This window comes from Acidovorax sp. CF316, from assembly GCF_000276605.1.
In the GTDB taxonomy this organism is placed as follows: Bacteria; Pseudomonadota; Gammaproteobacteria; order Burkholderiales; family Burkholderiaceae_C; genus Acidovorax.
In genome coordinates, this window is record NZ_AKJX01000003.1 from 1 (window position 1) to 43,256 (window position 43,256).

Genomic DNA, 43,256 nt, shown 5'->3' on the forward strand with positions numbered 1-43,256 from the left:
CTGGCGGCCCCAGCCGATACCTCCTCTTTCGGCGACGAGGCCATGGCCGGCTGGCAGGAAGAGTCTGCACGGCTGTCTTCGGCCTATGAGGTCAACAGTGCGGTATTGCCCGACCTGGGCGACTACACCGCACGCAACCCCGCCCTCGCGGGCGGCGCGGCCGGCAACCCCCCCAGCACCCAGTACATGGACATCACGCGCTGGCTCACGCCGGATTCGCCGACCCGCTTCGGCCTGTCCCTGGGCCTGAGCGCGCCCGCGGCGGGCGCCATGCCGCTGGCTGCGGAAGCCGCCGCCCCCGCCAGTCTGGACCTGGGCGTGCGCTGGAGGTCCCGGCTGGAAAGCGGGCGGCAGCTCGATATCTCCGCCTGGGCGCGCACGCCGCAGGGAGCGCAGGCCCCCGATGCCCTGGGCCTGATCCGGCAGGCGCAGCAGCCCTCGTACGGCACGCGCCTGGAAGTGCAATGGGCCACCGCGAAAACCGGGGGCCTGACACCCGAGTTCGGTGCCGTAGGGGTGCAATTGCAGAGCGGCTCGCGCCTGGTGCTGCGGGCCCGCAAGGGCGGCCCGATGCTGTATTACCGCTCCAGGTTCTGACCAGGACCTGTTGCCACTGCTTGAGGGGCCACCAAGACCCTAGCGGGACTGCCCCAGCCAGCGCAGCACGCCCTCGCCCGCCGCCTTGCCGCTGGCCATGCTCGCGGTGAGCAGGTAGCCGCCGGTCGGGGCTTCCCAATCGAGCATCTCGCCCGCGCAGAACACACCTGGCGCGGCCGTGGCCATGAGGTGGGCGTCCAGCGCCTCGAAGGTGACGCCGCCGGCCGTGCTGATGGCTTCGTCCAGCGGCCGCGCCGCCACCACCGTCACGGGCAGGGCCTTGATGGCATGGGCCAGGGCCACGGGGTCGGCTATGCCGTCCTTGCCCAGGTGCTCGTAGAGGATGCCGGCCTTGATGCCGTCCAGGCCCAGGCGACTCTTCAAGTGGCTGGACAACGAGCGCGAGCCGCGCGGGTGGCGCACTTCCACCAGCACGCGCTCGGGCGTGTGGTCAGGCAGCAGGTCGAGGTGGAAGGTGGCGTGGCCATGGGCCTCGATCTCGTCGCGCAGCAGCTGCGAGACGGCGTAGACCAGGCTGCCCTCTACGCCGGTGGCGGTGGCCACGAACTCGCCGCGGCGGTGAAAGCTGCGCCCCTGGCTGTCGGTGAAGCCGATGGCCACCGTCTTGAACGGCTGGCCGCCAAAGCGCTCGGTGAAGTGCGGGGTCCAGCCCACGGCGGGCGCAGGCGTGCGGCCGATCAGCTCGCGCAGGAAATCGCGCCGCGTCTCGCCCGCGGGCGCATCGGCGCGCACCACGTCGAAACCGCTGTTGGCCGGGCGCAGCGGCGCCACGGCCACGCCGCGCGCCTCCAGCAGCGGCACCCAGGCGCCGTCGGAGCCCAGGCGCGCCCAGCTGCCGCCGCCGAGGGCCAGCAGCGTGGCGCGCGCGCCCACGGCCACCTCGCCGGCTGGCGTGGCAAAGCGCAACGCACCGCCCTGGCCGGCATCGGCCCAGCCCAGCCAGCGGTGGCGCATGTGGAACTGCACGCCCTGGCTGCGCAGGCGCTGCAGCCAGGCGCGCAGCAGCGGCGCCGCCTTCATGTCGGCCGGGAAGACGCGGCCCGAGGTGCCGACGAAAGTCTCCACACCCAGGCCCTGGGCCCATGCGCGGACGGCGGGCCCGCCAAAGGCGGTGATCAGCGGCTCGACCTGCTTTTCGCGGCCGGCAAAGCGGGTGGCAAAGGCCTCGTGCGGCTCGGAGTGCGTGAGGTTGAGCCCGCCCTTGCCGGCCAGCAGGAACTTGCGGCCCACCGAGGGCATGGCATCGAACACATGCACGGCCACGCCTGCCTGCGCGAGCACCTCGGCGGCCATCAGGCCGGCCGGGCCGCCGCCCACGATGGCGACATCACAGGCCAGGCCCGGGGCGGCCGCGTCCTGGGCGGTGGAGGTGCTTGCATTCATGGTGGTGGGGCTTTCGGAAATCGGAACAACGGCAGGGGTCAGAACAATGAACCCTGGGGGGAATCATCCACCGCGGGCGGCGCCCGGCGGGGTTTGGCGGCCACCGGCGGTGCAGGTGCTGCGGGGGCGAGAGTATGCCCCAAGGTGCCGCCCCCACCCGCCGCACCGGCATCCGCAGGCACCACGACCATGCGCCCGTCGCCGGTCAGGAAGGCTGCATGCACCGGCTCGCCGGGCATCAGCGCGCGCACCGCCTCGCGGTAGCGCTGCAGCTGGGCCATCAGCCCAGGCTGGCGCTCGGGCTGGGCGGCGCTCTTGTAGTCGAGCACCCACCAGCCCGGCGCAGGGCCGGTACCGTGGCCCGCCATCGGCCGATGCACCAGGCGGTCGAGCCGCAGGCTCTGCCCCTGGTGGTTCAGGGGCGCCTCGTTCATGGCACTGTCCATCTCGGCCGGATCCCAGGCCCAGGCGCCCTCGCCCGCCAGGATGCGCTGGGCGAGTTGCGCGGCGCGCGCGGCGGCCGCGGCGGTGATCTCGTGGTCCTGCGCCAGGCGGGCCAGGCGCGCGGGCTGCCAGCCGTGGCTGCGCAGCTGGGCCAGCGCCATGCCCGCGACGCCGGCCTGCTCCAGCAGCTGGTGCATGGCCTCGCCCAGGCGGGATTCGGGCGTGGACTCGCGCGCCTGCCGCTCGGCCGGGCCGTCGGGGCGGTTCGAGCCCCCGAACCCTTCGACCAGGCCCGCACCGGACTCGCCCTTGCGACCCTGGCCCAGTTCCGGGGGTAGCACAGGCAACCCGGCCACGGCGAAGACCTCTGGCGCGTCGGCCTCCACCACCAGGCCCCCGGCGCCGTCGTCGCCGGGCACCACGGCCTCCTGCACCAGCGTCGCCAGGCGGTTCCACCAGCTGCCGGGCGCCGAGCTCGTGGGCTGCACGGACGACAGGGCCAGGCAGTGCTTGGCCCGCGTCATCGCCACGTAGAGCATGTTGAGCTCCTCGCGCTGGCGCGCCTGCTGCTCCACGGCCAGGGCATCGACCGCGCTGGGTGGCGGGCTCGATTCGCTGGCCAGGAAGACGAAGCCCGTGGGCACCGCCTGCTCACCGGGCCAGTCCACCAGCACGCCCATGGTCTCGGCCTTCTGCGGGCGGGTGTCGGTGTCGAGCAGCAGCACGCACTCGGCCTCCAGCCCCTTGGCGCCATGCACGGTGAGCAGGCGGATGGCCTGCGCATCCACGCGACCGGGCGCCCGCACCCCGCCCTTCTTCATGGCACGCACGAAGGCATAGGGCGTGAGGTAGCGCCCGCCATCGTGCTGCAGCGCCGCCGCCAGCAAGGCGCGCAGATTGGCCTGCACCGCCGCACGCTGGGTAGCCGGCGCCGCCGCCGCAAAGCGGGCCAGCACGTCGCCCTCTGCATAGATGGCGTGCAGCGCATCGTGCGGCGGCAATGCATCTACCCAGGCCTTGTACAGCGCAAGCACGGGGCCGGCAGCGGCAGCTGGCGTGCCCTCCATGAGTTCTGGCCGCTGCAGCAGTTCGAACCAGTTCAGGCTGGCGTGCTCGGGCTGGCGGCGCAGCAGCGCCAGGGCCACCAGGGCATCGTCACCCAGGCCGAACAGCGGCGACCGCAGCGCGCGCGCGAGCGACAGGTCGTGCCCGGTGGAGACCAGCGCATCGAGCAGGGCCACGATGTCCTGCACTTCGGGTGCATCGAACAGGTCGGCCTTCTCGGGCTGCACACAGGGCAGGTGCAGGGCACGCAGTGCGTCCTGCATGGAGGCCAGGCGGTCGCGCTTGCGTGCCAGCACCAGCACCTCCTTGGGTGGCACGCCCTGCGCGATCTGCCGGGCCACCCAGCGCGCGGCCTGCTCGCATTCGCGCATGCGCTGGGTTTCCTCGGCCTCGTGGCGCGGCTCGGTCAGGCTGTCGCGCCAGGCCAGCAGGCCACTGCGGCCCGACGGTCCCTCTTCGTCCAGCGGGCCGATCGCGGGCAGGCGCAGCAATTCGCCGGGGTCGGTCGATTCGGTCGTGTGCTCGCGAAAGCCGCTGGTCTCGCCCTGCGCCTGGGCCGTTCCCAGGGCATCGTTCACGGCCGCGATCACGCCGGTGGCGTTGCGGCGCGTGTGGTCGCAACTGAGCAGGTCGCCCGAGAGGCCGTTGCGCACGAAGGCCTGCGCCGCGATGAACACCTGCGGCTCGGCCCGGCGAAAGCGGTAGATGCTCTGCTTGGGGTCGCCCACGATGAACACGCTGGGCGCGCCGGCACCGCCGCCCGAGCCCGCATAGCCCGACAGCCAGGCGTGCAGGGCCTGCCACTGCAGCGGGTTGGTGTCCTGGAACTCGTCGACCAGCAGGTGGCGGATGCGGGCATCGAGCCGCTCCTGCACCCAGCCGCTGAGCACCGGGTCGGCCAGCATGACCAGGGCCGTGCGCTCCACGTCGTTCATGTCCACCCAGCCGTGCGCGTTCTTGACGGCGGCGAACTCCCTGACCAGGCACCGCGCCAGCCGCGCCATGCGCTGCTGGTGCTGCCAGGCATCGTGCTGGAGGCGCGCCAGCAGCAGGCGCTGCAGCTCGGGCTCGGCCTCCTGCGCGGCGGCGAACTTTTCGAGGTTCTTGGAGAGCCGGTCTTCCTTGGCCACGAACAGGGCCTTGCGCAGCAGGTCCAGGCGCAGGTCCAGGTCGTCGCAGGCGAAGGCGTCGACGATGGCATCGGCCGCCTTCTGCGGCGTCTTGGCAGACTCGGCGCCCAGGGCCTGGGCGCGGTCGAGCCAGCGGCGGCGCACTGGGTCGCCCCGCAGCGCCTCGGCGGGGCTGGCGAGGCCGGCCAGTTCGGGGCAGTGTTCGAAAAACGGCGGCACCGAGGCATCGACCACGCCGGCCTCGTCGGCCAGGTCGAACTCCACGCGCTTGGACAGGGCCGCCGCGAGCGCCTTGTGCGTCTGCGAGCGGCCGTGGCGGAACACGACGGCGGCGTAGTCGGCGCGCAGGCCGGCGTGGCTGTCCACCGCGTGCAGAAAGGGCTGCCAGACCTCGCGCACGGCCTCGGCATCGTCCTCCAACAGGTCGAAGTTGGCCGGCAGGCCCCGGGCCTGCAGCAGCGCCAGCGGCGCCGTGCCCAGCAGCGCGGCAAACCAGCTGTGGAAGGTGCGGATCTGCACCGGCCGGCCGCTCTCCAGCATCGTGCGGTACAGGCCGCGCAGGGCCTCGCGCTGCTCCAGCGCACGTTCGGGGTGGATGCCACGGGCCACGAGCTCCCCCGTGAGCCGGTCCAGCGGCGCATCGGCAAACTGCTCCAGCCATTCCTGCAGGCGCTGGCGCATTTCGCCCGCGGCCTTCTTGGTGAAGGTGATGGCCAGGATCTCGTGCGGCGCGGCCCCGTCGAGCAGCGCGCGCAGCATGCGCGAGACCAGCATCCAGGTCTTGCCCGCGCCCGCGCAGGCCTCGACTGCCACGCTGCGCTGCGGGTCGCAGGCAATGGCATAGAAGCCCTCGCGCGAGATGGGCTGGCCGTTGTGTTCGTAGGCGGCGCCCTTCATTCCAGGATTCGTCATGCCCAAAAGTCCTTGCGGCACAGGCCGCGCACCGCACAGTATTCGCAGACCATGCCTTCGCCCAGCGCGGGCATGGGGTCGCCTGCGGCGATGCGCTCGAAGTCGTGCTGTATGCCCTCGACCAGCAGGTCGCGCAGGGCCACCACCTCCTCCTGCTCGTGCATCTGCGTCTCGCCGCGTTCGCCCACGTTCACGTAGGCGGCGCGCAGGGTGTCGTGGCTCAGGAGCGCAGCATAGAAGGCCAGCTGCGTGTCCTCCGATCCGGCGCCGATGCGCTGGCGCGTGACGGAGTCGGTCTCGGTCTTGTAGTCGATCACCAGGGTGGTCACTTCGCCGGTACCCGACACCGCATCGATGCGGTCGATGGTGCCCACCAGTTCCATCGCGCCCAGCGGCTGCGTTGTGCGCAATTCGGCCTGGCGAAAGACCGCCCCCTGCTGCTCGTGCCGTGCCAGCCAGCGCAGGTAGCCATCGCGCACCTGGGGCCAGCCTGCGGCAAAGGGCAGGAAGTCGCCGCCCGAGAGGCCCTGGCGCGCGGTGACCGCCTGGGCCGACTCGTCGAGCCGGCCCAGGCGTGCAGGCCCGGCGTCGAGCGGGGCATCGAGCAGGCCCTCGTGGAAATGCTGCAGCACCTCGTGCAGCCAGTTGCCGAAGTCGCGCTTGTCCACCTCGCTGCCCAGCTCCTCCGCCTCTTGCAGGCCGAGTTGGCGCAGCGCGAAGAAGCGATACGGGCAATGGCGCAGGTCCGAATACGCGGTAGAGGACAGCTTGTGCACCGGCAAGGCCTGGCCGCTGGGCAGCGGCCGGGCCGTGGGCGTGCTGGCCACGCTGCGCGCAAGGCGCAGGTCCTGGCCCGCATGCGCCGTGCCATCGAGGTGCAGCGCCAGCACCAGGGCGCTGGCCAGCAGCGGCTCGCCCCCCTCGTCGCCGGTGCGCCACAGCACGTCCACCACGAGGGTCTGCAGCGCGCTGCGCCAGGCCAGGCGCTGTGCGGCCTCCAGCGATTCGCGGGTGGGCAGGCCCCAGGCCTCGCGCTGGGCCTGCGTCCACTCACCGGGCGGCTCGGGCGCAGGCTGCAGGCGCTTTTCGTCGCAGCCCGGCAGCACCAGTGCCGCAAAGGTCCGCCCCAGCAGCTGCGGCAGCGGCAGGATCACGACCGGCGCGCCGGGCGGCGGCGGGGGCACGAAACGCGCAGCCTCCAGCACCTCGTCGGCCCAGCGCGTGAACTCGGCCAGTGCCATGCGCCGGCCCACGCCCTCCCAGGCTTCGAGCTCGGCCTGCAGTCCTTCGGGCAGGCGCAGCAAGGCCAGCACCCGCTCGCCGGCCTCGTCGGCCTCGAGCACGGCCCACTGGCCCGTGGCCTCGAGCAGCCCCCGCAGGGCCGCGAGCCACTGCACCAGCGGGCGCGCCGCGCGCAGGCCGGCACGCCAGGCCTCGGTCTGCGCCACGCCGGCGGCCAGCGCCGGGTGCGCGCTCCAGTCGCGCGCGGCCACCGCATCCCAGCGCGCGAGCGATGCCCGGCGCAGCGCTTTTTCCAGCGGGTTGAGCGCGGCGGCCGGCCATGCGGGCACCTGCTTGAGCCAGGCGAGCACGGCGTCGGCATCGGCATCCCAGGCGCAGGCCTTCAGTGCGGCCATGACCTGTGCGGCCGCGCGCGTGGTCGACAGCGTCCAGCCGCTTTCATCGCGCACGTCCACGCCGCTGCTGCCCAGGTGGGCGTGCACGCGGCGGGTCAGCGCCCGGTCGGTGGCGGCCAGCACCACGGGTGTGCGGCCTGCGGCCAGGTGGTCCAGCACGCAGGCGGCGGCGCGCTGCGCCTCGTCCTCGGCGTCACTGGCCGCATGCAGGGCGACCTGCCCCTGCGCCCCCCCATCCTCGCCGGGGGCATACAGCTGCAGCACCAGGGCCCGCTCGCCCCAGTGGGCCTGCAGCGCGGCGGCCAGGGGCTCGGCCTGGAAGCCTTCGAGCACCACCAGCGCGTCGGTGGCGGCGCGCACGCCCGCCTCGAACAGCACGTCGGTGGCGTAGCGCGAGGCCAGTGCCCATTCGAGCGCAATGCGCGCCACCACGGCCTCGAAGCGCAGGGCGCTGCCCTCGTCCGCCACCGGCAGCAGGCCGCGCGCCTGCACGCCCCATATATCGCGCTGCGCGGGCGGCACGGCCGCCACGGCCAGGGCCAGTTGGGCCGCAGCCTGCTGCAGCGGCGTGGCCAGCACCTCGCGCTGCGCCGACAGGCCCGCCTGGTCGAGCAGGGTGCGCGCAGTGAGCGTATCGCGCGCCACATCGCCGGCCAGGTCGCGGCCCTCGGGCACGAAGACCGCCAACTGGTGGGCCCAGTTGCGCGTGGTCTCGAAGCGCGGAACGAAGCTGTCCGGCTGCCGGCGCGCCCACAGGCGCTGGCCCCAGGGCATGAGCTGCGCATAGGGCACCAGCACCACGGTGCGGGCCGCATGCGCACCGCACCCAGCGAGGTGCCGCGACACGGCGTCCAGCACCCGGGCCCAACAAGGGGCCGCCTGATCGGTTTTAGCTATGACAGTCATAGCATCGGAGGGCCCGGCCACACCGGTGAACGTGGGATTGGTTTCTGTCACAATGACCCAACTTTATACGTACCCCGGTCCCAACCCGCCCAGATACAAGGAATACGCCATGGCCAGCGAACTCATCAAGCACCTCACCGACGCCAGCTTTGAAGCCGACGTACTGCAGTCCACCACCCCCGTGCTGGTGGACTACTGGGCCGAATGGTGCGGCCCCTGCAAGGACATCGCCCCCCACCTCGACGACCTGGCCAAGACCTATGAAGGCAAGCTGCAGGTCGCCAAGCTGAACATCGACGAGAACCGCGAAACGCCTGCCAAGTTCGGCATCCGCGGCATTCCCACGCTGATGTTCTTCAAGGACGGCCAGCTGTCGGCCACCAAGATCGGCTCCATGCGCAAGGAGCAGTTGACGGCCTTCGTCGACCAGCAACTGGCCTGAGGCCTTGCTGGCTGCGGCTCCCCGGGCCGGGGTGCCGCAGCCCTCTTTCTTCACCGCCGCTTGCATCTCTTCACATGCCCGCAAGCAGCGGCCCGGCCTTCCCGGATTTTTTCCTGTCATAATTCCAGCAGATCACCGGCTTGCACGCATTGGCAGCCGGTTCGAGAGATCCTCAGGCACGCCGTGACTGCCATCAGCAGACCACCGGCGAACAGCCCACCTCCCCCGAGACACCTACCTACTCCGCCAAGGAGTCATTCCATGCACTTAAACGAACTCAAGGCACTGCACGTGTCTGAAGTCCTGAAGCAGGCCGAAGAACTCGAAATCGAAAACACGGGCCGGATGCGCAAACAGGAGCTGATGTTTGCCATCATCAAGAAGCGCGCCAAGGCGGGCGAGCAGGTGTTTGCGGATGGGGTGCTGGAAATTCTGCCCGACGGTTTCGGCTTCCTGCGCAGCCCGGACACGAGCTTCACCGCGAGCACGGACGACATCTACATCTCCCCCAGCCAGGTGCGCCGCTTCAACCTGCACACCGGCGACATGATCGAAGGCGAAGTGCGCACTCCGAAAGACGGCGAGCGCTACTTTGCCCTGACCAAGCTCGACAAGGTCAACGACGGCCCACCAGAGCAGAACAAGCACAAGGTGATGTTCGAAAACCTGACGCCCCTGTTCCCCAAGGAGCAGATGCGCCTGGAGCGCGACGTCAAGAGCGAAGAGAACATCACCGGCCGCATCATCGACATCATCGCGCCCATCGGCCGCGGCCAGCGCGCGCTGATCGTCGCCCCGCCCAAGAGCGGCAAGACGGTGATGATGCAGCACATCGCCCACGCCATCACGGCCAACAACCCCGACGTGCACCTGATGGTGCTGCTGGTGGACGAGCGCCCTGAAGAAGTGACCGAAATGCAGCGCACGGTCAAGGGCGAGATCATCGCTTCCACCTTCGACGAGCCCGCCGCACGCCACGTGCACGTGGCCGAGATGGTGATCGAGCGCGCCAAGCGCCTGGTCGAGCTCAAGAAGGACGTGGTGATCCTGCTCGATTCCATCACCCGCCTGGCCCGCGCCTACAACAACGTCGTGCCCTCCAGCGGCAAGGTGCTGTCGGGTGGTGTGGACGCCGCTGCGCTGCAGCGCCCCAAGCGCTTCTTCGGCGCCGCCCGCAAGGTCGAGGAAGGTGGCTCGCTGACCATCATCGCCACCGCGCTGGTCGACACCGGCAGCCGCATGGACGAAGTGATCTTTGAAGAATTCAAGGGCACGGGCAACTGCGAAATCCACCTGAACCGCCGCCTGTACGAAAAGCGCGTGTTCCCCGCCATCGAGCTCAACAAGAGCGGCACGCGCCGCGAAGAGCTGCTGCTGGTGCCCGAGATCCTGCAGAAGACCCGCATCCTGCGCCAGTTCATGTACAACATGGACGAGATCGAGTCCATGGAACTCATGATCAAGAACATGAAGGCGACGAAAACCAACGTCGACTTCTTCGACATGATGCGCCGCGGCGGCTAGGCACTCCCTGGCACCTTCGCACAACGCCTCGCAGGTTTCACGGCCTGCGGGGCGTTGTGCCTTCTGCACCACCTACCAGCGCGCCTGCGCGGAACCCAGGGCCAGTGCCGGCCGGTCCCAGTGCATGGCGGCGCCCTGCACTTGCAGTGGTGCGCGCACCCGCCGGGCCGGCCCCCAGGAGGTGGGCTCCAGCGCGTCATCCACATCCTCGTGCTGCTCAGGCGCCAGCGGCTCCACGGCGCCGCGCTCGGCGGACACCAGCCAGCGTGCCGTGCGCGCCAGCGACAGCCGCGCCGTGCTGCCCGCTCCGGTGGCCACGCGGCGTACCAGGCCGCGCACGGCAGCGGCCGCCATCAGATAGCCCGTGGCATGGTCGATGGCCTGCACCGGCAGCGGCGTGGGCCGGTCGTGCCCACCCCAGCGCATGCCAGCGTCGGCGATACCGGTGCTCATCTGCACCAGGCTGTCGAAACCACGCCGGCCCTGCCAGGGACCGCTTGCGCCGTAGGCGCTGAGCGACACATCCACCAGGCCCGGGTTGAGCGCGCGCCTGCGCTGCGCACCCAGCCCCAGTTGCTCCAGCGCGCCGGGCCGCAGGCCATGCACCAGCACATCGGCCTGGCGCAGCAAGCCTTCCAACACCGCGCTATCGGCAGGCACCCGCAGGTCCAGCCGCGCGCAGCGCTTGCCCAGCACCACCTCGGGCACGGTGACGGGCTCGTCCCAACCGGGCGGATCGATGCGCAGCACGTCCGCGCCATGGCCCGCGAGAAAACGCGTGGCCGTGGGGCCGGCCAGGATGCGCGTGAGATCGAGCACGCGCACACCGCGCAGGGGCCGCGCGGGTTTGGTGGGCCAGGTGGGCTGGGCCACCGGGTCTGCGGTCTCCCAGTGCACCAGGGGCTCCGCCTGCACCGCCCGGCCCTGCGGGTGGAGCCCCCAGTCTTCGATGCTTCGCATGGCGGCTGCACAACCCCCCTGCGCCACCACGGCAGCCTCCAGCGCGTCGGACTTCCAGCGTCCCACGGCGTGTGCCACGGCCTCCCGGTCGGCCGCCACCCCCAGCACGGCCAGGGCTGCATCGCGGTGGTGCGGCGCATTCGTGTGCAGCCGCACCCAGCCATCGGCCGTGCGGTAGTCCCCGGCCACGGCATCCCAGACCGGCGGCAGGGTCCAGCCCTGGGGACGCAGCGACATGCCGAACCAGAAGGACGCGAGGCGCCGGTCCACCTGCACGGCAGGCCACGCGCCACCCGCCTGCGCCAGGAGCTCAGCCACGGCCAGCCCCGCCACGCCGACCGAGGCGGTGGCCAGGTCCGTGACCGGAAACACCGAGGGCAGATCGCCCCGGCCTGCAACCGACAAGTGGTCCAGCGCCGATGCGGGGCCACCCAGCGCCGTCCATGCCTGGCCAGCCAGCGCCAGGGCGCCTGGGGGAACAGAAATCAGTGGGGCGGGCATGAGAACCTCCTTGAAAGAAGCTTCTCAGAATAGATTGGCAGCATTTATTGTCAATATTGATTTATATTTTCAACATGCCTTTTCTCTGATCCACCCATGTCTAGCTACCTCACCGCCGCCGAAACCGCCGAGCGCCTGGGTGTCTCGCGCGCCACGCTGTACGCCTATGTGAGCCGCGGCCTGCTGCATGCCCACCCCGGCCCCACACCACGCGAAAGCCGCTATGCGCAGGCCGACGTGGAGATGCTGGCTGGCCAGCGCAAGCGCGGCCGCAAGCCGCGCGAGGTGGCCAAGGCCACTTTGAGCTGGGGGCTGCCGGTGCTCGAATCGGCGATCACGCTGATCGAGGACGGCCAGCTGTACCTGCGCGGCGTCCCGGTCGAGAATCTGGCGCAGTCCTGCAGCGTGGAGGCCGTGGCCGCCCGGCTCTGGCAGTGCACGCAAGCCGCCGCCTTTGGCGCCGGTGCCCCCGAGGCCTCCCCCATGCTGGCTGCCGTGCAGTCGCATCTGGCCGGCCACCGGCCAGAGGAGGCCCTGCTGCCGCTGTTCACCATCGCCAGCGACGACGCGCCCACCGCCCAGTGGCAGACCACGCCCGAGCGCCTGGCCGAGGGCTGTGGCGCCCTGGTGCGCCAGCTGGCCGCCTGCCTGCTGGGCACGGCGCCCGGTGCCGACCCCATCCACCTGCAGTGCGCCCGGGCCTGGCAGCTCGACGACCAGGGGGCCGACCTGGTGCGCATGGCGCTGGTGCTGTGCGCCGACCATGAACTCAATGCCTCGGGCTTCACGGCGCGCTGCGTGGCCTCCACCGGCGCCAGCCTGCGCGCGGCCGTGGTGGGCGGGCTGGCGGCGCTGACCGGCGCGCGCCACGGCGGGGCCACGGCCCGGGTGGAGGCCTTGTGGGACGAACTGGACGGCAGGCAAGAGCAGTCCTCGCCCGCCGCAGGCCTGCGCCAGCGGCTGGCCCGCGGCGAGGCCCTGCCCGGCTTTGGCCACCACCTGTACCCGCAAGGCGATGGGCGCGCCCGGCTGCTGCTGGCGCGCATCCTGCCCGCGCGCCCGGTCTGGGCGCCCTGGGTCGCCGACGCCCAGGCCCTGGTGGGCCAGCCCCCGTCCCTGGACTTCGCGCTGGTGGCCGTGCGCCGCCACCTGGGTCTGCCGCAGGGTGCCGCCTACGGGCTGTTCGCGCTGGGACGCTCCCTGGGCTGGATCGCGCACGCACTGGAGCAGCGCAGCAGCGCCGGCCTGATCCGTCCACGGGCTGCCTACACCGGCCCACGCCCCGCCTGAGTTTGGGGAAATCACTGGACTCTGGTTATAATGGAGGGCTTTTTCTGCGGAAAGTACGCTGGATGCTCCACGGCGCAAAGGTTGCTCCGGGTCCAGCACGGCTCCCGCACTTGACAAGGATTGATCATGAAAGAAGGCATTCACCCCAACTACCGCGAAGTTCTGTTCGTGGACCTGTCCAACGGTTTCAAGTTCGTGACCCGTTCGTGCGTGAACACCAAGGAAATGGGCAAGACCGACGACGGCCGTGAGCTGCCCCTGTTCAAGCTCGATACCTCCAGCGAATCGCACCCCTTCTACACGGGCACGCAAAAGTCCGTGGACAACATGGGCGGACGCGTCGAGAAGTTCCGCAACCGTTTCGGCAAGACCACCGCTACCGCTGCCAAGTAATCCTTCGCACGCTGTATGCCAAGAAGGCAGCCCGGGCAACCGAGCTGCCTTTTTTCATGTTTGCGCCCCTGCGCTGTGACCGGGGTTACCAGACTTACCCTGCCCTTCACAGCCTGCTGACGGAACCCGGGCGCTTATCCCTTATTCTTGGCGGCTCCTTCAAGCCACCAGCCGACGCGTGAATCCACCGACCCCAGCCATCGTTACCCAGAATGCCGTGCGGCCACTGCCGCGCTGGGCCCTGATGCTGCTGTGCATTGCCTATGTGATCCCCGGCTTCGTGGGGCGCGCGCCATGGAAGAGCGCCGACATCACCGCCTACGGCTACATGCTGGAGTTGGCGCAGGGCCGCACCAGCTGGCTCAACCCGCTGCTGGGCGGCATGGCACCCGAGACCGAGGGCCTGCTGCCCTACTGGATCGGGGCCCTGGCCCTCCAGTGGGCGCCGGCCTGGCTGTCGCCCGAAATGGCCGTGCGCATCCCTTTTGCCGCGCTGCTGGCCCTCACCTTCATGGCCACCTGGTACGGCGTGTACTACCTGGCACGCAGCCCGGGTGCGCAGCCCGTGGCCTTTGCCTTCGGCGGCGAGGCCACCCCGCTCGACTATGCGCGCGCCATTGCCGATGGCGCCCTGCTCGCGCTGATCGCCTGCCTGGGCCTGGCCCAGCTTTCGCACGAGGTGACGAGCTACCTGGTGCAACTGAGCTGCACCTCCTTCCTGTTCTTTGCCTTTGCCGTGCTGCCCTACCACGCCACCAAGGCGCTGGGAGCCATGCTGGTGGGCGCCTTCGGCCTCACGTTGGCGGGCGCCCCTGCGCTCACGGTGCTGCTGGGTGCCAGCGGCGTGCTGCTGGCGCTGCGCCTGCCCGACAAGGACGCGCGCCAGTGCCGGGCCTGGGCGGTGGCCACGGCCCTGGTCATCGTGGCTGCGGCCGTGCTGGCCTGGCAGCTCGACCTGTGGCGCTGGCGCATCGTGAGCACCGAGGGCGGTGGCAAGGAATGGGCGAGCCTGGCCCGGCTGCTGGTCTGGTTTGGCTGGCCAGCCTGGCCCCTGGCGCTGTGGACGCTGTGGCGCTGGCGCAAGCAGATCGCCAGCCGCCAGTGGCACCGCCACCTGCTGCTGCCGCTGTGGTTCACGGCCATCTCCATCGGTGCCACCATCACAACCCAGCCGGCCGACCGCGCCCTGCTGCTGGGCCTGCCCGCACTGGCGGCACTGGCCGCCTTCGCGCTGCCCACGCTCAGCCGCAGTATGGGCGCGCTGATCGACTGGTTCACGCTGATCTTTTTCAGCGTCTCGGCCCTGGCGATCTGGGTCATCTGGATCGCCATGCAGACCGGCGTGCCCGCCAAGCCGGCGGCCAATGTGGCCAAGCTCGCGCCGGGCTTCGTGCCGCAGTTCTCGCTGCTGGCCCTGGTGGCGGCATTGGCCGCCTCGGTGGGCTGGTGCGCGCTGGTGTGGTGGCGCGCCTCGCGCAACCGCGCCCCGATCTGGAAGAGCCTGGTGCTGCCCGCCAGCGGCGCCGCCCTGAGCTGGCTGCTGCTCATGAGCCTGTGGCTGCCGCTGCTCGATTTCGCGCGCAGCTATGTGCCGCAGATGCGCGCCGTCACGGCCGTGCTGGGCCCACAGCCCGGCTGCGTGCAGACCGTGGGCCTGAGCCGCGCCCAGGTGGCCGCGCTGCAGTACCACGCCGGCCTCACGCTGCACCCTGCCAGCCTCGCGGTGACCGGCTGCGAGTGGCTGGTCTCGGACATCGCCTCCTGGCCCGCACCGGCCTCCAGCGTGGATGGGCTGCAGTGGGAACGCGTGGCCACCGTGGCACGCCCCACCGACAAGACCGACTTCCTGGTGCTGCTGCGCCGCATCGAAACCGAAACCAAACCCTGATGAGCGAGCTGTCGACCATTTCCCGCCACGCCGTGACGGTGCTGGCCGGGCAACTGGCCGTGATGGCCTTCGGCGTGGCCGACACCATCGTGGCGGGCCGCTACAGCGAGGCTTCGCTGGCCGCGCTGTCGGTGGGCTCGGCCATCTTCATCAGCGTCTACGTGGCGCTGATCGGCGTGCTCAGCGCCCTGCTGCCGGTGTGGGCCGAGCAGCGCGGTGCGGGGCAGCAGCAGCAACTGGGCGCCTCGCTGCGCCAGTCGCTGTACCTGTGCGCCGTGGCCAGCATCCTGGGCATGGCCGTGCTGCTCTCGCCCGGCGCCGTGCTGCGCTGGACCGAGGTGCCCGATGCGCTGCGCAGCGAGGTCGAGAACTACCTGGCCGTGCTCGCGCTCGCTCTGCCGCCGGCCCTGCTGTTCCGCATCTACAGCACGCTCAACCAGGCGCTGGGCCGCCCCCAGCTGGTCACCTGGCTGCAGGTGGGCTCGCTGTTCATCAAGGTGCCGCTGTCCATCTGGTTCACCTTTGGCGGCGCAGGCCTGCCCGCGCAGGGCGCCGTGGGCTGCGCCTGGGCCACGCTGGTGGTCAACTGCAGCATGCTGGCGCTGGCGGTATGGCTGCTGCGCACGCAGGCGCTGTACCAGCCGCTGGCCCTCTGGAAGCCGCTGGAACGCCCGCACTGGCCCACCATCGCGGGTTTTGCACGCCTGGGCGTACCGGCGGGCCTGGCGGTGATGGTGGAAGTCACCTCGTTCACCCTCATGGCCTTGTTCATCGCGCGCCAGGGCACGGTGGCCTCGGCCGCGCACCAGATAGCGTCCAACCTGGCGGCCGTGCTGTACATGGTGCCCCTGTCGCTGTCCATTGCCGCCAGCGCGCGCGTGAGCTACTGGCTGGGCGCGGGCGAACCGCTGCGCGCGCACCAGGTGGCGCTGCTGGGCATGCGCCTGGCCTGCGCCATGGGCCTGGCCCTGGCGGCGCTGATGTTCCTCGGGCGCAACCACCTGGGCGCGCTGTACTCATCGAACGCACAGGTGGTGGCGGTCACGGGCGGGCTGCTGGCCTGGGTGGCCGCCTACCATGTGGCCGACGCGCTGCAGACCCTGTGCGTGTTCGTGCTGCGCTGCTACCGCATCACGGTGGCGCCGCTGGTGGTGTACTGCACCCTGCTCTGGGGCGCCGGCCTGGGCGGCGGCTACCTGCTGGCCTACCAGGGCCTGGGGCCCTGGGCCGCGGTGGCCACGCCGGCCACCTTCTGGGCTGCCAGCGCTGCCGCCCTGGCCGTGACGGCCGCCCTGTTCGCGGCCATGCTCTGGCGTGCGATCAGGCTGCCAGCGCCTGCGGCACTGGCAAGCGCAGCCGGTTGACCGGAAAGGTGACGCAGAAGGTCGAGCCCTTGCCCAGGGTGCTCTGGATGGCGAGCGTCGCGCCATGGCGCTGCAGCACATGCTTCACGATGGCCAGGCCCAGGCCCGTGCCACCGGTCTCGCGCGAGCGGCTGCGGTCCACCCGGTAGAAGCGCTCGGTCAGCCGCGGAATGTGCTCGGGCGCAATGCCCGGGCCCGTGTCCTTGACCGAGAAGGTGGCCGAGCCATCCTCCTTGCGCACCCAGCCCACCGTGATCGTGCCGCCCGCAGGCGTGTAGCGCACGGCGTTGTTGATGATGTTGGACAGGGCGCTCTGCAGCTCGGCCGGCACACCGGCAATGTCCCCCTGGGCCAGCAGCTCCGCCTTGCTCGGGAACAGCAGCGTGTGGGGGCGCTGCTGGGTCTGGGCCAGCAGGGCCGACAGGGCACGGCTCTCTTCCTCGCAGCGTTGCACCAGGCCTTGCACCGGCATCCACTCGGCCATGCCGGGTGGCGGACTGCCCTCCAGGCGCGACAGCGTGAGCAGGTCCTGCACCACGCTCTGCATGCGTGCGGCCTGCTGCGACATCATGCCCAGGTAGCGGGCGCGCTCGTCCTGTGCCAGCGGCAGGGTCTGCAGTGTCTCGACGAAGCCCATGAGCACCGTGAGCGGTGTGCGGATCTCGTGCGAGACGTTGGCCACGAAGTCGCGGCGCATGGCCTCGGCCTGCTCCAGCGCCGTCACATCGCGCGACAGCAGCAGCGTGCGCCCGTCGCCATAGGGGTGCAGGTGCACCGAGATGCGCACCGGGCGCGAAGGCGTGCTGTTGCGCCCCTCCAGCACCACGTCGTGCGAGAAATCCTGGGCCGTGTAATAGGCAGTGAATTCGGGGTCGCGCACCAGGTTGCCGATGGACTGCATGACGTCGCGCTGCGCGTCAAAACCGAACTGGGCGGCGGCCATCTGGTTGCACCACTCAATGTGGCCCTTTGCATCCAGCAGCACCACCCCGTTGGGCGTGGCCTGCAGCGCAGCCAGTATCTCCTGCAGGCGGTTCTGGCTGCTTTGCACCTCCTGGGCCTGCAGGCGCAACAGGCGCCGCGACCGGTCGGCCGCCTCGCCCCACATGCCGCGCATGACCGGTGCGCGCGACAGCTCGCCCGTGCGCAGCCAGCGCAGCACGCGCGCGCCGCGCAGCAGGTCCCACACAAACCATGCCCAGGCCGCTATTGCCGCTCCCAGGGCCGCGCCCCAGGGCCCGCCCTGCCACCAACCGAGCCCGCCGCCGGCAATTTGCCAGAGCAGAAAATACGTGAATCGCCAGAGCATGCAGGTTGCAAAGCCTTCTCAGAAAACCAGGGGCGCCGCGCGGCGCCCCGTGAACCATCAGGCCTGCAGCTGCTGCGCCTGGGGTTGCGATTGCGCCGTGAGCCGGTAGCCGGCGCCGCGCACCGTCTCCACCATCACCGACGCGGCACCCAGCGCTTCGCGCAGGCGCTTGACGTGCACGTCCACTGTACGCTCTTCGATGAAGACATGGTCGCCCCAGACCTTGTCCAGCAGTTGCGAGCGGCTGTGCACGCGCTCGGCATGCTTCATGAGGTAGTGCAGCAGCTTGAACTCGGTGGGGCCCACCTTGAGCTGCTGGCCCTGGAAGGCCACGCGGTAGGTGCCGGCATCGAGCACCAGGTCGGCAATGGTCACGCTGTCGCTGACCTGCTCGGGCGCACGGCGGCGCAGCACGGCGCGGATGCGCGCCAGCAGCTCCTGCGTGGAAAACGGCTTGGTGATGTAGTCGTCGGCGCCAGCGTCCAGGCCTGCCACCTTGTCCGGCTCGTCGCCGCGTGCGGTGAGCATGAGGATGGGGATGGCCTTGGTGCGCGCATCGGCGCGCCACTTGCGCGCCAGTGACAGGCCACTCTGGCCGGGCAGCATCCAGTCGAGCAGGATGACGTCGGGCAGCACGGCATCGAGCTCGCGCTGGGCCGAATCGCCATCTTCGGCCCAGAAGGGCTGGAATCCGTTGTGCCGCAGGTTGACCGCGATCAGCTCGGCGATCGCAGGTTCGTCTTCGACAATCAGAACACGGGGTAGCTTTCTCATACAGCGTTCACAGGCCTACAGCACGGCCGATTCGATCTCATCGAGGGCCGTGTGGCGCACGTCCTTGCCCTTGACCAGGTAGATGATGAGTTCGGCCACGTTCTTCGAATGGTCGCCGATGCGCTCGATGGCCTTGGCCAGGAACAGCAGGTCCAGGCTCGGGGAGATCGTGCGCGGGTCTTCCATCATGTAGGTGACCAGCTTGCGCACGAAACCGTCGAACTCCTTGTCGATCAGGTCGTCCTCCTTGAGGATGGAAACGGCCATCGCGGTGTCCAGGCGGGCAAAGGCATCCAGCGCCTTGCGCAGCAGGCCCGAGGCCAGCTCGGCCGCCACGCGCAGGTCGCTCGATGGCAGCGAGCGGGCGGCGCCGCTTTCGATGATGGAACGCACCATGCGCGCCATCTTGTTGGCCTCGTCGCCCATGCGCTCGAGGTTGGCCGTGGCCTTGGAGAAGGCCAGCAGCAGGCGCAGGTCGCGCGCGGTGGGCTGGCGGCGCGCGATGATGGAGGACAGCTCGTGGTCGATCTCCACTTCCATGGCGTTCACGCGCACTTCGATGGCGGCAACCTGCTCCACGGCCTCGATGCTGAACTGCGACAGGGCGTAGACCGCCTGGCGGATCTGCGACTCCACGAGGCCGCCCATTTCCATGACGCGGGCGGAGACGCTGTTGAGTTCGGAGTCGAACTGCGACGAAAGGTGCTTGTCGGGCATTGCTGTCTCCTTAGCCGAAACGGCCGGTAATGTAGTCTTCGGTTTCCTTGCGCTGCGGCTTGAAGAACATCTGTTCCGTCTCGCCGAACTCGACCAGGTCGCCCAGGTACATGTAGGCGGTGTAGTCGCTGCAGCGTGCGGCCTGCTGCATGTTGTGGGTCACGATGACCACGGTGTACTCGTTCTTGAGTTCGGCGATCAGCTCTTCCACCTTGGCGGTCGAGATCGGGTCCAGCGCCGAGCAGGGCTCGTCGAGCAGCAGCACTTCGGGCTTGATGGCAATGCCGCGGGCGATGCACAAACGCTGCTGCTGGCCACCGGACAGGCCCGAGCCGGTCTGGTTGAGCTTGTCCTTGACTTCGTTCCACAGGGCTGCCTTGCGCAGCGCCCATTCCACGCGGTCGTCCATGTCGGTGGCGCTCAGGCTCTCGAACAGCTTCACGCCGAAAGCGATGTTGTCATAGATCGACATCGGGAACGGGGTGGGCTTCTGGAACACCATGCCGACCTTGGCACGCACCAGGGCCACGTCTTGCTTGCTGGTCAGCAGGTTCTCGCCGTCCAGCACGATCTGGCCTTCGGCGCGCTGCTCGGGGTACAGCTCGAACATGCGGTTGAAGGTGCGCAGCAGCGTGGACTTGCCGCAACCCGAGGGGCCGATGAAGGCCGTGACCTTGTTCTCGGGGATGTCGAGGTTGATGCCCTTGAGGGCATGGAACTTGCCGTAGTAGAAGTTCAGGTCGCGCACCGTGATCTTGGACTTGTTGGGCACGTCGTTCTTGAGAATAGCGGACATGAGAGTGTCTTTCTTGCTGCTAGGGCTTACTTGTGGCGGGTCAGGACCCGCGCCAGGATGTTCAGGCCGAGAACGGCGACGGTGATGAGGAACACACCGGCCCAGGCCAGTTGTTGCCAGTTCTCGTACGGGCTCATGGCGAACTTGAAGATGGTCACGGGCAGGCTGGCCATGGGCTTGGACAGGTCGCCGTTCCAGAACTGGTTGTTCAGTGCGGTGAACAGCAGCGGAGCGGTTTCGCCGGCGATGCGGGCCACGGCCAGCAACACACCGGTGATCACGCCGGCGCGGGCTGCGCGCAGCGTCACCAGGATGATGACCTTCCATTTGGGCGTACCCAGGGCGTAGGCCGCTTCGCGCAGGCTCGACGGCACCAGCACCAGCATGTTCTCGGTGGTGCGGATGACCACCGGGATCACGATCAGCGCCAGCGCCAGGATGCCGGCATAGGCCGAGAAGCTGCGAAAGCGCGCCACCACCACGGCATACACGAACAGGCCGATCACGATGGAGGGTGCCGACAGCAGGATGTCGTTGACGAAGCGCGTCACCGAAGCCAGCAGGCTCTTGGTCTCGTACTCGGCCAGGTAGATGCCGGCCATGATGCCGATGGGCGTGCCCACGAATGTCGCCAACATCACCATCACGAACGAACCGAAGATGGCGTTGGAGATGCCACCTGCTTCATTGGGTGGCGGCGTCATCTGCGTGAACAGGGCGACGCTCAGGCCACCGACGCCCAGGCGGACGGTTTCCCAGAGGATCCAGATCAGCCAGAAGACGCCGAATGCCATGGCGGCGAGCGACAGGACCAGGGCGATCTGGTTGACGCGCTTGCGGCTGTTGTAGCGCGCCTGGCGCTGCTGGTCGAGCTCGGCCGCCGAAATCAGGCGCTGCCCGGTGCTGGTGGTGGTGCTGCTCATGAGCGCGCTCCTTCATTCTTTTGCAGGCGGGACAGCAGGATCTTGGAGCAGGTCAGCACGACGAAGGTGATGAAGAACAGGACCAGGCCCAGGTAGATCAGCGAGGCCTGGTGCAGGCCTTCGCCGGCTTCGGCGAATTCGTTGGCCAGGGCCGAGGTGATGCTGTTGGCCGCCTCGAACATCGACAGGGAGGACAGCTGGTTCATGTTGCCGATGACGAAGGTCACGGCCATGGTCTCGCCCAGCGCACGGCCCAGGCCCAGCATGATGCCGCCCAGCACACCGGTCTTGGTGTAGGGCAGGACCACCTTCCACACCACCTCCCAGGTCGTGGAGCCCAGGCCGTAGGCGGATTCCTTGAGCAGGGCAGGGGTGACTTCGAACACGTCGCGCATCACCGAGGCGATGAACGGGATGATCATGATGGCCAGGATGATGCCGGCCGACAGGATGCCGATGCCCACCGGAGGGCCCGACACGAACGCACCCAGGTAGGGAACGCCCTGGAACAGGGACTGCAGCGGCTGCTGCACATAGGTCGCGAGGATGGGGCCGAACACCATCAGCCCCCACATGCCGTAGACGATGGAGGGCACGGCAGCCAGCAGCTCGATGGCCGTGCCCAGGGGGCGCTTGAGCCAGGAGGGCGACAGCTCGGTCAGGAACAGCGCGATGCCGAAGCTCACGGGCACGGCGATCAGCAGCGCGATGGCGGAGGTGGCCAGCGTGCCGTAGATCATCACCAAGCCGCCGTACTCGTTCTGCACGGGGTCCCAGACACTGCTGGTGAGGAAGCCCAGGCCATATTTGGCGATGGAAGGCCAGGCCCCCACCACCAGCGAAGCCAGGATGCCCAGCAGCAGGAGCAGGGTCAGGATGGCAGCGCCACGTGCAAAAAAGCCGAACAGCTTGTCGGCCAGCACGCCGGAGATCAGGGGGCGGTGTGGGGAGGGGGGCATTTTCTCAGTACGCAAAGGGGCCGTCGCAATGGACGGATTGTCGCGGACCGGCATCGTTGTGGACACGTTGGTAGCCTTGATTCAATGGATTTGAAGTTGAAGGGCCGGCTTACCGCCGGCCCTGTCAAATTACTTGAACGCTACGGCCTTGCCGGACGTATCCTTGATATCACCCCAGGACTTCAGGATGATGGCCTTCACGCTGTCGGGCATGGGCACATAGTCCAGGTCGGCGGCGGTCTTGTCGCCCTGGGTGTAGACCCAGTCGAAGAACTTGAGGGCCGTGGTGGCCTGGACAGGCTTGTCCTGCGCCTTCTGCATCATGATGAAGGTGGCGGAGGTGATGGGCCACGAATCCTTGCCGGGCTGGTTGGTGAGGATCTGGTAGAAGCTCTTGGCCCAGTCGGCACCGGCAGCAGCGGCCTTGAACGTGGCATCGTCAGGAGAGACGTAGTTGCCGGCGGCGTTCTGCAGCTGCGTGTAGGTCAGCTTGTTCTGCTTGACGTATGCGTACTCGACGTAGCCGATGGAGTTGGGCAGGCGGCCCACGAAGGCGGCGACGCCTTCGTTGCCCTTGCCGCCCGCACCGGTGGGCCAGTTCACGGCCGTGCCTTCGCCGACCTTGGACTTCCACTCGGCGTTCACCTTGCTCAGGTAGTTGGTGAAACCGAAGGTGGTGCCGGAGCCGTCGGCGCGGCGCACGGGGGCGATGGCGGCGTCAGGCAGGTTCACACCGGGGTTCAGCGCCTTGATGGCGTCGTCGTTCCACTTGGTGATCTTGCCCAGGTAGATGTCACCCAGGACCTGGCCGCTCAGCTTCATCTGGCCGGGCGCGATGCCCTTGATGTTCACCACGGGAACGATGCCACCGATCACGGTGGGGAACTGCACCAGGCCCTTCTTGGCCAGTTCGTCGTCCTTCAGGGGCGCGTCCGAAGCGCCGAAGTCGACCGTCTTGGCTTCGATCTGGCGCATGCCGGCACCCGAACCCACCGACTGGTAGTTGATCTTGACGCCCGTGGCCTTGTTGTAGTCAGCCGCCCACTTGGAATACAGAGGAGCCGGAAAACTGGCGCCTGCGCCGGTGGCTTCCTGCTGTGCCATGGCCTGAGAGAACGCACCAGCAGCGACCACACCAGCAACAAGGACCCGAATCGCGGACATTTTCATGGAGATACCTCTTGGGATGAATGAGTTGGGATGAGGCGACTCTAGGACCCGTATGTGACATTGTCGTGACACACAGATCGGTTGTCACACATCCCGCTCCTCTGTACAGGCGTTTACGTTTGTCATCCAGTTGTCACGGTGCCTGCTTAGTCTCCCGCCACCGAGATGAATCGGCTACCTACCTGGAGAATCACATGTTCCGCCGTTACGCACTGCAATCTGCCCTCGCCCTGGCTACGGTCGCCGCCCTGGCCGGCTGCGCCAGCACCGGTTCCGCCCCCACCCCCCTGGACAGCACGATTGCAAAGACGCCTTCGCTGAGCACCTTCAACAAGCTCGCAGCCCAGGCGGGCCTGGCTGACACCCTCAAGGCCGCCGGCCCCTACACCGTGTTCGCCCCCTCGGACGACGCCTTCAAGGCGGTGCCCGCCAAGACCCTGGCCGACCTGCAGGCCAACCCGGCCCAGCTCAAGGCCGTGCTCAGCCACCACATCGTGGCCGGCAACGTGACCGCTGCCGCCGTCAAGTCCGGCAACACCAAGACCCTGAACGGCTCCGACGTGGCCCTGTCGCGCGCCGGCACCTTCGTCACCGTGGAAGAAGCCATGGTGGAGAAGGCCGATATCGTGGCCACCAACGGCGTGGTGCACGTGGTCGACCGCGTGCTGATGCCTCCCAAGAAGTAATCGCACCACCACGCGACATGGAACGCACACCCCCTCCTTCCGGCGTTCAGCGCCGCCACTGGCTGCAAGGGGTGGCGGCCATGGGCCTGGCAGGCCCGGCCTGGGGCCAGGGCACCGACCCATCCACCAGAAAATCGGATGCCGACCGCCCCCATGTGGTGGCGCAGATCGCCGACCTGTCCCCCGACCAGCAGGACGTGAGCCGCGACTTCCTCGTCGGCTCGCGCACGGCCTGGCAGGAGATCAATGCCAGGGGGGGCGTCCAGGGCCGGCCCGTGCAGCACCTGACGCTCGAGACCGACGGCACGCCCGCGGGCCTGCAGTCCGCCTGGCAGACCGCGCAGCGCCAGGCCGCCTGCATCGCCCTGTCGGGCTGCGTGGGCAACACTGCGGCCAGCGGCCTCATCGCCCTGCAGGCCAAGGCGCCCGGCGATGCTGCCCTGCCCTTCGTGGCGCCCTGGCTGCATGACACGGCAGGCATTTCCACCGCCACGGGTTCCAGCGACACCGTGTTCGACGTGTTCGCCGGGCACGAGGCCCAGATCACCCATGCCATCAAGAACCTGGCCAGCATGGGGGTGCAGACGGTGGGCGTGGCCTATGCCAGCGCTTCCGCGCGGCGCCAGTCCGAAGCCATGGTGGCGCATGCCGCCCAATCGATGGCGCTCAAGGTGCAGGCCCTTGCGCCGCAGGGTGCTGCAGCCAAGACCGGTGCCGGTGCGCGCGTGGACCAGTCCATCGTGCTCTTCATCGGCGGCACGCCCGAGCTCTTTTCGTTCCTGGACCAGCTCGCGCTGCCCCAGGGCCGCCAGTGCTACGTCGTGGCCCTGGCCGATGTGAACCTGCAGGTGCTGGCCCAGATGGGTCCGACCGCGGCCAAGGCCTCGGTCATCGTCACGCAGGCCGTTCCCATGGTGAACGCCAGCCTGCCCGTGGTGCGCAGCTACCGCGAGGCGCTGGCCCGCCTCTACGACGAACCGCCCTCCCCGCTGGGCCTGGCCGGCTACATCGCCGCGCGCTACACCGCCGAGGTCATGGGCGGCATCAACGGCCCCATCACCCGGGCCAGCATGCTGGCCGCGCTGCAAAAGCGCGCCACGCTGAACATCGGCGGCTATACGGTCAGCTACCAGGGGCGCCAGCGCGCCAGCGCCTACGTGACCCAGGCCATGCTCACCACGGCGGGACGCATCATTGGCTGAACTCGCCTCCAGACGACGGCCCGGGTGCTATGCTGGGCCGAAAGGAAAACAGCGCACCCCGCGCACCACCATGCACAACGGAACACTGCTCGCAGCCGTGGATCTGGGATCCAACAGCTTTCGCCTTGAAATCGGCCGCTACGAGCACGGCCATGTCCAGCGCGTCGAATACCTCAAGGAGACTGTGCGCCAGGGCAATGGCCTGGACGAGGACCGCAACCTCACCCCAGAGGCCATGCAGCGCGGCTGGGACTGCCTGGCACGCTTCGGCGAGCGCCTGGCCGGCTTTTCGCGCACGCAGGTGCGCGCCGTGGCCACCCAGACCCTGCGCGAGGCGCGCAACCGCGAGGAATTCATCGCCCGCGGCAGCCAGGTGCTGGGCTACCCGATCGACGTGGTCTCGGGCCCCGAGGAAGCACGGCTGATCTACCAGGGCGTGGCACGCCTGCTGCCCCAGTCCGACGAGCGCCGGCTGGTGGTGGACATCGGCGGGCGCTCCACCGAACTCATCCTGGGCCAGCAGTTCACGCCGCACGCCGTGGCCTCCTTTCGGGTGGGCAGCGTGGCCTGGTCCTCGCGCTACTTTGCCGGCGGCCTGTTCACGCCCCAGGCCTTCATGGCCGCCGAGATCGCCGCCAAGGCGGTGCTCGACGAAGCCCTGGCCACCTTCCGGCCCGACGGCTGGGATGTGGCCTACGGGTCCTCGGGCACGGCGGGTGCGGTCGGCGACATCCTCACCGCCGCTGGCGGGCCCGAGGGCCTGATCACGCGCGAAGGCCTGGACTGGCTGCACGAGCGCCTGCTGCGTGCGCAGAGCGCCGACCGCGTGCGCCTCGATGGCCTCAAGGACGAGCGCCGCGCCGTGATCGGCGGCGGCATCAGCGTGCTGCGCGCCGTGTTCGACCTGCTGCACATCGAGCAGATGCAGGTGGCCCAGGGCGCCCTGCGCCAGGGCGCGTTGTACGACCTGCTCGACCGCGAGCAGCCGGGCACCGACCTGCGCAGCACCACCGTCAACGGCCTCATGCAGCGCTTTGGCGTGGATGTGGAGCATGCCGAGCGCGTGGCGCGCATCGCCTGCCAGCTGTTCGACCAGGCCGCCCCGGCCGGCAGCGAGCGCGCCTCGCGCAAGCTCGACTGGGCGGCGCGCCTGCACGAGATCGGCTGCCGCATCTCGCACAGCGACTACCACCGCCACGGCGCCTACATCCTGGACCACACCGACGCCGCCGGCTTTGCCATGCCCGAGCTGCACCGCCTGGGCCAGCTGGTGCTGGGCCAGCGTGGCAAGGTGCGCAAGCTCGATGTGGACCTCGAAGACGCGGGATTCGCCCTGCAACTGCTGTGCCTGCGGCTGGCCGTGGCCCTGTGCCATGCGCGCCGCGACCCGGACACCGAGGGCCTGCAGTTGCAGGTCAAGGGCAACCGCTTCCTGCTGTCGGCACGCCGGGGCTGGGCGACGGGCTACCCGCAATCGGCCCACCTGCTGCGCGAGGAAATGCTGGCCTGGCAAAAGACCCCATGGGAGCTGGTGGCAGAGCTGCCGTGACTCGAAAATAAAAACGGTATAAACTGTTTATACCGTTTTACTTTCCGAAGCCATGACTACCACTGCACCAGCATCCATCCCCGTCACCCCCACCGCTGCAGCCACCCCGGCCGCAGCCCCCGCGGCCAAGACACCCGCCGCCGCAAAGACCAGCGCCACCACCAAGGCCGCCGCAGCAGCCAAGACCGCCAAGGCACCCAAGAAGTCCGCAGCAGCCAAGCCTGCCGCCGCCGCGCCCAAGGCAGCCGCCAAGGCCCCCGCAGCCAAGCCTGCGGCCACCGCCAAGACCGCCGCAAAAACCAAGGCAGCAGCCGCCCCCGCTGCGAGCAAGCCCGCTGCAACCGTGGCCCCCGCCAAGGAAGCCAAGGCCAAGAAGCCCAAGCTGGTGCGCGACAGCTTCACCATCCCCAAGGACGAGTACGCCGTGGTCGAGACGCTCAAGCAGCGCGCCGCCGCCCTGGCCCAGCCCGCCAAGAAGAGCGAGCTGCTGCGCGCTGGCCTCAAGCTGCTGGCCGGCCTGTCCGACACCGCCTTGCGCAGCGCGCTGCAGGCCGTGCCGTCGATCAAGACCGGCCGCCCGAAGGCCGACGCACCTGCCGCCAAGAACGGCCGCAAGTAAAAAGCGGCCCTCGGGCCGCTGCGTGGTGGTGATTGAAGGTGCTGCCGCCAGGGTCAGACGAACTCTGGCGACTGCACAGCCATCAGCACCGTCTGGCTTTCGTCCATGCGCTGGCGCTGGCGCAGCCACCACACGGCGCCCTTGCGCACCGCGCATTCGGGCGCCTGCATGCCCAGCAACTGCGCAATGGTCTGGCCCAGCACCGGCTGGTGGCCCACGATCAGCACGGCGCCGCGCGCCCGTGGCCACTGCGCCAGCTCCAGCAGGTCCTCGGTGGTGCCGCCGGGCAGCAGCTCGGCGCGCATCTTGAACTTGCGGCCCAGGGCATCGGCCGTCTGCTCGGTGCGTCGGGATGGGCTGGCCAGCACGCGCAGGCCCTCGGGCAACTGGCGGTCCAGCCAGGCGGCCATGCGCGCCGCCTGCTTCTCGCCCCGTGGCGTGAGCGCGCGGGTCAGGTCGTCCGAGCCGTCCTGGGCTTCTTCGGCCTCGGCATGGCGCCACAGGATCAAGTCCATCATCACGTTCCTTGCTGCTCCACCCGCGCCACCGGCACAGGCGGTCCGTAGCGCACCATGAGCGCCGCCTGCGCACCTTGCCCGTCTTCGGGATGGGGTGCCCGGGCATAGGTGCCGTCGGGGTTGAGCGTCCATGCGTCGCGGTCGTCGTGCAGGTAGGCCACCAGGCACTCGTCGACGATCTGGCGGCGCAGGCGCGGCTCGGTCACGGGCCAGGCCAGCTCCACGCGGCGCATCATGTTGCGGTTCATCCAGTCGGCGCTCGACAGGTACAGGTCTTCCTCGCTGCCTGCGCGAAAGTAGAAAACCCGCGTGTGCTCCAGGAAGCGGCCGATCACCGAGCGCACGCGGATGTTGTCGGTCACTCCCGGCACCTGGGCCGCGAGCATGCAGGCGCCGCGCACGATGAGGTCGATGCGCGCGCCACGCTGGCCGGCCACGATCAGGGCACGCATCAGCGCCTCGTCGGTCAGCGCATTCATCTTCGCGACGATGCGCGCATCCTCGCCCCGGCTGGCGGCCAGGCCCACCTGCTCTATCTTCTCGATCATGCGGCGCTGCAGGTGGAAGGGCGCGAGCAGCAGCTTGCGCAGCTTGGGCGGCCGGTTCTGGCTGGCCAGGTGGTTGAACACACCATCCATGTCGGCCGTGGTGTCCTCGTCGGCCGTGAGGTAGCTCAGGTCGGTGTACAGGCGCGCGGTGCGCACGTTGTAGTTGCCGGTCGACAGGTGCCCGTAGCGGCGCAGCTGGCGCCCCTCGCGGCGCGTCACCAGCAGCATCTTGGCATGGGTCTTGAGCCCCACCACGCCATACACCACCTGGGCCCCGATGGATTCAAGCGCCTCGGCCCAATTGATGTTGGCCTCTTCGTCGAAGCGCGCCTTGAGCTCCACCACGGCCATGACCTCCTTGCCGCGGCGCACGGCCTCGGTCAGCAGGTCCATGAGTTCGGAGTCGGCGCCCGTGCGGTAGATGGTCTGCTTGATGACCAGCACCTGGGGGTCGTTCACCGCCTCGCGCAGAAAGGCCAGCAGCCCATCGAAGCTCTCGAAGGGCTGGTGCATGAGCACGTCGCGCTTGCCCAGCTGCTCCATGATCGAGACCCCCGGCACCAGCTGGCGCGGCCAGGCCGAGCGCCAGGCCGGGAACAGCAGCGCGGGGTCGTTCACCAGGTCCACCAGCTGCGTCAGGCGCACCAGGTTCACCGGGCCGTGCACGCGGTACAGCGCCGGCTCGGGCAGGTCGAACTGCTCGAGCAGGAAGCGCGAGAGGAACTGCGAGCACCCGGCCGAGACCTCCAGCCGCACGGCCTGGCCATAGTGGCGGTGCTGCAGGCCCTGGCGCAGGGCGGTGCGCAGGTTGCGCACATCCTCCTCGTCGAGCGCCAGATCGGAGTGGCGCGTGACGCGGAACTGCGAGAACTCCGTGACCTCGCGGCCGGGAAACAGGTCGTCCAGGTGCGCGCGGATGATGCTCGAGAGGCTCACGAACAGCGATTCGCCCTTGGCAGCCAGGCGCGGCGGCATGCGCACCAGGCGCGGCAGCGCCCGCGGCACCTTGACGATGGCCACCTCGTTCTTGCGGCCGAAGGCATCGTGGCCATGCAGGCGGACGATGAAATTGAGCGACTTGTTGGCCACCTGCGGGAACGGGTGGGCGGGGTCGAGCCCCACCGGGATCAGCAGCGGGCGCACCTCGCGCATGAAATACTCATGCACCCAGGAGCGCTGGGCTGCCGAGCGCTCGCCGTGCGAGACGATGCGGATGCCGTGCCGCGCGAATTCGGGCACCAGGGAGTCGTTGTACAGCGAGTACTGGCGCGCCACCAGGTCATGGGCCTTGGACGCCAGCGCAACGAAGGAGGCCTCGGTATAGACCCCCTTGCCCTCGCCGCTCTTGGCGGCGGTCAGGTGGGCGGCGGCGCGCACCTCGAAGAACTCGTCGAGGTTGGACGACACGATGCACAGGTAACGCAGACGCTCCAGCAGCGGCACGTCGGTGCGCACGGCCCAGTCGAAAACGCGCTCGTTGAAGCCCAGGATGCTGTGGTCCCGATCCAGGAACATCGGCGCCCCCGGCACGGCGGCAGCCACCACAGGCGCGGGCACGGGTTCGGCCGCCGCCTGCCGAGCGGCTTCCTGGCGGTCATCGGGGCTGTCACATTGCGAAATCACAGGTTTTCTGGAGGAGAAGGAAGGCATGGGCACTCGAAAGCCACGGGGAGCGGGTGCCTGCAGTATTTAACGGCCAGATGACAGTGATGTGACAGTTTTTGTGACAGAAACCGCGTCGTCATCTCGGCGTGGACGGGCGGGAACCAGGAATTGCTGGAACAACCGGGCGGTATGCGCCCAGGTGAACTCCAGCGCCCGGTTGCGCGCCTCGTGGCGCGGCACGGCCAGCGCGCTTTGGGCGGCGGTCATCAGGTCCGTGTCCAGCACGCCGCCGCGCGCCTGCCCGCCGGCATGGGCGCCCAGCACTTCCATCGGGCCGTCCTCGAAGTAGGCGGCCACGGGCGTGCCGCAGGCCATGGCCTCCAGCATCACCAGGCCGAAGGTCTCCGAGCGGCTGGGAAAGACGAACACGTCGGCCGCCGCGTACACCCCGGCCAGGGTGGCGCGGTCCAGGATCCCGAGCCAGCGCGCCTGCGGGTAGCGGGCCTTGAGCCGCTCTTCGAGCGGGCCCACGCCACAGATCACCTTGCTGCCCGGCATATCCAGCTGCAAAAAGGCCTCGATGTTCTTCTCGTAGGACACCCGCCCCACATAGAGGGCCACCGGATGGGCCAGGGCACCCACCAAGGGGTGCGGCGTGGCCTCGGCCTGGTAGCTGAAGGCCGTGGTGTCGACCCCGTGCGTCCACTGCCGCAGGTTGCGGAAACCCCGCCGTTCGAGCATCTTGAGCACGCCGACCGTGGGCACCATCACGCCCGACGAAGGCCGGTGGAAGTGCCGGAACAGTGCGTACCCCAGTCCCAGCGGGATGTGCGCTGCGGCATTCAGGATCTCGGGAAAGCGGGTGTGGAAGGCCGTGGTGAAGGCCAGCTTCCTGCGCAGGCAGTAGCGGCGCCCGGCCCAGCCGATGGGGCCCTCGGTCGCCAGGTGGATGGCGTCGGGCTGCAGCTCGTCCAGGATGCGCTGGATCTCCCGGCCCGGCCGGACAGCCAGGTCGATCCCCGGGTAGCCCGGGCAGGGGCGCGTCTTGAACAGGCCCGGCTGGATCACATGCACCTGGTGCCCGGCGCTCTCCATGTGGCGCACCAGTTCCACCAGGGTGGTGACCACGCCATTGATCTGGGGGGACCAGGCGTCGGACAACAAGGCGATTTTCATACGGCCATCTCGCTGCTGCGGGTTTGCGTGTTCGTCTGGTGCCCGGGCACGGAGTGCCACTGCACCAGCTCCAGGCGGCCATCCATGTGCTCGACCAGCGCCGTGTGGCTTTCCACCCAGTCGCCATCGTTGCAGTACAGGATGCCGTCGATCTCGCGCATCTCGGCGCGGTGGATGTGGCCGCAGACCACCCCATCGTGGCCACGGCGGCGCGCCTCGGCAGCCACGGCCACCTCGAAGTCCGTCACGTAGTTCAGCGCCGTCTTCACCTTGCCCTTGAGATAGGCCGACAGCGACCAGTACGGCAGCCCCATGCGCGCGCGCAGCGTGTTCAGGTGCCGGTTGAGCTTGAGCGTGAACTCGTAGAGGTTGTCGCCCACATAGGCGAGCCACTTGGCGCACTGGATCACGCCATCGAAATAGTCGCCATGGGTCACCCACAGGGTGCGGCCATCGGCCGTGGTGTGCACTGTGTCCTCGGCCACCTCGATGCCGCCGAACGAATGGCCGACGAAGGCCCGGGCGAACTCGTCGTGGTTGCCGGGCACGAACACCACGCGGCAGCCCTTGCGCGCGCGGCGAAGCAGCTTTTGCACCACGTCGTTGTGGGCCTGGGGCCAGAACCAGCGGCGGCGCAGTTGCCAGCCGTCCACGATGTCGCCCACCAGGTACAGGTGGTCGCTCGGGTGGTGCTTGAGGAAGTCGAGCAGGCCCTCGGCCTGACAGCCGGGCGTGCCCAGGTGCAGGTCGGAGATGAACACCGCGCGCAGGTGGCGGTGGCCCGGTGGATGCGCGTCGTCGGCGTCGGCGGCAGAGTCCTGCCCACCTCCCACGTGTGCAGTCCAGTCGCCGAGCGCGTCGAACGCGGCGCGCATCAGGCCCCCAGGAAGTGCTTGCGGTAACGGGGGTGCAGGTCTGCCAGGCGCATCAGCATCGGCAGGTCTGCAGAATTGAAGTCCGGGTCCCAGGCCGGGGCACCCAGCACCCGCGCACCCAGGCGCAGGTAGCCCTTGATCAGGGCCGGCGGCTCCACGAAGGTGGAGCCGTCGAGCTTCTCGACGGGCAGTGGCAGGCGGGGCAGCACGTGGTATTCGATGGGGGCCAGGTGCGTCTGGCGCACCTGGTTCCAGATGCTGGCGGCCGCGTCGCCGCTGATCACGCCGTTGTGCAGCATGGGGATGCTGGCACAGCCGATCATGGTGTCGAGCTGGTTGCGCACCATGAAGTCGGCCAGCGCGCTCCACAGCGCCATGATCACGCCGCCGTGGCGGTGCTCGGGGTGCACGCAGCTGCGGCCCAGTTCCACCATGCGCGGGCGCAGGGTGCGCAGGCGGGTGAGGTCGAATTCGGTGTCGCTGTAGGTGCTGCCCACGCGGCGCGCCTGCGCGGGGGTCAGGACCCGGTAGGTGCCAATCACCTGCCGGCTGGCCGCATCCCGCACCAGCAGGTGCTCGCAATAGTCGTCGAACAGGTCCACATCGTGGCCGGGCACGGGGGTCGTCAATCGAGCGCCCATTTCCCCGGCAAACACGTCGAACCGGAGCTTCTGTGCCTGGCGGACCTCGTCGAGGTGCCGTGCCCACTCCACCTCCACACCGCCACGCACCGGGATGCCGGCCACCGCAGCGACCGCGCCCACCGCGGATTCGGGGCGCTGAATTGCGCCCCTGGAGGGGGCGGCAGGGGCCAGCGGCAGGGTGGGGTTGGGCAAATCGCTCATGGATCAACTCCTTCGTACAAGGCGGCCCCATGGCCGCTGGTGCCCCGGATCACCGGGTGGTGTGCTTCAATGCGATGGAGTTTGAAAGCCGCAGGTGACGCCTGCGTGTCCGCAGGATGTCAATGCCATGACAAGCGGGATGCACCACCCGACTGCGCCCTGGGGGTGCCTGCACCTGTGCGGAAGGGGTCCGGTTACCAGGCGGTTACCGCTGTAAGCCTGGACTGCTACACTTTGGTACATTTTTTTTGGGGCATCGCGCCTCACCCCCCGGGTCCGGCCGCCATGTCCTTGCTGTCCATTGCCCCAGAACGCCTGCCGTCTGGGGACTCTTCCGACGCGTCTTTGGAGCGCACGCTGCGCGAGCAGCAGATGCTGCTCGAGAGCGCGGGCGTGGGCATCGTGTTCATCCGCCAGCGGGTGGTGGTGCGCTGCAACCCGCGCTATGCGGAGATCTTCGGCTACGAGTCGGCGCAGCGTCTGGCGGGCCTGAGCAGCGAGGCCTTCTACCCCGACCGCGACGCCTTCCGCGCCCTGGGGCGCGAGGCCTACCCCGTGCTGGCCCGGGGACAGGCCTACCGCGTGGAGCGCCAGATGCGCCGGCGCAACGGGCGGCTGTTCTGGGGCAGCCTCACCGGGCGGCTCATCAACCCGCAGGACACGAGCGAAGGCTCGATCTGGATCCTCGACGACATCGACGAGCACAAGCAGGCCCAGGCCCTGCTGAGCGCCGCCGTGCGCGAAAAGCAGGTGCTGTTCGACCAGGCCATGGTCGGCATCGTGTTCCTGCGCGACCGGCACCTGACGCGTTGCAACCGCCATTTCGAGCACATGCTGGGCTACGGCCCCGGTGAGCTGGCGGGCAGTCCCTCGCGCCGCTGGTATGCCAGCGACGAGGACTGGGAGGAGGTGGGCCACCGCTGCTACCCCGTGCTCGCCGCCGGCCAGTCCTACGAGGGCGAGGTGGTCATGTGCCGCCGGGACGGCACGCCGCTCACCTGCGAGGTGCGCGCCAAGTTCATCGATCCCGACGACCCGGACCAGGGATCGATCTGGATCACCATGGACATCTCCGAGCGCAAGCAGGCCCAGGCGGCCCTGGCGCGCGTGCATGAACAACTGGAGCAGCAGGTGCAGGACCGCACGCGCGAGCTGCGCGAGACGGTGGACAACCTGCACCGCGAGATCAGCGACCGCAAGGCCGACCAGGACCGCATCTACTGGCTGGCCCACTACGACCCGCTCACCGGCCTGCCCAACCGCACCCTGCTGTCCGAGCGCGCCCAGGAGGCGATCCGCGTGGCGCAGGAGGGCAATACGCCGCTGGCGCTGATCTTCCTGGACCTGGACCATTTCAAGCATGTCAACGACTCGCTGGGCCACCGCGTGGGCGACGCCCTGCTGGTGGAGATCGCCAAGCGCCTGCGCGCGGTGGTGCGCGACAAGGACACCGTCTCGCGCCTGGGGGGCGACGAGTTCATCCTGCTGCTGCCGGGCGCCAATGCCCACGGGGCCGCACGCGTGGCCGGCAAGCTGCAGGAGGCCTCGCGACAGCACTACCAGATCGACCACCACGAGCTGACCATGGCGCCGTCCATGGGAGTGGCCCTGTTCCCGCAGGACGGCGCCGACTTCGACACGCTGACCCAGTCGGCCGACGTGGCCATGTACCGTGCCAAGCTCGACGGGCGCAACACCTTCCGCTTCTTCACGCCCGAAATGCAGGCCCAGTCGGTGCGCGCCCTGCAGGTCGAGAACGCGCTGCGCCGCGCGCTGGAGCGCGGCCAGCTGTACCTGCACTACCAGCCCCAGATCCACCTGGCCACCGGCCAGGTGCACAGCGTGGAGGCCCTGCTGCGCTGGGACCACCCGCAGATGGGCAGCATCTCGCCCACCGAGTTCATCCCCATCGCGGAGGACAGCGGCCAGATCCTGCAGATCGGCGAATGGGTGCTGCGCACGGCCCTTACCCAGCTCAAGGACTGGCACGCCAACGGTTTTCCGGGGCTGACCATGGCGGTCAACCTCTCGGCGATCCAGTTCCGCCAGCCCCAGTTGCCCGAGCTGGTGAGCCGCATCCTGACCATTTTCGAGCTGCCGCCCGACTGCCTGGAGCTGGAACTGACCGAAGGCGTGGCCGTGGACGACCCGCACTCGGCCGTGGCCACCATGGACAGCCTGCACTCGCGCGGGGTGCGCATGTCCATGGATGACTTCGGCACCGGCTACTCGTCGCTGAGCCAACTCAAGCGCTTCCAGATCTTCAAGCTCAAGATCGACCAGTCCTTCGTGCGCGACCTGGGCGACGATGGCAACGACCGCGCCATCGTCAGCGCCATCATCCGCATGGCCCAGGCACTGGGCATGCGCACCACGGCCGAAGGCGTGGAAACGCCAGGCCAGTTGGCCTTCCTGCGTGAGCAGGGCTGCGACGAGGCCCAGGGCTACCTGTTCAGCCGGCCGTTGCCGGCCGACGAGCTGGAACTTTTTCTGCGCCAGTACCTGCCCGCGTAGTCCCCCGCGCGGCGTCAAGACAGCGGTTGCACCACCTGCGCCAGCTGCACGCGGTGCTTTCCGGACCGCTTGGCCTGCAGCATGGCCTCGTCCGCCTCGGCCAGCAGTTCCTGCGCGTCGAGCCGCCCCTGCGACAGCGCGACACCGATGCTCATGCCCACGCGCACGGTCGCGCCGGAGGCCGGCAGGTGCACGGGCTGGCAAACCGCCTGCATCAGGCGATCGAGCACGGCACGCCATTCGTCCCCGGCCACGGGCGTGAGGACCAGCACGAACTCGTCTCCCCCGATGCGCGCCGCCGTGTCCGATGCACGGATGCTGCCGGAGATGCGCCGGGCCAGCTCGACCAGGAGCTGGTCACCCGCATCGTGCCCGAACTGGTCGTTCACGGCCTTGAATCCATCCAGGTCGGAGAAGCACACCGCCACCCCGTGGCCGGCCCGCTGCGCCGCCGCCAGGGCCTGGCGCAGGCGGTCCACCAGCAGCAGGCGGTTGGGCAATTGCGTGAGCGCATCGTGGAAGGCCACGTGCGTCATCTGCGCATGCGCCCGCTTGGCCGCCGAGATGTCCACCGCCATCCAGAAGGTCTCGCTGTCGGACAGGCCCACTCCGCTCAGGTCCACCCAGATGGCCTCGCCGCTCCTGTGCTGCAGGCGCACGTCGGTGCGGTAGTTCTGGCCCCGGCCCAGCCGCAGCGCGGCGGCCTCTTCCACGTTGCGGTAGTCCTCGCCGCGCGCATACAGGGCCTGGACCTCGGTCCCCTCGAGTTCGCCGGGCCCATAGCCCAGCATGCGCTCCATGGCGACATTCTTCCAGGTGATGGTGCGTCCGCTGAGTTTGAGCATGCCCACCAGGTCGCTGTTGAGCATGGCCGACTGCTCGTGCAACAGTGCCTGTACCTGGCGCAGCGCCTCGTGCTGCGCCGTCACATCGACCGCCACGGTGCGGCTCATCAGGAAGTTGCCCTGCCCGTCCTGTCCATCGCGCACGGCCGTGGAGTTGATGCGCACGAAGCGGCGCGCAGCGCCCGGCGGCGCCAGCTCGACCTCGATCTCGGGTGCCCGCTCCTGCAGGGTGAGCATGAGGAAGTGGTCATGGAAGCGCTGGCGGTGCTCGCCCTGCAGCAGCTCGCTGAAGCGGGTATGAGAGTCCAGGGGCGTGCTGCCCAGCCATTGCTGCAGGGTGGCATTGATGTGTACGACACCGCCATCGGCATCGAGTGAAAAATACCCGCAGGGTGCATGGTCGTAGAGGTCTTGCATGCGCGCCGCGGACTCTTCGACACGCTGCAAGAGGCGCTTCCTGTCGGTGATGTCCCGGGCTGAGCCGAAGATCAGCAACCGTCCGTCGATGTCCACCGCATGCCAGTGCAAGTCGACATCGATGACCTCGCCGTCCGCCCGCCGGTGCTGAACCTCCACACGCTGCCGATCTCCATCACGCACTTTGGCCAGCCAGCCGCGGATGGCCGTTTCGTTCTGGTTGGCATCCCAGCTGGACACGTGCCTGCCCTGCAGCGCCTCCCGGGAAGATCGGTGCATCTGCGCGAACGAATCGCTCATCTCGACCAGGTGTCCCTGGCGGTCGATGATGTGGATGCCGTCACCAGCCACGCGCAAAAGGATCTGTGTGCGCCGGCTCTGCGCCTCCAGGGCGCGCAGGGTGCCCAGTTCGCGCAGCCCCAGCCGGTAGACCACGATGGCGGCAGCGCAGCTCAGCAGCCACATGAGCCCCGCCATCAGCGACAGCGTGCGTGCCTCCTGCGCCAGGGGCTGGAAGAAATGCTGGTTGTTGAGCCCTGCAAAGACGATGAACGGCCAGCCCTGCACTTCACGGTAGGCGACCGTCCGCTCCACTCCATCGGTCGCAGAAGCGGCCGTGTAGACGCCGGATGAAGGCTTGATCGCCAGGGTAGCCCGCAGCTCGTCGGAGACCTGGGTCGATCCAATCTCGACATGGACCTCGTTCCCGGGCGACATCCATGCCACGAAACGCAGATCCCGCGTCCGGAGCGTGATGGCGTCGCGCTCACCCAGCTCGTAGCCGTGGAACATCTGTGCAAAGTGGTCCACCCGGATGGTCGCGTACAGGACCCCCGCGAACTGACCGTTCACGCGCAGGGGACGTGCGATGACGATCACCCAGTTGCCTGAGACCTGCGAGACCACGGGTCGGGAAACGATGGGATCGCCCGATACGGACTGGCTGGCCTGCTGGAAGAATTCCCGGCCAGCGATTGACGGTACCATCGCCCCTCCCACCTGATTGCCCCACCGCACGGCGCCCTTCTCATCCGCCAGTCGAAAGCCTTCGGCGCCCCGGAGCAGGTGGCGCCGCTCATCGAGCAGGCGCTGGATGTCGTCGCCCGCCACACGCGAGCCAAATCCGCTGCGCAGGAGGTCATCCATCGTCATCCTGAGCACGGCATCGATCAGGCCCAGCTCGGAGCCCACGTTGGCACCGGTGATCGCCACCAGGCTTTCCGCCGTGGTGCGGGCTCGCTCTTCGTGGTTCTGCCGCGAAGAGGACAGCACCCACAGAACCAGGCCACACAGCAGCGCCGCAAGCAGGGCATTGGCGCCCGTCAGCAATGCCCCCAGCCGGCGGCCGGGTTGCTCGGCGCGCAGGGGCATGGGTGGGGAATTCTCGGCCATGGACCATGCTAGCTCAAGCCGGGGTCCCGAAATACCGGGCCTTCCCCTGTCCCCACCGGATTGCCGCTGCAAGAGGGCGCACGCGCCGTTGATGCACATCAAGGAGCCCAGCGGCCAGCGGTGGTCCACTCACCGCCAGGCCCGGCCTCTCACGCCGGGCATGCAAGCGCCTTTTTACCGATGGAGAAATCGACAATGACGACCAGGATGATGATGAAGAGTTCCGCCGCCCTGCTGCTGACCGCCCTGCTTGCCAGCCCGGCGTTTGCCGCCACCTGCGATGTGGAGATCGAAGGCAACGATGCCATGCAGTTCAACAAGCAGAGCATCGCCGTGCCTGCCAGCTGCAAGCAGTTCACCGTGAAGCTCAAGCACGTGGGCAAGCTGCCCAAGACGGCCATGGGCCACAACTGGGTGCTGACCAAGGCGGCCGATGCCCAGGGCGCGGCCGCCGATGGCATGGCGGCCGGCGTGGACAAGGCCTACGTCAAGGCCGGGGATGCCCGCGTGATCGCGCACACCAAGGTCATCGGCGGTGGCGAGACCGACGCGGTGGGCTTCGACGTGTCCAGGCTCAAGGCAGGAGAGGCCTACGCCTGGTTCTGCTCCTTTCCGGGCCATTCCAGCCTGATGAAGGGCACGCTGACGCTGGCCAGGTAAGGCCGCCCAAACCAGGCGCATCCAGCCAACGCGCGACAGGCAGGCGAGAATCGGGGGCAGAACCCGAAGAAAGTCGCCCATGAGCATCGTCGTCTACTGGCTGGAAGCACCCGGCACTCCCGCCATGCAGGTCTTCGACCCGGGCCAGCTGATGCCGGCCCTGCAGTTCTGCGAAGACAAGCGCAAGGCCGGCAAGCGCCATGTGAGCCTTTCCAGCGAACTCAGCGAGAGCGTGGGGCGTGCCGGGGTGAGCACGGTGCAAGCCCGGCTCCTGCCCGACGGTTCGCCCTACGACTGGACCAAGTCCCACCGTGGCGCCGGACCCGAGCCCACAGGCGGCAGGGGTTGATGTCCGATCCGGGGGCACTGCCCCGGCCTCCCCGCCCGCCCCTGCTCGACCAGGTGCTGCGCACGGCTGCACGCCGCTACCGGCTGCCTGCAGAGCCTGAGGCAGGACCCCAGGCCGGCCCCACGGCCGCCATGGCCCTGGCCCTCGAACAGGTGCGCCGGGCCCGGGCCGGCGCGCAGCGCCCCGATGCGGCCACGCGGCAGTCGTTCCTGGAAGCCCTGGCCCACCTGATCCGCGAGGCCATGCGCATGGAGGATGGGGACGCGGCCTACCAGGCCACCGTGCTCGCACGCCAGGCCCCGCAGGTGCAGGAATGCATCGACCTGCAGAACCATGCCGAGCAGGACCGCCGGCAGCTGCGCGCGGGCGCCAATGCCGTGGCACACCCCGCCAGGCGCCAGCACTGCGGCCCCGGTGCACTGCACGATGCCCTGGAGCGCCTGCACGCCCAGGCGGAGTCCGGGCAGTGGGCCGCACTGGGCGATACGCTGCAGCAGTTGCTTGCCATGGCGCAGACCGCCGATGCGCCTGCGCTGCAGCGCAGCCTGGCCCGGCTGCTGGAAGGCCCTGCCCTGGCACGCCTGCAACGCGCCGGCGCGCTGCAGGACGACCCGCAGGTACAGGCCTACCAGCGCCTGCGCGACCGGCAGGGCCCCCGCCCGGGCACGGCCGAAGCCAGCGCCTATGGCGACATGGCGCAGCAGCGCGGTGCCGCCATGGAAACCCTGGCCGCCCGGGCCCTGGAGGCCCTGGCGCAGCGACTGGACCGGGCCGAGGGCAGCCACGGTGCCTGGCGCGTGGTGACCTCGCTGCGGGTGCCGCCCTCCATCCCCGCCAGCGCCGAGCGCGCCAAGAGCGAATGGGATGCCGTGCTGCTGCACCAGGCCCCCGGCACTGCGGGCCAGCCACCAGCCTGGGATGTCTGCCTGCTGCTGGAGGCCAAGGCCTCGGTGGATGCCGTGGCGAGCGATTTTTCGCGCCTGCGGCGCGGCCTGCGCCTGCTTGGCCATGCCGACGCGGGCACGGCGTACACCTTCCTCAGCCGAGAGGGCGAAGTGCGGCTGCGCGGCGCCTCCCTGGGCGCCCTGGACAGGCCGGACACGGATCTGCGGGCTACGGTGCTCTACTGCACCGACGCCCCCGCCCCGCCAACACCCCACCTGCTTGCCGCCGCAAGCCGCATGCAGCTGCTCGGCGCCGCCCAGAGCCTGGCGTTCGCCACCGCACTGGCCGAGGGCCGGCCGGCCGATGCGCAGGACCTGGAGCCCGTCTGGCAGGCCCTGCTGGAATCACCGCAGTGGGAACCCGTGCTGCAGCAGTACCCCACGCTGCGCTGCGTGCGGGAGCTGATGGTGCATGTGGACGACCTGGCGCAGGCCGTGCAAGGCTGAGCGACCTGCCAGTCAGTCGCTTGCCGCCCGGCCGGCGCGATCGGGGTGTGCCGCCAGCTCCTCGAGCAGGCGCGGCACCAGCACGTTGCGCGAGGCCGCCTGCCAGACCCCATAGGCCTCGGACTGCCGGCCCGAACCAGCCAGCGGCCGGAACACCGCTCCCGGCAGGGCGCAGTGCCGCATCGCATCGGGCACCAGGGCCACGCCCATGCCCTGGGACACCAGGGACACCACGGCCAGCCAGTGCCGCACCTGCATGCGCACCTCGGGGTAGAAGCCTGCGTCGGCACAGACCGAGAGGATGCGCGCGTGGTAGTCGGGCGACGCACTGCGCGAGAACAGCACGAACGGCTCGTCCTTGAGCTGGCCCACCGCCACCGCGCGCTTCCTGGCCAGCCGATGACCTGCGGGCAGGCAGGCCACGAAAGGCTCGGACACCAGCAGGCGGCAGTCGAGCTCGGCCGGCACGCGGTGCGTGTGGGCAAAGCCGATGTCCAGCCGGTCGTGGAGCAGCTCGGCCATCTGCTCGGCGGAGTTGAGCTCGGTCAGCGTGACCCGCACGGCCGGGTGTGCGGCCTGGAAGCGCACCAGCGCCTGCGGCAGGCCGCGGTAGAGCATGGAGCCGACGAAGCCGATGCGCAGCCGGCCGGCCGCCCCCTGGGCCACCTGGCGCGCCTCGGTGGCGGCCTCCTGGGCCGCCTGCAGCAGGCTCAGCGCCGAGGCCTGCAGCGCCTGCCCTGCCGGCGTGAGGCGCACGGCCTTGCTGCTGCGCTCGAACAGCTGCGCGCCCACCGAATCCTCGAGCTGGCGGATGGCCACGCTCAGCGGCGGCTGGGAGATGGCCAGGCGCCGGGCGGCCCGTCCGAAGTGCAGTTCCTCGGCCAGGACAACAAAGTACCGAAGGTGGCGCAGTTCCATCGCAAACCCTTTACCGATATTCAAATCGGAATGAACAAGACCTAATCAATATTAGACAAGAATTGATCACCGGCCAAGAATCGCGGCAAAGGAGACACGCCATGCCCACCCGTTCTTCGCCATCCGACGCGGTCCACGACCACCCCGTGCCCGACCGCCATGGCGCCAGCCTCTACGACAGCGACACCGAACTGCACCGGCTGCTGGCGCTCTACCTGCCGGCCGACCTGCTGGCGCACATGCGCCCGCATTTCGAGCGGCTGGGCGCGCTGGCCGGTGGCGTGCTGGATGAACTGGCCGGCACCGCCGACAGGAACCCGCCCACCCTGTCGCTGCGCACCCGCACGGGCATCGACCTGCAGACGGTCCACAAGCACCCGGCCTACGTGGAGATGGAGCGGCTGGCCTTCAGCGAGTTCGGCCTGGCCGCGATGTCGCACCGCGAGGAGACGCTGGGGTGGAAGGGGCGCATGCCGCCGCTGGTCAAGTACGTGCTCACCTACCTCTTCGTGCAGGCCGAGTTCGGCCTGTGCTGCCCGGTGTCGATGACCGACTCGCTGGCGCGCACCCTGAAGAAATTCGGCAGCCCCGAGCTGGTCGCGCGCTTCCTGCCGCGCCTGCAGCACCTGGACTTCGACCGCGTGGCCCAGGGCGCCATGTTCATGACGGAGCAAGCCGCCGGCTCGGACATCGCGGCAACGCAGACGCGCGCCTGGCTCGATGGGCAGGGCCAATGGCGCCTCACCGGCGACAAGTGGTTCTGCTCCAACCCCGATGCCGATTTCGCGATGGTGCTGGCGCGCTGCGATGGCGGCAGCCCGGGCCTGAAGGGGGTCTCGCTGTTCCTGCTGCCTCGCCTGCTCGATGGCGGGGCACCCAACCACTACCGCATCCTGCGGCTCAAGGACAAGCTGGGCACGCGCTCCATGGCCAGTGGCGAGATCCGGCTCGAAGGGGCGCTGGCCTACCTGGTCGGCGAGCAGGGCCGGGGTTTCGTGCAGATGGCCGACATGGTGAACAACTCGCGCCTGTCCAACGGCGTGCGCGCAGCCGGCCTGATGCGCCGCGCCGTCGCCGAGGCCGAGCACATCGCCCGCGAGCGCCGGGCCTTCGGCAAACCCCTGCAGGACATGCCGCTGATGCAGCGCCAGTTGCACAAGCTGGTGCTGCCCGCCGAGCAGGCCCGCAGCATGGTGTTCCAGACCGCCCAGGCGCTGGCACGCTCCGACGCGGGCGAGGCCGCTGCCTATCCCCTGCTGCGCATCCTGACGCCGCTCATCAAGTTCCGCGCCTGCCGCGATGCACGCAAGGTGACCGGCGATGCCATGGAGGTGCGCGGCGGCTGCGGCTACATCGAGGAGTGGAGCGATCCCCGCCTGGTGCGCGACGCGCACCTGGGCTCGATCTGGGAGGGCACCAGCAACATCGTGGCCCTGGACGTGGTCCGCGCGGTGAAGCGCGAGGGCTCGCTGCCCGTGCTGCAGGCCCATTGCGAGGCGCTGCTGGACGACGCTGCCATCGCGCCGGGCTTTGCGGCCGCGCTGCGCGGTGCGCTCGCCCGCGCGGCAGCGCTGGCCCTGCTCGCGGCCGACGAGGGCGGCGATGTGCTCGCGCGCCAGGCCGCCTCGGCGCTCTACCACGTCACCAGCGCCATCGCCATGGCCTGGGAGGGCGCACGCGGTGGTTCCGCGCAGCGCATCGAATGGGCGCAGCTGGTGCTGCTGCACCGCGTGCTGCCGCGCGACCCGCTCGCCCCGCCGCACCTGCCGCTGGAATGGACCGGCGGCGCCGCGAACGCCGTGCCGGCCTGATCGACCGCTTTCCCCCACGACAACACGGAGACAAACCGATGCGACTTCTCACCACCCTCGTGCTCGCCAGCGCCGCTGCACTGCCGCTGATGCCGCTGGCGCACGCCGACACCTTCCCGGACCGTCCCATCACGCTGGTGATCCCCTTCCCGCCTGGCGGCCCCACCGATGCCATGGCACGCACGCTCGCGGCCGAGATGAAGGACCGGCTGGGCCAGCCGATGGTGGGGG

The 43,256-nt window shown here is 69.2% G+C and carries 34 protein-coding genes and 1 pseudogene; 17 read left to right on the top strand and 18 right to left on the bottom strand.

Translation table 11 applies throughout. The features are described 5' to 3' along the window. Positions 1–597: hypothetical protein (locus PMI14_RS00020; protein WP_193353603.1), on the top strand; the 597-nt coding region annotated here is incomplete at its 5' end. 39 nt (positions 598–636) lie between these two features. Here the strand turns inward: PMI14_RS00020 and PMI14_RS00025 are convergent. From PMI14_RS00025 to PMI14_RS00035, 3 genes are read right to left on the bottom strand one after another with little or no spacing between them, the layout of a single operon-like run. After that, a complete protein-coding gene (locus PMI14_RS00025) occupies positions 637–2,001 on the bottom strand; it encodes a TIGR03862 family flavoprotein (RefSeq protein ID WP_007847613.1) in 1,365 nt (454 codons plus the stop codon). A 38-nt stretch (positions 2,002–2,039) separates the two neighbouring features. Further along, positions 2,040–5,552, bottom strand: a complete 3,513-nt coding sequence (locus PMI14_RS00030; RefSeq protein ID WP_007847615.1) for an exodeoxyribonuclease V subunit beta — start codon at positions 5,550–5,552, stop codon at positions 2,040–2,042. Further along, the gene (locus PMI14_RS00035) at positions 5,549–8,095 is read right to left on the bottom strand and encodes a PD-(D/E)XK nuclease family protein (protein ID WP_007847630.1); all 2,547 of its coding nucleotides are present in this window, start codon (positions 8,093–8,095) and stop codon (positions 5,549–5,551) included. The genes PMI14_RS00030 and PMI14_RS00035 overlap by 4 nt, the downstream gene beginning before the upstream one ends. Positions 8,096–8,204: 109 nt before the next feature. On the opposite strand from PMI14_RS00035, the gene trxA reads away from it, so the two are divergent. Further along, positions 8,205–8,537 carry a thioredoxin TrxA gene (gene trxA, locus PMI14_RS00040; protein ID WP_007847638.1) on the top strand — a complete coding sequence of 111 codons (333 nt, stop codon included), beginning with the start codon at positions 8,205–8,207 and terminating at the stop codon, positions 8,535–8,537. 261 nt (positions 8,538–8,798) lie between these two features. Then, entirely contained in the window at positions 8,799–10,061 is a 1,263-nt protein-coding gene (gene rho, locus PMI14_RS00045; RefSeq protein ID WP_007847642.1) for a transcription termination factor Rho, read from the top strand. A gap of 72 nt (positions 10,062–10,133) precedes the next feature. Here the strand turns inward: rho and PMI14_RS00050 are convergent, their stop codons facing one another. Beyond that, complete coding sequence (locus PMI14_RS00050) at positions 10,134–11,522, bottom strand: CoA transferase (protein WP_007847645.1); 1,389 nt, start codon at positions 11,520–11,522, stop codon at positions 10,134–10,136. A 96-nt stretch (positions 11,523–11,618) separates the two neighbouring features. Between PMI14_RS00050 and PMI14_RS00055 the strand changes: the two genes are divergently transcribed. The 4 genes from PMI14_RS00055 (at position 11,619) to PMI14_RS00070 (ending at position 16,457) form a co-directional block, all read left to right on the top strand. Next, on the top strand, positions 11,619–12,812 hold the full coding sequence (locus PMI14_RS00055) for a citrate synthase family protein (protein ID WP_007847647.1): 1,194 nt from the start codon (positions 11,619–11,621) through the stop codon (positions 12,810–12,812). Positions 12,813–12,938: 126 nt separating this feature from the next. Further along, the gene (locus PMI14_RS00060) at positions 12,939–13,205 is read left to right on the top strand and encodes a type B 50S ribosomal protein L31 (protein ID WP_007847661.1); all 267 of its coding nucleotides are present in this window, start codon (positions 12,939–12,941) and stop codon (positions 13,203–13,205) included. A gap of 178 nt (positions 13,206–13,383) precedes the next feature. Further along, complete coding sequence (locus PMI14_RS00065) at positions 13,384–15,093, top strand: hypothetical protein (protein WP_035201774.1); 1,710 nt, start codon at positions 13,384–13,386, stop codon at positions 15,091–15,093. After that, positions 15,093–16,457, top strand: a complete 1,365-nt coding sequence (locus PMI14_RS00070; protein WP_007847665.1) for an MATE family efflux transporter — start codon at positions 15,093–15,095, stop codon at positions 16,455–16,457. The genes PMI14_RS00065 and PMI14_RS00070 overlap by 1 nt, the downstream gene beginning before the upstream one ends. On the opposite strand, the gene phoR is transcribed toward PMI14_RS00070, so the two are convergent. The 7 genes from phoR to pstS form a co-directional block, all read right to left on the bottom strand. Next, positions 16,414–17,766 (bottom strand): phosphate regulon sensor histidine kinase PhoR, encoded by a 1,353-nt coding sequence (phoR, locus tag PMI14_RS00075; protein ID WP_007847667.1) that lies wholly within the window; start codon positions 17,764–17,766, stop codon positions 16,414–16,416. The two genes, PMI14_RS00070 and phoR, sit on opposite strands and share 44 nt — an antisense overlap. A 57-nt stretch (positions 17,767–17,823) precedes the next feature. Continuing rightward, the gene (gene phoB, locus PMI14_RS00080; RefSeq protein WP_007847669.1) at positions 17,824–18,540 is read right to left on the bottom strand and encodes a phosphate regulon transcriptional regulator PhoB; all 717 of its coding nucleotides are present in this window, start codon (positions 18,538–18,540) and stop codon (positions 17,824–17,826) included. Positions 18,541–18,555: 15 nt separating this feature from the next. Beyond that, a complete protein-coding gene (phoU, locus tag PMI14_RS00085; protein ID WP_007847672.1) occupies positions 18,556–19,257 on the bottom strand; it encodes a phosphate signaling complex protein PhoU in 702 nt (233 codons plus the stop codon). A 10-nt stretch (positions 19,258–19,267) separates the two neighbouring features. After that, positions 19,268–20,053: a phosphate ABC transporter ATP-binding protein PstB gene (gene pstB, locus PMI14_RS00090; protein ID WP_007847674.1), complete on the bottom strand. Its 786-nt coding sequence runs from the start codon at positions 20,051–20,053 to the stop codon at positions 19,268–19,270. 26 nt (positions 20,054–20,079) lie between these two features. Further along, positions 20,080–20,976: a phosphate ABC transporter permease PstA gene (gene pstA, locus PMI14_RS00095; protein WP_007847676.1), complete on the bottom strand. Its 897-nt coding sequence runs from the start codon at positions 20,974–20,976 to the stop codon at positions 20,080–20,082. Next, the gene (gene pstC, locus PMI14_RS00100) at positions 20,973–21,935 is read right to left on the bottom strand and encodes a phosphate ABC transporter permease subunit PstC (protein ID WP_238541777.1); all 963 of its coding nucleotides are present in this window, start codon (positions 21,933–21,935) and stop codon (positions 20,973–20,975) included. The genes pstA and pstC overlap by 4 nt, the downstream gene beginning before the upstream one ends. A gap of 129 nt (positions 21,936–22,064) precedes the next feature. Next, positions 22,065–23,105: a phosphate ABC transporter substrate-binding protein PstS gene (pstS, locus tag PMI14_RS00105; RefSeq protein ID WP_007847680.1), complete on the bottom strand. Its 1,041-nt coding sequence runs from the start codon at positions 23,103–23,105 to the stop codon at positions 22,065–22,067. Between the two features lie 194 nt (positions 23,106–23,299). Between pstS and PMI14_RS00110 the strand changes: the two genes are divergently transcribed. The 4 genes from PMI14_RS00110 (at position 23,300) to PMI14_RS35450 (ending at position 27,161) form a co-directional block, all read left to right on the top strand. Further along, positions 23,300–23,791 carry a fasciclin domain-containing protein gene (locus tag PMI14_RS00110; RefSeq protein WP_007847681.1) on the top strand — a complete coding sequence of 164 codons (492 nt, stop codon included), beginning with the start codon at positions 23,300–23,302 and terminating at the stop codon, positions 23,789–23,791. 17 nt (positions 23,792–23,808) lie between these two features. Further along, complete coding sequence (locus PMI14_RS00115) at positions 23,809–24,993, top strand: ABC transporter substrate-binding protein (RefSeq protein ID WP_007847682.1); 1,185 nt, start codon at positions 23,809–23,811, stop codon at positions 24,991–24,993. 70 nt (positions 24,994–25,063) lie between these two features. Beyond that, entirely contained in the window at positions 25,064–26,542 is a 1,479-nt protein-coding gene (locus tag PMI14_RS00120) for a Ppx/GppA phosphatase family protein (RefSeq protein WP_007847683.1), read from the top strand. 52 nt (positions 26,543–26,594) lie between these two features. Further along, positions 26,595–27,161, top strand: a complete 567-nt coding sequence (locus PMI14_RS35450; RefSeq protein WP_007847684.1) for a hypothetical protein — start codon at positions 26,595–26,597, stop codon at positions 27,159–27,161. Between the two features lie 53 nt (positions 27,162–27,214). Here PMI14_RS35450 and PMI14_RS00130 read toward each other — a convergent pair whose 3' ends face one another. The 5 genes from PMI14_RS00130 to PMI14_RS00150 form a co-directional block, all read right to left on the bottom strand. Beyond that, positions 27,215–27,679 (bottom strand): histidine phosphatase family protein, encoded by a 465-nt coding sequence (locus PMI14_RS00130; RefSeq protein ID WP_007847685.1) that lies wholly within the window; start codon positions 27,677–27,679, stop codon positions 27,215–27,217. Next, on the bottom strand, positions 27,679–29,742 hold the full coding sequence (ppk1, locus tag PMI14_RS00135) for a polyphosphate kinase 1 (RefSeq protein WP_035201782.1): 2,064 nt from the start codon (positions 29,740–29,742) through the stop codon (positions 27,679–27,681). Before ppk1 ends, PMI14_RS00130 begins: the two co-directional genes overlap by 1 nt. 174 nt (positions 29,743–29,916) lie before the next feature. Then, positions 29,917–31,008 (bottom strand): glycosyltransferase family 1 protein, encoded by a 1,092-nt coding sequence (locus tag PMI14_RS00140; RefSeq protein ID WP_007847687.1) that lies wholly within the window; start codon positions 31,006–31,008, stop codon positions 29,917–29,919. Next, the gene (locus PMI14_RS00145) at positions 31,005–31,883 is read right to left on the bottom strand and encodes a UDP-2,3-diacylglucosamine diphosphatase (protein ID WP_007847688.1); all 879 of its coding nucleotides are present in this window, start codon (positions 31,881–31,883) and stop codon (positions 31,005–31,007) included. The genes PMI14_RS00140 and PMI14_RS00145 overlap by 4 nt, the downstream gene beginning before the upstream one ends. Next, positions 31,883–32,728: a GNAT family N-acetyltransferase gene (locus PMI14_RS00150; protein WP_007847691.1), complete on the bottom strand. Its 846-nt coding sequence runs from the start codon at positions 32,726–32,728 to the stop codon at positions 31,883–31,885. The genes PMI14_RS00145 and PMI14_RS00150 overlap by 1 nt, the downstream gene beginning before the upstream one ends. A gap of 285 nt (positions 32,729–33,013) precedes the next feature. On the opposite strand from PMI14_RS00150, the gene PMI14_RS00155 reads away from it, so the two are divergent. Continuing rightward, on the top strand, positions 33,014–35,242 hold the full coding sequence (locus tag PMI14_RS00155) for an EAL domain-containing protein (RefSeq protein ID WP_007847694.1): 2,229 nt from the start codon (positions 33,014–33,016) through the stop codon (positions 35,240–35,242). Between the two features lie 14 nt (positions 35,243–35,256). Here the strand turns inward: PMI14_RS00155 and PMI14_RS33295 are convergent, their stop codons facing one another. After that, positions 35,257–37,896 (bottom strand): diguanylate cyclase domain-containing protein, encoded by a 2,640-nt coding sequence (locus PMI14_RS33295; RefSeq protein ID WP_007847697.1) that lies wholly within the window; start codon positions 37,894–37,896, stop codon positions 35,257–35,259. 207 nt (positions 37,897–38,103) lie between these two features. On the opposite strand from PMI14_RS33295, the gene azu reads away from it, so the two are divergent. The 3 genes from azu to PMI14_RS00175 all read left to right on the top strand — a co-directional run bounded on the left by azu (position 38,104) and on the right by PMI14_RS00175 (position 40,296). Further along, the gene (azu, locus tag PMI14_RS00165) at positions 38,104–38,556 is read left to right on the top strand and encodes an azurin (RefSeq protein ID WP_035201777.1); all 453 of its coding nucleotides are present in this window, start codon (positions 38,104–38,106) and stop codon (positions 38,554–38,556) included. A gap of 79 nt (positions 38,557–38,635) precedes the next feature. Further along, positions 38,636–38,905, top strand: a complete 270-nt coding sequence (locus PMI14_RS00170) for a hypothetical protein (protein ID WP_007847701.1) — start codon at positions 38,636–38,638, stop codon at positions 38,903–38,905. Further along, positions 38,905–40,296 carry a hypothetical protein gene (locus tag PMI14_RS00175; RefSeq protein ID WP_007847705.1) on the top strand — a complete coding sequence of 464 codons (1,392 nt, stop codon included), beginning with the start codon at positions 38,905–38,907 and terminating at the stop codon, positions 40,294–40,296. The genes PMI14_RS00170 and PMI14_RS00175 overlap by 1 nt, the downstream gene beginning before the upstream one ends. 12 nt (positions 40,297–40,308) lie before the next feature. Here PMI14_RS00175 and PMI14_RS00180 read toward each other — a convergent pair whose 3' ends face one another. Continuing rightward, positions 40,309–41,214, bottom strand: a complete 906-nt coding sequence (locus PMI14_RS00180; RefSeq protein WP_007847706.1) for a LysR family transcriptional regulator — start codon at positions 41,212–41,214, stop codon at positions 40,309–40,311. 101 nt (positions 41,215–41,315) lie between these two features. Here PMI14_RS00180 and PMI14_RS00185 point away from each other — a divergent pair, with 101 nt between their 5' ends. Together PMI14_RS00185 and PMI14_RS00190 are read left to right on the top strand one after the other, a co-directional pair. Beyond that, positions 41,316–43,025, top strand: a complete 1,710-nt coding sequence (locus PMI14_RS00185; RefSeq protein WP_007847708.1) for an acyl-CoA dehydrogenase family protein — start codon at positions 41,316–41,318, stop codon at positions 43,023–43,025. A gap of 38 nt (positions 43,026–43,063) precedes the next feature. Next, positions 43,064–43,256, top strand: a pseudogene (locus PMI14_RS00190) (tripartite tricarboxylate transporter substrate binding protein); the annotation flags it as partial.

Excerpts from the sequence above, each read along its gene's own strand:
- PMI14_RS00110 (WP_007847681.1), top strand. The coding sequence starts at position 23,300 with ATGTTCCGCCGTTACGCACTGCAATCTGCCCTCGCCCTGGCTACGGTC.
- phoU (WP_007847672.1), bottom strand. The coding sequence starts at position 19,257 with ATGCCCGACAAGCACCTTTCGTCGCAGTTCGACTCCGAACTCAACAGC.
- ppk1 (WP_035201782.1), bottom strand. The coding sequence starts at position 29,742 with ATGTTCCTGGATCGGGACCACAGCATCCTGGGCTTCAACGAGCGCGTT.
- PMI14_RS00145 (WP_007847688.1), bottom strand. The coding sequence starts at position 31,883 with ATGCGCGCCGCGTTCGACGCGCTCGGCGACTGGACTGCACACGTGGGA.
- PMI14_RS00050 (WP_007847645.1), bottom strand. The coding sequence starts at position 11,522 with ATGCCCGCCCCACTGATTTCTGTTCCCCCAGGCGCCCTGGCGCTGGCT.
- phoR (WP_007847667.1), bottom strand. The coding sequence starts at position 17,766 with ATGCTCTGGCGATTCACGTATTTTCTGCTCTGGCAAATTGCCGGCGGC.
- PMI14_RS00180 (WP_007847706.1), bottom strand. The coding sequence starts at position 41,214 with ATGGAACTGCGCCACCTTCGGTACTTTGTTGTCCTGGCCGAGGAACTG.
- PMI14_RS00025 (WP_007847613.1), bottom strand. The coding sequence starts at position 2,001 with ATGAATGCAAGCACCTCCACCGCCCAGGACGCGGCCGCCCCGGGCCTG.
- pstS (WP_007847680.1), bottom strand. The coding sequence starts at position 23,105 with ATGAAAATGTCCGCGATTCGGGTCCTTGTTGCTGGTGTGGTCGCTGCT.
- PMI14_RS00155 (WP_007847694.1), top strand. The coding sequence starts at position 33,014 with ATGTCCTTGCTGTCCATTGCCCCAGAACGCCTGCCGTCTGGGGACTCT.
- PMI14_RS00060 (WP_007847661.1), top strand. The coding sequence starts at position 12,939 with ATGAAAGAAGGCATTCACCCCAACTACCGCGAAGTTCTGTTCGTGGAC.
- PMI14_RS35450 (WP_007847684.1), top strand. The coding sequence starts at position 26,595 with ATGACTACCACTGCACCAGCATCCATCCCCGTCACCCCCACCGCTGCA.
- PMI14_RS00120 (WP_007847683.1), top strand. The coding sequence starts at position 25,064 with ATGCACAACGGAACACTGCTCGCAGCCGTGGATCTGGGATCCAACAGC.
- PMI14_RS00030 (WP_007847615.1), bottom strand. The coding sequence starts at position 5,552 with ATGACGAATCCTGGAATGAAGGGCGCCGCCTACGAACACAACGGCCAG.
- rho (WP_007847642.1), top strand. The coding sequence starts at position 8,799 with ATGCACTTAAACGAACTCAAGGCACTGCACGTGTCTGAAGTCCTGAAG.
- PMI14_RS00185 (WP_007847708.1), top strand. The coding sequence starts at position 41,316 with ATGCCCACCCGTTCTTCGCCATCCGACGCGGTCCACGACCACCCCGTG.
- PMI14_RS00170 (WP_007847701.1), top strand. The coding sequence starts at position 38,636 with ATGAGCATCGTCGTCTACTGGCTGGAAGCACCCGGCACTCCCGCCATG.
- pstC (WP_238541777.1), bottom strand. The coding sequence starts at position 21,935 with ATGCCCCCCTCCCCACACCGCCCCCTGATCTCCGGCGTGCTGGCCGAC.
- PMI14_RS00140 (WP_007847687.1), bottom strand. The coding sequence starts at position 31,008 with ATGAAAATCGCCTTGTTGTCCGACGCCTGGTCCCCCCAGATCAATGGC.
- PMI14_RS00035 (WP_007847630.1), bottom strand. The coding sequence starts at position 8,095 with ATGACTGTCATAGCTAAAACCGATCAGGCGGCCCCTTGTTGGGCCCGG.
- phoB (WP_007847669.1), bottom strand. The coding sequence starts at position 18,540 with ATGAGAAAGCTACCCCGTGTTCTGATTGTCGAAGACGAACCTGCGATC.
- PMI14_RS00130 (WP_007847685.1), bottom strand. The coding sequence starts at position 27,679 with ATGATGGACTTGATCCTGTGGCGCCATGCCGAGGCCGAAGAAGCCCAG.
- PMI14_RS00150 (WP_007847691.1), bottom strand. The coding sequence starts at position 32,728 with ATGAGCGATTTGCCCAACCCCACCCTGCCGCTGGCCCCTGCCGCCCCC.
- PMI14_RS00175 (WP_007847705.1), top strand. The coding sequence starts at position 38,905 with ATGTCCGATCCGGGGGCACTGCCCCGGCCTCCCCGCCCGCCCCTGCTC.
- PMI14_RS00070 (WP_007847665.1), top strand. The coding sequence starts at position 15,093 with ATGAGCGAGCTGTCGACCATTTCCCGCCACGCCGTGACGGTGCTGGCC.
- trxA (WP_007847638.1), top strand. The coding sequence starts at position 8,205 with ATGGCCAGCGAACTCATCAAGCACCTCACCGACGCCAGCTTTGAAGCC.
- pstA (WP_007847676.1), bottom strand. The coding sequence starts at position 20,976 with ATGAGCAGCACCACCACCAGCACCGGGCAGCGCCTGATTTCGGCGGCC.
- PMI14_RS33295 (WP_007847697.1), bottom strand. The coding sequence starts at position 37,896 with ATGGCCGAGAATTCCCCACCCATGCCCCTGCGCGCCGAGCAACCCGGC.
- PMI14_RS00115 (WP_007847682.1), top strand. The coding sequence starts at position 23,809 with ATGGAACGCACACCCCCTCCTTCCGGCGTTCAGCGCCGCCACTGGCTG.
- PMI14_RS00055 (WP_007847647.1), top strand. The coding sequence starts at position 11,619 with ATGTCTAGCTACCTCACCGCCGCCGAAACCGCCGAGCGCCTGGGTGTC.
- pstB (WP_007847674.1), bottom strand. The coding sequence starts at position 20,053 with ATGTCCGCTATTCTCAAGAACGACGTGCCCAACAAGTCCAAGATCACG.
- azu (WP_035201777.1), top strand. The coding sequence starts at position 38,104 with ATGATGATGAAGAGTTCCGCCGCCCTGCTGCTGACCGCCCTGCTTGCC.